The organism is Vagococcus fluvialis (assembly GCF_048815235.1).
Taxonomy (GTDB): domain Bacteria; phylum Bacillota; class Bacilli; order Lactobacillales; family Vagococcaceae; genus Vagococcus.
Window position 1 is genome coordinate 1 of sequence record NZ_JBMEAO010000015.1, and the last position, 55954, is coordinate 55954.

Genomic DNA, 55954 nt, shown 5'->3' on the forward strand with positions numbered 1-55954 from the left:
GCGAGGGTTCAAATCCCTCCTTCTCCATAGTAGTATTTTTCTAAAATCTGGCCCGTTGGTCAAGCGGTTAAGACACCGCCCTTTCACGGCGGTAACACGGGTTCGAGTCCCGTACGGGTCATTATATAAAAGCTTAGAATATAATATTCTAAGCTTTTATTTTACAAAAAAATAGATTGGAGCTGTTTGATGAATACAAAATTATTAAGAAAAGATCGTTTTTTTATTGGCTCATTAATTTTTGGCTTGTTTTTTGGAGCAGGTAATTTAATTTTTCCTATTCAAATGGGGCAAGAGGCAGGAGCCAATGTATTAAGTGCTAATTTAGGTTTTTTAATAACAGGAATAGGGTTACCTTTTTTAGGTTTACTATCTTTTGGTGTATCAAGGAGCCCTAATTTATTCTCTTTGGCAAGTAAGGTGGGAGAAGGGTATGCTAAGTATTTCACCTCAATTTTATACCTTATTATAGGTCCTATATTTGCTATGCCTCGTCTAGCTAGTACTTCATTTGAGATTGCTTTTTCTACATTTATTCCTAAAAATCTTCACACGATATCGTTATTGTTATTTAGTACTTTATTTTTTTGTACTGTATACTTTTTTTCAAGAAAACCAAGTCGAATATTGGATTATATTGGCAAGTTTTTAACGCCATTATTTTTAGTTCTATTATTTATGATATTGGGAATGGCTTTTATTAATCCACTAGGTTCTATTCAAGATGCAGCAGTACAAAGTGCTTACACAGAAGGAGCTTTTTTGAAAGGTTTTCAGGAGGGGTATAATACTTTAGATGCTTTAGCAGCTTTGGCTTTTGGCATGTTGATCATTGAGAATATTCAGAATTTTGGAATTACAGAACCGAAACATATAGCAAAAGAGACAATAAAATCGGGTGCCTTAGGAATAATTTTAATGGGTGTCATTTACACATTATTAGCATTGTTAGGAACTATGAGTTTAGGGACATTAAATCTGAATAAAAACGGTGGTATTACATTAGCTCAAGTAGGAGAACATTATTTTGGAGTAACTGGTAGTATTTTACTGGCTGCTATTGTTATTGTTGCATGTTTAAAAACAGCCATAGGTTTAGCAACTTCATTTGGTAGAACGTTCAGTGAATTATATCCTAGTAAATCCTACACATTTTTTACAGTTGGTTGTATCTTTCTATCAGCAGTAATTGCTAATGTTGGATTGAATCAAATTATTGCTATCTCTCTACCAGTGTTAATGTTTATCTATCCATTAGCTATGACATTAATTATATTAGGTATTTTGGATCCGTTTATTGGTGATAAGCAATGGATTTATAAAACAACGACTTACTTTACGATGTTTGCTAGTTTTTTTGATGCATTAAACTATTTACCTGGTAATTTAAAAGAGTTACCTGTGATTGAGAGCCTACTTAAAGTAGCTAATAGTTACCTCCCTTTCTTTGAAATGGGGATGTCATGGTTAGTTATTTCCTTTATTGGTTTTATTGTTGGTGTCTTAATATCATATATGGATAAAAAGAAAAGAAGCTAGAGTCAGTAGTTATACTGATTCTAGCTTCTTTTTATAGATAATATTTTCTATTAAAACTTAAATCATCATTTAATTCATAAACGAGTGGTTGTCCAGTAGGTATTTCAAGAGCCATAATATCTTCATCTGAAATAGATTCAATATGTTTTGCTAATGCTCTTAAGGAATTACCATGTGCTGCAACAAGAACTGTTTGATTATCTTTTAAAGATGGAGCAATCATGTCATTCCAAAAAGGTAATACTCTTTCTAGTGTTACTTTTAAGTTTTCACCGCCAGGAATAACACGTTTGTCTAGTTTCGCATATTTAGGGTTGTTCACGTCAGAATTAGGATCATCTGCTGCTACTAATGGAGGTAGCGTATCGTAAGAACGACGCCATAGTTGGACTTGATCAGCACCATATTTATCTGCCGTTTCTTGTTTGTTTAATCCTTGTAGAGCACCGTAATGACGCTCATTTAATCGCCATGATTTCACTTCAGGAATCCATAATTGGTCAGATTCTTCTAAAACAAAGTGACAGGTTTTAATAGCGCGTTTTAAATAAGATGTATAGGCAATGTCAAACTGGATATTAGCTTCTTTAATTTTTTGACCTGCTTCTTTTGCTTCAGCAACACCGGTATCACTTAAATCAACATCTTCCCAACCTGTGAACAAGTTAAGGGCATTCCATTCGCTTAGTCCGTGACGTACAAATACTAATTGTTTCATTCCTATCATCCTTTCTAAATTAACGAGTTACTTCTATAGTCTTAACTCCTTCAGGGGTTCCTATAATAACACGATTAGTAATATCTAAAAATAAACCATGCTCTACTACACCAACTTGTGTATCTAGCCAAGCAGCTAATTCTTTTGGCGCAGTAATTTTTTCAAGATGTAAATCTATAATATAGTTTTTACTATCTGTATACAGCTTACTACCATCCTCATTTAATCTAAATGTAGGATTATAGTTTTTGGCAGCCATTTTTTTGAAAATTTGCTCGCTCCCGTAAGGAATAACCTCAACTGGAAGTGGGAAAGCACCTAGGTAGTCAACCATTTTAGAGTCATCTACAATCCAAATGTTTTCTTTAGAATTGGTAGCTACGATTTTTTCAAATAAAAGTGCAGCACCGCCACCTTTAGTTCCTTGGAAATCATTTGAAATTTCGTCAGCACCATCAATTGTAATATCCACATAATCTACTTCATCAATACTTTTCAAAGGAATTCCTAAAGAAAGTGCTTGTTTTTCAGTGGCATGGGAAGTGGTCACTCCGATAATATTTAAGCCTTCTTCTTTCATACGACGACCAATTTCTTCAACCATGAAGTAAGCAGTAGAGCCAGTTCCAAGGCCTACAACCATTCCGTCTTTAACATATTTTGCAGATTCAATACCAACCATTTGTTTTAAGTTCATGTGTTTCCTCCAAAAATGTATTTGTTATATACAATAATTGTAAATCTAATAGTAAAAAAAAGATAGTGAGAAGATAAACTTTTTTTAATAAAAGGTATTGACTAAATTTGATTTCATATGCTATAGTTACAAAGGTGCTTCAGACGGGTCTTAATAGGTCGTGCTGGTAACAAAAGCACAGAAATAATGCAGTAAATTATTGCATTAATTTTTTTAACTTTTAAAAAGAACCACCTGGATGTGTGGGTCTATAGAAAGCATTAAGGAAGGAGGAACTATCATGCCTACAATTAATCAATTGGTACGTAAGTCTCGTAAATCAAAAATGACTAAATCTGGATCTCCAGCTTTAGGAAAAAGCTACAACAGCTTTAAAAAATCTCAAACAGATGTGAACTCTCCACAGAAACGTGGTGTTTGTACACGTGTTGGTACGATGACACCTAAAAAACCTAACTCGGCGTTACGTAAATATGCCCGTGTTCGCTTGTCAAACTTAATCGAAGTGACAGCTTACATTCCTGGTATTGGACATAACTTGCAAGAGCATAGTGTTGTATTAATCCGTGGTGGACGTGTGAAAGACTTACCTGGGGTACGTTACCACATCGTTCGTGGAGCTTTAGATACTGCTGGTGTTACAGACCGTAAACAAAGCCGTTCTAAATACGGAACTAAAAAACCTAAAAAATAAATTAATCTAAAAAATTAAAAATTCTTGGAAGGAGGAGTTACACATGCCTCGAAAAGGTCCTGTTACAAAACGTGAAGTTTTACCAGATCCAATTTACAATTCTAAATTAGTTACTCGTTTAATCAACCGCGTAATGATTGATGGTAAGCGTGGTGTTGCTTCAAGCATTATTTATGATGCATTCGATATTATTAAAGAATCTACAGGGAATGATCCATTAGAAGTTTTCGAACAAGCAATGGAAAACATTATGCCTGTTCTTGAAGTTAAAGCTCGCCGTGTTGGTGGTTCTAACTATCAAGTACCAGTTGAAGTACGCCCAGAGCGTCGTTCAACATTAGGATTACGTTGGTTAGTTAACTATTCACGTTTACGTGGAGAGCACACTATGGATCAACGTCTTGCTAAAGAAATCATGGATGCAGCTAACAATTCTGGCGCTTCTGTTAAAAAACGTGAAGACGTACATAAAATGGCTGAAGCCAACAGAGCATTCGCTCATTATCGTTGGTAAGATCCTCTTTGTAGTAATTAATCTAATTAATTACTACTTATGTTTATATACAGCGAATTACAATAAGAGAGGAGAATTTATTTAAGATGGCAAGAGAATTTTCATTAGAAAACACTCGTAATATCGGAATCATGGCCCACGTTGATGCAGGTAAAACTACAACAACAGAACGTATCTTGTATTACACTGGTAAAATCCATAAGCTTGGTGAAACTCACGAAGGAGCTTCACAAATGGACTGGATGGAACAAGAGCAAGAGCGTGGTATTACAATCACTTCTGCTGCGACAACTGCACAGTGGAAAGGTTACCGAGTAAACATCATCGATACTCCTGGACACGTGGACTTCACAATTGAAGTTCAACGTTCTCTACGTGTATTAGACGGTGCGGTAACTGTACTTGATTCACAATCAGGAGTTGAGCCTCAAACTGAAACAGTTTGGCGTCAAGCAACTGATTATAAAGTTCCTCGTGTTGTATTCTGTAACAAAATGGATAAAATTGGTGCTGACTTCTTATATTCAGTAAAAACATTGCATGATCGCTTACAAGCTAACGCTCATCCAATCCAATTACCAATCGGTTCAGAAGATAACTTCACAGGAATCATTGACTTAATTACAATGAAAGCTGAAATCTATACTAACGACTTAGGAACAGATATCCGTGAGGAAGAAATCCCTGAAGAGTATATGGAACAAGCTATTGAATGGCGTGAAAAATTAGTAGAGGCTGTTGCTGAAACTGATGAAGACTTAATGATGAAATACTTAGACGGAGAAGAAATCTCTATCGAAGAATTAAAAGCAGGTATTCGTCGCGCTACAATCAATGTTGAATTCTTCCCAGTAATGGCTGGTTCAGCATTTAAAAACAAAGGTGTTCAGTTAATGCTTGACGCTGTTTTAGATTACTTACCAGCTCCAACTGATGTTGAAGCTATCAAAGGTATTGATACTAAAACTGAAGAAGAAACAGTTCGTCCTTCAGACGATTCTGCACCATTCTCTTCATTAGCATTTAAAGTTATGACTGACCCATTCGTAGGTCGTTTAACATTCTTCCGTGTATACTCTGGTACTTTAGAAAGTGGTTCTTACGTATTGAACGCTTCTAAAGGTAAAAAAGAGCGTATCGGACGTATCTTACAAATGCATGCAAACAGCCGTGAAGAAATTACAACAGTTTATTCAGGTGATATTGCTGCTGCTGTAGGTCTTAAAGATACTACAACTGGAGATACTTTATGTTCTCTAGATGCACCAGTTATCTTAGAATCAATTGAGTTCCCAGAACCAGTTATTCAAGTAGCTGTTGAACCTAAATCTAAAGCTGACCAAGATAAAATGGGTGTTGCTTTACAAAAACTTGCTGAAGAAGATCCTTCATTCCGAGTTGAAACAAACGTTGAAACTGGAGAAACTGTTATCTCTGGTATGGGTGAGTTACACTTAGACGTTTTAGTAGACCGTATGAGACGTGAATTCAGAGTTGAAGCTAACGTTGGTGCTCCTCAAGTTTCTTACCGTGAAACATTTAGAGCTCCACTTACTCAAGCTGAAGGTAAGTTCGTACGTCAATCAGGTGGTAAAGGACAATACGGTCACGTATGGGTTGAATTTACTCCTAACGAAGAAGGAAAAGGCTTTGAATTCGAAAACGCAATCGTCGGTGGTGTGGTTCCTCGTGAATACATCCCTGCAGTTGAAAAAGGATTAGCAGACTCTATGAACAATGGTGTACTTGCTGGATATCCTTTAGTAGATATTAAAGCTAAACTTTATGATGGTTCATACCATGATGTTGACTCGAACGAGACAGCATTCCGTGTGGCAGCATCTATGGCATTACGTGCCGCAGCTAAGAAAGCACAACCTGCAATCTTAGAACCTATGATGAAAGTTACTGTAACAGTTCCTGAAGAATACTTAGGGGACATTATGGGACACGTAACAAGTCGTCGTGGACGCGTTGAAGGTATGGAAGCTCATGGTAACTCACAAATTGTTAACGCAATGGTTCCTTTAGCTGAAATGTTTGGATACGCAACAACTTTACGTTCTGCAACTCAAGGACGTGGTACATTCATGATGGTATTTGACCACTATGAAGACGTACCAAAATCTATTCAAGAAGAAATCATTAAGAAAAATGGTGGAAACGCTGAATAGAATTCACTAGGCATTTGCTTAGTTTTCATGTAAAATGAATAGTCGAAGGAATAAAAAATATTTTATTCCTTCTTCAATATATTATAAAAATAAAAAATTACTTTTATATTTTAGGAGGAATTATACAAAATGGCAAAAGAAAAATTTGACCGCTCGAAATCCCATGTAAACATCGGAACAATCGGACACGTTGACCACGGTAAAACTACTTTATCAGCAGCTATTGCAACTGTATTAGCTAAAAAATTAGGTGGAGAAGCTCGTAACTACGCTGAAATCGATAACGCTCCAGAAGAAAAAGAACGTGGAATCACAATCAACACTTCTCATATCGAATATGAAACTGAAACTCGTCACTACGCTCACGTTGACTGTCCAGGACATGCGGACTACGTTAAAAACATGATCACTGGTGCTGCTCAAATGGACGGCGCGATCTTAGTAGTATCTGCAGCTGACGGCCCAATGCCACAAACTCGCGAGCATATCTTATTATCTCGTAACGTTGGTGTACCATACATCGTTGTTTTCTTAAACAAAATGGATATGGTTGATGACGAAGAATTATTAGAATTAGTTGAAATGGAAGTTCGTGACTTATTATCTGAATACGATTTCCCTGGTGATGACACTCCTGTTGTTGCTGGATCAGCTTTAAAAGCTTTAGAAGGCGAAGAAATGTACGAAGAAAAAATCATGGAATTAATGGCTGAAGTTGATGCTTACATCCCAACTCCAGAACGTCAAACTGACAAACCATTCATGATGCCTGTAGAGGACGTATTCTCTATTACAGGACGTGGTACTGTAGCAACTGGTCGTGTTGAACGTGGACAAGTTCGCGTTGGTGACGAAGTTGAATTAGTAGGTATCGCTGAAGAAACTGCTAAAACTACTGTAACAGGTGTTGAAATGTTCCGTAAATTATTAGATTACGCTGAAGCTGGAGATAACATTGGTGCTTTATTACGTGGGGTAGCTCGTGAAGATATCCAACGTGGACAAGTATTAGCAGCTCCTGGAACAATCACTCCTCATACAAAATTTACAGCGGAAGTTTACGTTTTATCTAAAGAAGAAGGTGGACGTCATACTCCATTCTTCACTAACTACCGCCCACAATTCTATTTCCGTACAACTGACGTAACTGGTGTATGTCAATTACCAGAAGGTACTGAAATGGTAATGCCTGGTGATAACGTAGCTATGGAAGTAGACTTAATTCACCCAATCGCTATCGAAGAAGGAACTCGTTTCTCAATTCGTGAAGGTGGACGTACTGTTGGTTCAGGCGTTGTAACTTCAATCTTAGCTTAATTATAACAATTAAACTTAAATTTATATAAAAGCAACATGTGTCCGGACGTAAGGTTGAAAACGAAAGTTTTCAACCTTTTTTTGTTCTTAAAGTTGTTAATTGCGTTTTAATGAGTTAACATAAAAGAATAAAAAAACAATGGGGAGCAATATAAATGAATAAAAGTGGTCGAGTATTAGGGCTTATGGTTTCTGTTCTATTTGCAGTCAGTGCAGTTGTTATTGGGGCTCTGTATGATTCAAATCGCGCTAATCAGTTAGAGTTAACATCTAATAGTAGTGCGAAGAATGTGAAGGATAAAGATACAGGTAAAGATATTACTATAGATAGTAGTAGTAAAACGACTAAAACATCTGAGACAACAAAAGATTCTGTTGGAGGGAAGACGGCTGAAGAAAAAACGGCAGAAGAGTTAATTAGTCGTATATTAGTTCAAGGGCAAGTCCAATCGGATTTTACTTTAGATGATTATAAAGCAGCGAAAGAAGCAGTTACTAATCTACCATCAACACCAACAAAAACTGATTTGGAAGAACAAATCAGACAAATTGAAACAGCTTTAACCAATATGGGGATTGCCTATTAAAAAAAATAAAAAAAGTTAAGAAAAAAGCTTGTAATATAGCTTTTTTTTTAGTATACTCTTAAAAGTGCTGATAAAAAAGTATGATGGTATCTCAGAAAGATATACCGGGCTTTGAAACGAGAGGTTGCGACACGCCAGGGAGCTTTGCCATGGTGGTGTGTTGGAGATTTTCGTGGAGCTATGTCTACTAACAAAATAGGCGAAGGAGGGAACAAAATGGCAAAACAAAAAATTCGTATCAGATTAAAAGCGTATGAACACCGAGTATTAGATCAATCTGCAGAGAAAATTGTAGAAACAGCAAAAAGAACAGGTGCTGAAGTGTCGGGTCCAATCCCATTACCAACAGACCGTTCAGTTTATACAGTAATCCGCGCTACTCATAAATACAAAGATTCACGCGAACAATTCGAAATGCGTACTCACAAACGTCTTATCGACATCGTGAGCCCAACACCAAAAACAGTTGACGCTTTAATGAAGCTTGACTTACCAAGTGGTGTAAACATCGAAATCAAATTATAATAAAATCATGGAGGTGTACTCATGACTAAAGGAATCTTAGGAAAAAAAGTAGGTATGACACAAGTCTTTACTGAAAATGGTGAATTAGTACCAGTTACTGTTATCGAAGCAACGCCAAACGTTGTTTTACAAGTAAAAACAGTTGAAACTGATGGCTACGAAGCTGTTCAAGTTGGATTTGACGATAAACGTGAAGTTTTATCAAACAAACCTGCTAAAGGTCATGTTGCTAAAGCAAAAACTGCTCCTAAGCGCTTCATTAAAGAATTCAATAATGTAGAGCTTGGAGAATACGAAGTAGGTCAAGAAATCAAGGTTGATGTCTTCCAAGCAGGAGACGTTGTTGATGTTACAGGTACAACGAAAGGGAAAGGATTCCAAGGGGTTATTAAACGCCATGGTCAATCACGTGGTCCTATGACTCACGGTTCTCGTTTCCACCGTCGTCCTGGGTCAATGGGTGCTGCATCTTATCCAGCCCGAGTATTTAAAGGTAAAAAACTTGCAGGACGTATGGGTGGCGATCGTGTAACGATTCAAAACTTAGAAATCGTAAGAGTTGATGCAGATAAAAATGTTATTTTAGTAAAAGGTAATGTACCAGGAGCTAAAAAATCATTAATCGAAATTAAAACAGCAGTTAAAGCTGCTAAATAATTGTGGGAGAGGAGGAACTAAAGAATGACATCTGTAGCATTATTTAAACAAGATGGAACTCAAAATGGCGAAATTACTTTAAATGAAGCAATTTTTGGTATTGAGCCTAACGAAAATGTTGTCTACGATGCAATTATCATGCAACGTGCTTCATTAAGACAAGGAACACATGCTGTTAAAAATCGTAGTGCTGTTCGCGGTGGTGGACGTAAACCATGGCGTCAAAAAGGAACTGGTCGTGCACGTCAAGGATCAATCCGCTCACCACAATGGCGTGGAGGTGGAGTTGTATTTGGACCAACACCACGTTCATACAGCTACAAATTACCTAAAAAAGTTCGTCGCTTAGCAATTAAATCAGTATTATCTGAAAAAGTTGCTGAAAACAAACTTGTTGTTGTTGAAGGATTAGCTTTCGACGCACCAAAAACAAAAGAATTCAAACAAGTTTTAACTAACTTGAGTGTTGATACAAAAGTATTAGTTGTTTTAGAAAGTGGTAATGATTTTGCAGCTTTATCAGGACGTAACTTACCAAACGTTTCAATCGTTGAATCAAATAACGTAAGTGTTCTTGATGTAGTATCAGCTGACAAAATGTTAATTACTAAAGCAGCTCTGACTCACGTAGAGGAGGTACTTGCATAATGGAATTAATCGATGTAATCAAACGCCCAGTTATTACAGAAGCATCTGTAGCAGCAATGGACGAAAAAAAATACACGTTTGAAGTGGACACAAGAGCCAATAAAACATTAGTTAAGCAAGCTGTAGAATCAGTTTTCGGCGTTAAAGTTGAAAAAGTAAATATCATGAACGTAAAACCAAAATTCAAAAGAATGGGTAAATACGCTGGATATACTAAAAAACGTCGTAAAGCAATCGTGAAATTAACTAGCGATTCAAAAGAAATTCAAATTTTTGATGCTGAATAAATCAGACATCATTTAAAGTAGGAGGGAATCACGTGGCGATTAAAAAGTACAAACCTACCACAAATGGTCGTCGTAATATGACTGGTTCAGATTTTGCTGAAATCACAACATCTACTCCAGAAAAAACATTATTACAACCACTAAAGAAAAACGCTGGACGTAACAACCAAGGTAAAATTACTGTACGTCATCAAGCTGGTGGACACAAACGCCAATACCGTTTGATTGATTTCAAACGTAACAAAGACAATGTGGTCGGAACTGTTAAAACAGTTGAATATGATCCAAATAGATCTGCTAATATTGCATTGATTCATTATACAGATGGAGTGAAAGCTTACATCTTAGCACCAAAAGGACTTAAAGTTGGTGACCGTATTGAATCTGGTGAAAACGCAGATATCAAAATTGGTAATGCATTACCATTAAACAACATTCCTGTAGGTACTGTTGTTCATAACATCGAGTTAAAACCTGGAAAAGGTGGACAATTAATCCGTTCTGCTGGAACAAGTGCTCAAGTACTTGGTAACGAAGGTAAATATACATTAGTTCGTTTAAACTCTGGAGAAGTTCGTATGATTTTAGGAACTTGTCGTGCAACAGTTGGTACTGTTGGTAACGAGCAACACGAATTAATCAATATTGGTAAAGCCGGCCGTAGCCGTTGGATGGGTAAACGTCCAACAGTACGTGGTAGCGTAATGAACCCTAACGATCACCCACACGGTGGTGGTGAAGGTAAAGCTCCAATCGGACGTCCATCACCAATGTCTCCATGGGGTAAACCAACTCTTGGATACAAAACTCGTAGCAAAAAAGCTAAATCAGACAAACTTATCGTTCGTCGTCGTAAAAATAAATAATTTAAAACTCTTTTTTAAAGAGTTCCAAATCTTGAGAGGAGGCTCACCATGGGTCGAAGCTTAAAAAAAGGACCTTTTGTCGACGACCACTTAATGAAAAAAGTGGAAGCTCAAAAAGATCTACCAAAGAAAAAAGTGATCAAAACTTGGTCTAGACGCTCAACAATTTTCCCTAACTTTATCGGATACACTATCGCAGTGTATGACGGAAGAAAACATGTACCTGTTTACATCCAAGAGGATATGGTAGGACATAAATTAGGTGAATTTGCACCAACAAGAACTTATCGCGGACATGCAGCTGACGATAAGAAAACTAAACGCTAATTGAGGGAGGCATGAACATGTCAGAAAGAATTACTTCAGCTAAAGCAACTGCTAAAACAGTTCGCGTTTCACCTCGTAAATCAAGATTAGTGATTGACTTAATTAGAGGTAAGAGTGTTGGAGAAGCAATTTCAATCTTGAAATTCTCACCAAACAAAGCGGCAGGCATTATCGAAAAAGTATTAATGTCAGCAATTGCAAATGCAGAAAACAACTTTGACTTAGACGTTGAAGATTTAGTAGTATCAGAAGCTTTTATTAACGAAGGACCAACAATGAAACGTTTCCGTCCACGTGCGAAAGGTTCTGCATCACCAATCAACAAACGTACAAGTCATATTACAGTAGTAGTATCAGAAAGATAAGGAGGGACAACCAGTGGGTCAAAAAGTACATCCAATTGGAATGCGTGTCGGAGTTATTCGTGACTGGAACGCAAAATGGTATGCAGAAAAAGAGTATGCAGAATACCTACATGAAGATTTAAGAATTCGTAAGTACATTGCGACTAGATTGGCTGACGCTTCTGTATCTACAATTGATATCGAACGTGCGGCTAACCGCGTAAATGTTTCAATTCACACTGCTAAGCCAGGTATGGTTATTGGTAAAGGTGGATCTGAAGTTGAGGCTTTAAGAAAAGAATTAAACAAATTAACTGGTAAAAGAGTTCACATCAACATCGTTGAAATCAAAAAACCAGATTTAGATGCAAAATTAGTGGGTGAAGGAATTGCACGTCAGTTAGAAAACCGTGTTGCATTCCGTCGTGCACAAAAACAAGCTATCCAACGTACTATGAGAGCAGGAGCTCAAGGGATCAAAACTCAAGTTTCTGGTCGTTTAAATGGTGCAGATATGGCTCGTTCTGAAGGTTATTCTGAAGGAACTGTTCCTTTACATACTTTAAGAGCAGACATCGATTACGCTTGGGAAGAAGCAGACACAACATACGGAAAACTAGGAGTTAAAGTGTGGATTTGCCGTGGAGAAATTCTTCCAGAAAAGAAAAACACTGAGAAAGGAGGGAAATAATCATGTTAGTACCTAAACGTGTAAAATACCGTCGTGAATTTAGAGGTAAAATGCGTGGTGAAGCTAAAGGTGGTAAAGAAGTAGCATTTGGTGAGTACGGCTTACAAGCTGTTGAATCATCATGGATTACTAACCGCCAGATTGAAGCTTCTCGTATCGCAATGACTCGTTACATGAAACGTGGTGGGAAAGTATGGATTAAAATTTTCCCTCATAAATCATATACATCAAAAGCAATTGGTGTTCGTATGGGTAAAGGTAAAGGGGCTCCTGAAGGATGGGTTGCACCAGTTAAACGTGGAAAAATCATGTTTGAAGTTGCAGGCGTACCTGAAGATGTAGCACGTGAAGCTTTAAGACTTGCTTCTCACAAATTACCTGTAAAAACAAAAATTGTAAAACGTGAAGAAATGGGTGGTGAATCGAATGAAGGTTAAAGATATCAGAGAATTAACCACTACCGAAATGATCGCTAAAGAAAAAGAATTTAAAGAAGAATTATTCAACTTACGATTCCAATTAGCAACAGGTCAATTAGAAAATACAGCGCGAATTTCTGAAGTTCGTAAATCGATTGCACGCATTAAAACAGTTTTGCGTGAAGAAGCTGCTAAGTAATAGTGGAAGGAGGCCATTACTAGATGACTCAAGAAAGAAATGAACGTAAAGTTTATACTGGACGTGTGGTTTCAGACAAAATGGATAAAACTATCGTTGTTGTCGTAGAAACTAGAAAAACTCATAAAATTTATGGTAAACGTGTTAAATATTCTAAGAAATATTACGCACATGATGAAAACAACGTTGCAAAAATGGGAGACATCGTTAAAATTATGGAAACTCGTCCATTGTCTGCGAAAAAACGCTTCCGTTTAGTAGAAGTTGTTGAAGAAGCAGTAATTATTTAATTCGAATTTTCCTATAAGAAACTGAAAGTTTGAAAGGAGGATACACAAAGTGATCCAACAAGAAAGTCGTATGAAAGTTGCAGACAACTCAGGTGCTCGTGAAGTATTAACTATCAAAGTACTTGGTGGTTCTGGACGTAAAACAGCTAACATTGGTGATGTTGTGGTTTGTACTGTCAAACAAGCAACACCTGGTGGAGTTGTCAAAAAAGGCGAAGTGGTGAAAGCCGTTATCGTTCGTACAAAATCTGGAGCTCGTCGTTCAGACGGTTCATATATTAAATTTGATGAAAATGCATGTGTGATTATTCGTGATGATAAGAGCCCACGTGGAACTCGTATCTTTGGACCTGTTGCTCGTGAACTACGCGATAGCAACTTCATGAAGATTGTCTCACTAGCACCAGAAGTATTATAATATTACTCTATGTTTAAAGGAGGTGCGAAACAAGATGTTCGTTAAAAAAGGCGATAAAGTAAAAATTATCACAGGTAAAGATAAAAGCAAAGAGGGAATTGTACTCCAAGCGTTTCCTAAGAAAGATCGCGTCATCGTTGAAGGTGTTAACGTTATGAAAAAACACCAAAAACCTAGCGCGGCTGCTCCTCAAGGAGGAATTATCGAAATGGAAGCATCTATTCACGTTTCTAATGTAATGGTGATTGATCCGTCAAACGGTGAACCAACACGTGTAGGATATAAAGAGGTAGATGGTAAAAAAGTACGTATTTCTAAAAAAACTGGTGAAGTTTTAGATAAGTAATTATTGAGGAAGGAGGATACTCTGAATGAACCGCTTAAAAGCAAAATATGTTAGTGAAGTAACACCTTCATTAATGGAAAAATTTAACTATACTTCAGTAATGCAAACACCAAAAGTTGATAAAATCGTTATTAACATGGGTGTTGGTGATGCTGTTTCAAACACTAAAAACTTAGATAAAGCTGTTGAAGAACTAGCTTTAATCTCAGGACAAAAACCAATTATCACAAAAGCTAAGAAATCAATCGCTGGTTTCCGTTTACGTGAAGGTATGCCAATCGGTTGTAAAGTAACTTTACGTGGAGAAAGAATGTACGAATTTTTAGATAAATTAGTATCTGTCTCTTTACCTCGTGTACGTGACTTCCATGGTATCAGCAACAAATCATTTGACGGTCGTGGTAACTACACTTTAGGTGTTAAAGAACAATTAATCTTCCCTGAAGTTGACTACGATTTAGTAGATAAAGTTCGAGGAATGGACATTGTTATTGTTACAACTGCTAACACTGACGAAGAAGGTCGTGAGTTATTAACTCAACTTGGAATGCCATTCCAAAAATAATTTAAGGAGGCGAACTACTTGGCTAAAAAATCAATGATCGCTAAAAACAAGCGTCCAGCAAAATTTGCAGTACAAGAGTACACTCGTTGTGAACGTTGTGGACGTCCACATTCAGTATATCGTAAATTCAAACTTTGCCGTATTTGCTTCCGTGAACTTGCCTATAAAGGACAAATTCCCGGCGTGAAGAAAGCAAGCTGGTAAAATAGTAAACCGCTAAAGGAGGTAAATGAATCAATGGTGATGACAGATCCAATTGCAGATTTTCTAACTCGTATTCGTAATGCGAACATCGTAAGACACGAATCATTAGAAGTACCTGCTTCAACTATTAAATTAGAAGTCGCAAAAATCTTACAACGTGAAGGTTTTGTACGCGACGTAGAATTCATCGAAGATGACAAACAAGGCATCATCCGTGTTTTCTTAAAATATGGTAAAAACGACGAACGCGTTATTACTAACTTAAAACGTATCTCAAAACCAGGTTTACGTGCTTATGTAAAAGCTAACGAAGTACCTAAAGTATTAAACGGTTTAGGTATCGCTATTATCTCAACTTCAGAAGGTATCTTAACTGATAAAGAAGCTAGAGAACGTAATATCGGTGGAGAAGTATTAGCATACGTTTGGTAAAAAATATTTAAAAACAAGGAGGTGCCCTAGAATGAGTCGTATTGGAAATAAACCAGTCGTAATTCCTGCAGGTGTAACAATTACACAAAACGGAACTAGCGTAACTGTTAAAGGACCAAAAGGTGAATTAACTCGTGAGTTTTCACCAAACATTACTTTAAACATTGAAGAAGGCGTAGTTACTTTAACTCGTCCAGATGATAGTAAAGAAAACAAAACAATGCATGGTACTATGCGCGCTAACTTAAACAACATGGTTGTTGGTGTTAGTGAAGGCTTTGCTAAAGCATTAGAATTAATCGGGGTTGGATACCGTGCGCAATTACAAGGTAAAAAACTTGTATTAAACGTTGGGTATTCACATCCAGTAGAATTCGACGCGCCAGAAGGCATCGAAATCGAAGTTCCTTCAAACACATCTATTATTGTTAAAGGATCTAACAAAGAAGTTGTTGGAGAATTAGCAGCTAATATTCGTGGAACACGTCCACCTGAGCCTTATAAAGGTAAAGGAGTTCGCTATGTTGGTGAACACGTAAGACGTAAAGAAGGTAAAACAGGTAAATAATAAAAAATAACTCGAGGTGACAAGTGTGATTTCAAAACCAGATAAAAATAAAGTGCGCCAAAAGCGTCATGGTCGCGTACGTAGTAAAATCTCTGGTACTGCCGAGTGCCCACGCTTGAACGTATTCCGTTCTAACAAAAACATCTACGCTCAATTAATTGATGACGTAGCGGGTGTGACACTTACAAGTGCCTCTACTGTAGATAAAGATATTACAGCAGAAAACAAAACTGAAGCAGCTAAAGCTGTAGGTGCTTCAATTGCTAAAAAAGCAACAGAAAAAGGTATTAAAGAAGTAGTCTTTGACCGTGGTGGATACCTTTACCATGGCCGCGTAGCAGCTTTAGCTGAAGCAGCTCGTGAAAACGGACTAGAATTTTAGGAAAGGGAGGAAAACTATTCATGGCTAATATTGATCATAGACAATTTGATTTAGAAGACCGCGTTGTTGCGATTAACCGCGTTTCTAAAGTTGTTAAAGGTGGACGCCGTATGCGTTTCTCTGCTCTTGTAGTAGTGGGCGACAGAAACGGACATGTTGGATTTGGAACTGGTAAAGCGCAAGAAGTACCAGAAGCTATTCGTAAAGCTGTTGAAGATGCTAAAAAGAACTTAATTGAAGTTCCTATGGTAGGTTCAACAATTCCTCATGAAGTTATCGGATCTTTCTGTGGTGGACGTATCTTAATGAAACCTGCTTTAGCTGGTTCTGGAGTTGCCGCTGGTGGACCAGTTCGTGCCGTCCTTGAATTAGCTGGTATCTCAGATATCACATCTAAATCTTTAGGATCAAACACACCTGTAAACGTTGTTCGCGCAACTGTTGAAGGATTAAACAGATTAAAACGTGCAGAAGATGTTGCTGAATTACGTGGCATTTCTGTAGAAAAATTAATCGGATAGGAGGACTAAAAATGAGCGAATTAAAAATTACTTTAAAACGTAGTATCATCGGACGTCCTCAAAACCAAATTGATACAGTTAAAGCTTTAGGTCTAAGAAAAATCAACTCTACAGTTGTAAAACCTAATAACGTAGCTATCAAAGGTATGGTAAATACTATTTCACATTTAGTGGACGTAGAAGAAATATAAGAAGTATTCTTTAGAAACTAGTACAAGGAGGTGCCGAGCTAATGAAACTTCATGAATTACATCCGGCAGAAGGATCAAGACATGTACGCAATCGTGTAGGACGTGGATCATCATCAGGTAACGGTAAAACATCTGGTCGTGGACAAAAAGGTCAAAAATCACGTTCAGGTGGTGGAGTACGTTTAGGATTTGAAGGTGGACAAACTCCATTATTCATGCGTTTACCAAAACGTGGATTCACAAATATTAATCGTAAAGATTATGCAATCGTCAACTTAGACGTATTGAACCGATTTGAAGATGGTGCCGAAGTAACACCAACTACTTTAATTGAAGCAGGAATTGTGAAAGATGCTAAATCTGGAATTAAAATTTTAGGTAACGGTGAGTTAACTAAAAAATTATCAGTTAAAGCAGCTAAATTCTCTAAATCTGCACAAACTGCAATTGAAGCAGCTGGCGGATCAGTTGAGGTGATCTAATGTTTAAACTGTTGAAGGATTCGTTTAAGGTAAAAAACATCCGTAGTAAGATATTTTTTACGCTATTCATTCTCTTCGCGTTTAGAGTTGGTGCCCATATTACTGTTCCAGGTGTTAATGCTAAAGCGTTATTAGATCTTAATGACTTAGCATTAGTAGCAATGTTTAATCAGGTAAGTGGTAATGCTATGGAAAAATTCTCATTGTTTGCAATGGGAGTTTCCCCATATATCACTTCATCAATCATTATTCAATTACTCCAAATGGATATTGTTCCTAAATTTGTAGAGTGGTCAAAACAAGGAGAAGTTGGTCGACGTAAGTTGAATCAAGCGACTCGTTACTTAACATTAGTGTTAGGTTTTGTTCAATCGATTGCGATTACAGCAGGTTTTAACTATTATACAAACGCAGGACTTGTTAATTCTCCAGGTGTCTACACGTACTTCACGATAGGATTAATCCTAACAGCGGGTACAATGTTAGTAACTTGGATGGGTGAGCAAATTTCCGAAAAGGGAATTGGTAATGGTGTTTCAATGATTATCTTTGCAGGTATCATTGCGAAACTTCCTGGAAGCATCAAAGAAATTTACCAAGCTTACTTTGTAAATATTGATAAAGGCGATTTGACTAAATCATTCATCTTTATTGCAATCCTGATTGTCGCTGTTTTACTTGTCGTTACTATGGTAACGTACGTGCAACAAGCGGAAAGAAAGATTCCAATTCAATATACAAAACGTGTAGCTGGAGCTCCTCAAAGTAGTTATTTACCATTAAAAGTAAATGCGGCTGGTGTTATTCCAGTTATTTTTGCGAGTTCATTTATTGCTACACCACAAGCTTTTCTAAGTGCCTTTCAAGTGTCTCAAGGTAGTAAACCTTGGTTCCAGTTCTTAGAACAAATCTTTAACTATTCAACTATTCCTGGCGGGATAGTATATACAACCCTGATTATTGCTTTTACATTCTTCTATGCCTTTGTTCAGGTTAATCCTGAGAAAGTAGCTGAGAACTTGCAAAAGCAAGGAAGCTATATTCCAAGTGTACGTCCTGGGAAAGAAACAGAACAATTTATATCTAGTCTTTTAATGAAGCTAAGTACAGTTGGATCTGTGTTCTTAGGGTTAGTGGCAATCTTACCAATCATTGCTCAAAATGTTTGGGACCTACCACAATCTATTGGTTTAGGTGGGACAAGTTTACTGATTGTCATTAGTGTGGCTCTTGAAACGAATAAACAGCTTGAAGGGTTACTACTGAAACGTCAGTATACTGGTTTTATCAGAGAGTAAGAGTAGTGTGTTGGGGGTTAAACCTCAGCACTTTTCTCGAACTTAAGGAGGAAAACAAATGAATCTCATCCTAATGGGATTGCCAGGAGCTGGTAAGGGTACTCAAGCAGAGAAAATTATCGATGCTTACAGTATTCCTCATATTTCCACAGGAGATATGTTCCGTGATGCAATGAAGAATGAAACTGAATTAGGTCTACTTGCTAAATCATTTATTGATAAAGGTGAATTAGTACCTGACGAAGTAACAAACGGTATTGTTAAGGATCGTTTATCTCAAAACGATACAGAAAAAGGATTCCTGTTAGACGGTTTCCCACGGACACTTGCTCAAGCAGAAGAATTAGATAAAATTTTAGAGGAATTAGGTAAAAAAGTAGACAATGTCTTAAACATTCATGTCGCTTCAGAAGTTTTAGTTGACCGCTTAGCGGGTCGCTTCATTTGTAAAGATTGTGGTGCTACATATCATAAATTATTCAACGCTCCAAAAGTTGAAGGAACTTGTGATCGTTGTGGTGGACATAACTTCTATCAAAGAGAAGATGACAAACCTGAAACGGTTAAAAATCGTTTAGAAGTTAACATTAAAAACTCTGAACCTATTTTAGCTTATTACGAAAATCAACAAGTACTAAGTACAATTGATGGTGATCGTGATATTCAAGAAGTATTTGTTGATATCGAAAAGATTATCACAAGTAACAACTAGTCATTTATCTAGCTATCTATTATTCTATGAGAATCAAGCCTTTTTTTGAAAACAGAAGTTGATGACAGGAATTTTTCCTATCAACTTTATTTTGTGTTGTACTTATGATATAATACAAAAGTTGGAAAGAAATAGGCTAAAAGCTCTATTTTTTGTCAATTTGTCGCATATGTCAGATGCAAACAATGTATAAGGAGGTACTAGTTGTGGCGAAAGAAGATATGATTGAAATTGAAGGTACAGTCGTCGAAACTTTGCCGAATGCAATGTTTAAAGTTGAATTAGAAAATGGCCATGTTATTTTAGCACACGTTTCTGGAAAAATTAGAATGCATTATATTCGTATTCTACCAGGAGATAAAGTAACAGTTGAATTATCTCCGTATGATTTAACACGTGGTCGTATTACTTATCGCTTTAAATAGTTGTACTCCGTAAAATTCAAGGAGGTATAATCATGAAAGTAAGACCATCAGTAAAACCCATTTGTGAAAAATGTAAAATAATTCGCCGTAAAGGTCGAGTTATGGTTATCTGTGAAAACCCAAAACATAAACAACGTCAAGGATAAAAGGAGGTTAACGAATAATGGCTCGTATTGCAGGTGTAGATATTCCCCGTAATAAACGTGTAGTTATTTCGCTTACTTACATTTATGGAATCGGAAAGAAAACTTCTCAAGATATCTTGAAAGAAGCTGGAGTTTCTGAGGAAATCCGTGTTAGCGACTTAACTAACGAACAAACAGATTCAATTCGTGCAGCAATTGATAAATTAAAAGTCGAAGGTGACTTACGTCGTGAAGTGAACTTAAACATCAAACGTTTGATGGAAATCGGTTCATACAGAGGTATCCGTCATCGTCGTGGTTTACCAACTCGTGGACAAAACACGAAAAATAATGCACGTACAAGAAAAGGTCCAGCTCGTTCTATCGCTGGTAAGAAAAAATAAGAATTTTTAGTGAAGGAGGTATAAAGCTTCATGGTAGCAAAAAAAGTATCTAGAAAACGTCGTGTGAAAAAGAATATCGAAGCTGGTATTGCACACATTCATTCTACTTTCAACAACACAATCGTAATGTTGACAGATGTTCATGGTAATGCAATCGCATGGTCATCAGCTGGATCATTAGGATTTAAAGGAAGTAAAAAAGCAACACCATTCGCAGCTCAAATGGCAGCAGAAGTTGCAGCTAAAGCAGCAATGGAACATGGTTTAAAAACTGTTGACGTAACTGTAAAAGGACCAGGTTCTGGTCGTGAAGCAGCTATTCGTTCATTACAAGCAACAGGATTAGAAGTGACAGCGATTCGTGACGTTACTCCAGTTCCTCATAATGGATGTCGCCCTCCAAAACGCCGTCGTGTGTAGTGAGTGAGTTCATTTTTGATGATTGGAACTTATAGCGACATTGAGCAGGACACTTTTCGTTTTGAAAGGGGTATAGAGAAGAATGATTGAATTTGAGAAACCAAGAATCACAAAGATTGATGAAGATAGAGATTATGGCAAGTTCGTCATCGAGCCACTTGAAAGAGGCTATGGAACTACGTTAGGTAACTCATTACGCCGTATTTTATTGTCATCTCTTCCAGGTGCTGCAATCACTAATCTTCAAATTGATGGTGTATTACATGAGTTCTCCACTATCAAGGGAGTTCGTGAAGATGTCACTCAAATAATTTTAAATATCAAAGGCTTAGCCCTTAAGTTATATGCTGAAGGAGAAAAAACTTTAGAGATCGATATTACTGGTCCAGCTAATGTTACCGCAGGTGACATTATTACTGATAGTGATGTTGAAATCATGAACAAAGATTTATTCATCTGTAGCGTATCTGAAGGTGCGACTTTCCGCGCTAGTTTAACTGTTAAACCAGGCCGTGGTTATTCAAAAGCTGATGAAAATAAAAGTGAAGATATGCCAATTGGTGTTTTACCAGTGGATTCTATCTACACACCGATTAAACGTGTTAACTACCAAGTAGAAAATACACGTGTTGGTCGTCGTGACGATTTTGACAAATTAACTTTAGATGTGTGGACAGACGGTTCTATCGCACCTCAAGAGGCTATCAGTTTATCTGCTAAAATCTTGACTGAGCATTTAGACATCTTTGTTAACTTAACAGATGAAGCTAAAAATGCTGAAATCATGATCGAAAAAGAAGAAACACAAAAAGAAAAAATGTTGGAAACAACAATCGAAGAATTAGACTTATCTGTTCGTTCTTATAACTGTCTGAAACGCGCTGGCATTAATACATTACAAGAATTAACAAATAAATCTGAAGCAGAAATGATTAAAGTTCGTAACTTAGGTCGTAAATCACTTGAAGAAGTAAAAGCTAAATTAGCTGATTTAGAATTAGGTTTACGTCAAGAAGATTAATCATTAATTGATATAAGGAGGAATACGACGTGAGTTATCGTAAATTAGGTCGCACAAGCAGCCAAAGAAAAGCAATGTTACGTGATTTAACAACTGATTTAATTATCAACGAACGCATTGAAACAACTGAAGCTCGTGCTAAAGAAATCCGTTCAACTACTGAAAAAATGATTACTTTAGGTAAACGTGGAGATCTTCACGCTCGTCGTCAAGCTGCAGCTTTTGTTCGTAACGAATTATTAGAAGCACGTTTAGGCGAAGATGGTGAAACAATCATCCAAGAAACAGCTTTACAAAAATTATTCAATGACTTGGGACCTCGTTACCAAGATCGCCAAGGTGGTTACACACGTATCCTTAAAAAAGGACAACGTCGCGGAGACGCTGCACCAATGGTAATTATTGAATTAGTTTAATAATTAAATTAAGTTTTGATCACTTTATAGATGATTCTTTTAGAGTGTTATGATGTTGGAAAATTAATTTTTTCCGAGTCTAGCTCGGTGCTATTCCTCTGACTTTTGTCAGAGGATGCGCGCTCATCATATAAAGTGCTTTTTTTATACATTCGTATTAATGCGCTTTAATTGTCTTTTAATTGAATAAAGATTAAGATAAATAGGTATTTATCGAATCTGAAAATGTTTCCTTGTATTTTTAATTAACATTAAGAATAGAATGAAACATTTTTTTAAAATAACCATAAAAAGGATAAGGAAGAGGCTTGAATGGAGACTCCTTTAATTGAACTTAAAAATATAACATTTAAATATCAAAGCGAAGACACTAAAAATGCATTAAACGATGTGTCACTTAACATATATCCAGGCGAATGGGTGGCTTTAATTGGTCACAATGGTTCTGGAAAATCAACTTTAGCTAAAACAATTAATGGTTTAATTACACCTACTTCAGGAGAAATTGTTGTTAAAGGTGAAACTGTTTCTGAGGATAACTTATGGGATGTACGCCGTTTAATCGGTATGGTGTTCCAAAATCCTGATAATCAGTTTGTTGGTTCAACAGTAGAAGATGATGTGGCTTTTGGATTAGAGAATCAAGGTGTACCTAGAGACGAAATGGTTGTCCGTGTGAAAGACGCACTTGAAAAAGTACGTATGAGTGATTTTGCTATTAAAGAACCTGCTCGACTTTCTGGTGGACAAAAGCAACGTGTGGCGATTGCTGGTGTCATAGCTTTAAGACCAGACGTAATTATCTTAGATGAAGCAACGTCTATGTTAGACCCACAAGGACGTCAAGAAGTGATTGAAACGATTCGTAAAATCAAAGACGATTCAAACTTAACTGTTATTTCGATTACACATGATATTGATGAGGCAGCTCATGCTAATCGTGTGTTAGTGATGCGTCAAGGTGAAATCATTCAAGAGGGAACTCCTGGTGAGATTTTTTCTCGTGGAGAAGAGTTAATTGAATTAGGTCTTGATGTGCCATTCCCAGAAAAATTAAAAGCAGCTTTAGCTGAACGTGGTATGGAAGTACCTGCAACTTATTTAACAGAGGAAGGAATGGTGGACTTTCTATGGAAATCCGGTTTGAACAAGTAGATTTTACCTACCAACCTAATAGCCCGTTTGAACAACGTGTGCTTTTTGATATTAACTTAGAAATTCCTTCTAATAGTTATACAGCTATTGTTGGACATACTGGAAGTGGTAAATCCACGTTACTTCAACATTTAAATGCTTTACTAAAGCCAACAGCTGGTAAAGTGACTCTTGGAGATCGTGTGATTACTCCTGAAACAGATAATAAAAATTTAAAACCAATTCGTAAAAAAGTTGGAATTGTGTTCCAATTTCCTGAATCACAGTTATTTGATGAAACAGTTGGACAAGATATTGCTTTTGGACCTAAGAACTTTGGTGTCTCTGATGAAGAGGCAACTAAGTTAGCTAAGGAAATGCTTGATTTAGTTGGATTAGACGAGTCTTACATGGACCGCTCACCATTTGACCTATCAGGTGGACAAATGCGTCGTGTGGCGATTGCTGGGGTATTAGCAATGGAGCCTAAAGTGGTTATCTTAGATGAACCAACAGCAGGACTTGATCCTCGTGGCCGTAAAGACATTATGGAAATGTTTTACCGTCTGCATAAGGAAAAAGGAATTAATATTATTTTAGTAACCCATTTAATGGATGATGTAGCGGAGTATGCTGATTATATGGTAGTTCTTGAAAAAGGAAAAATCCATAAACAAGGTGATCCTCGTGAAATCTTTAAAGACGTTGAATGGTTAAAAGAAAAACAATTAGGTGTGCCAACAGCCACTGATTTTGCTTTTGAGTTAATGGAAAAAGGTTATGAATTTTCTCAACTACCATTAACGGCTGACGAACTAGCTGATGAATTAGTTGGTTCTTTGAAAGTAGGTGGCCAAGATGATGAATAAACTGATTTTAGGACGCTATATTCCTGGTGATTCAGTGGTTCATAACTTAGACCCACGTGCTAAATTAGTAGCCAGCTTTTATTTTATTGGGATTATCTTCCTATGTAATAATTTTATTAGTTTTGGTGCTATGTTTTTATTTACTATTTTTGCGATTTTAATGTCTAAAATAAGTATTCGTTTCTTTATTAATGGGGTTAAACCTTTAATTTGGTTAATTCTGTTTACCGTGTTACTCCAGGTACTGTTCTCTCAAGGGGGAGAAGTTTACTTTAAGTGGTGGATTTTTAGTATTAGTGAGTTTGGTCTAAAAAACGGTGCCTTTATCTTTATTCGTTTTGTCTTGATCATATTCATGTCGACGTTGTTAACTTTAACAACACCGCCATTATCTTTGTCTGATGCTATTGAATATTTACTACGACCATTAAAAGTAGTGAAGTTCCCAGCACACGAGATTTCTTTAATGCTTTCAATTGCTTTGCGTTTTGTTCCAACTTTAATGGATGAAACGGAAAAGATTATGAATGCGCAACGTGCTCGTGGAGTCGACTTTGGTGAAGGTAACTTAATGCAGAAAATGAAAGCTATTGTGCCATTATTAATTCCATTATTTGTCAGCAGTTTTAATCGTGCTGAAGATTTAGCGATTGCTATGGAAGCAAGAGGTTATCAAGGAGGAGACGGACGAACTAAGTACCGTGTTCTCCATTGGGAATTTGCTGATACAGTAGTAATTATTGTATTTGCTTTATTAACAGGCCTTTTAGTCTTTTTAAGAAGTTAGAAGTGAATGGGGCTGTGACGTAAATATGTCACAGCTCCTTTTTTACAAACTAAACGGTGTCTCAGGAGTAGCTTCTTCGGAAATAAGCTGAATACTTCTGTCACAACCTCAATTTTAGTTAGAGGAGGAAATGTTATGCCACGTTACAAAGCCGTGATTGCGTATGACGGAACGAATTATGCAGGATTTCAAGTACAGCAAAACGCTCATACCGTCCAAGCAGAAATTGAAAATACCTTAAAGCGATTTAATAAAGGAAAAACAATTACGATTCACCCATCTGGAAGAACAGATTCAGGAGTCCACGCTAAGGGACAAGTGATTCATTTTGATTATCCTTATGAACGAGAAAATGAAAAATTCCGCTTTGCGTTAGATACGCAAACACCAGATGATATTAGTTTTATCTCAGTGGAGCAAGTTGATGAAGAATTTCATGCTCGTTACTTAGCTAAAGAAAAGACGTATCATTATTATGTGGACTTAGGTCAAACAAGAGACCCATTTAAGCGTCTATATTCAGCTCATTACCGTTATGAATTAGATTTAGATAGAATTAGGCAAGCAGCCAAAGATATTGAAGGAGAGCATGATTTTAGCGTTTTTTGCGCTACTGGTAGTGCCGTTGAAGATAAAACCCGTCATGTCTATGAAGTAAATGTTATTGAAGTAAGTGAAACTGAGCTTCGTTTTGAGTTTCGCGGTAACGGTTTTTTATATAAAATGGTTCGTATGTTAGTTGGGACTCTTTTAAAAATCGGTAATGGACAATTACCAGTGGATGCGATAAAAATAGCTTTAGAACAACAAGATAAGCAGATGACTGGTCCAACTGCCCATCCTGAAGGCCTTTTCTTAATGAAAGTTGACTATGAAAAATAAAAAAAATATTGAAAATACCGTCAAAATTTATTGACATATCAAGGGATTCACGATAATATGTTAGATGGTATTGTTTGACCACAACATGGTGAGCCCCGGAAACTTATTATGTAATGCCAAACATCAAGAACATAAATTGGAGGAAAAAAACCATGCGTACAACATATATGGCTAAAGCTGGCCAAATCGATCGTAAATGGTATGTAGTAGATGCGACAGATATTCCTTTAGGTCGTTTATCTACTGTAGTAGCATCAATTTTACGTGGAAAAAATAAACCAACATTCACACCACATGTGGATACTGGTGATTACGTAATCGTAATTAATGCAGACAAAGTTAAATTAACAGGAAACAAAGAAAGTGACAAAGTATACTACCGTCACAGCCAACACCCAGGTGGAATTAAATCTATCACTGCTGGTGAATTACGTGATAAAAACTCACGTCGTTTAGTTGAGAACTCAATTAAAGGTATGTTACCAAAAAATAGTTTAGGACGCACTACTGCTAAAAAACTATTTGTATACGGTGAAGCTGAACACAAACATGCAGCACAACAACCAGAAGTATTAGATATCACTAACTTAATTTAAGGAGGGAATTTCATTGGCTAAAGTACAATATTTAGGCACAGGCCGTCGTAAAAAATCTGTAGCTCGCGTACGCTTAGTACCAGGTACAGGAAAAATCGTTATGAACAACAAAGACATTGAAGAATATATTCCACATGCTGATTTACGTGAAGTAATCATGCAACCACTAGTATTAACAGAAACTAAAGGCGCATATGACGTATTAGTTAACGTTAACGGTGGAGGATACGCAGGACAAGCTGGGGCAACTCGCCACGGTATTTCTCGCGCTCTTTTACAAGTAGATCCAGATTTCCGTCCAGCTCTTAAACGTGCAGGATTGTTAACTCGTGACGCTCGTATGGTTGAACGTAAAAAACCAGGTCTTAAAAAAGCTCGTAAAGCATCACAATTCTCAAAACGTTAATTACGATTATCGTTCGAGTTTACGAGTTACGAGAATCGTACTGGGCGAAGCCTTGCTGAGCGCAGTTACCTTAATCATAACTTACAAAGGTATCTTCCAATTGGAAGATGCCTTTTTTTGTATTAGGCGTGATAAAAAGACATTCTTATTGGCAAAATTAAGTCAACTTAACTTTATTAATAAGAATGCCTCTATGAATAATAATATAACTTAGTAATGGGATAAGTATAAAATAACAAGAATTTATGTATATGAAACTTCTAAGTCTTCCTTTTCAATTGTTACTAAGCTCTCATTATCAATTGTCTCAAGACATGAAATACGATTTGCTTGGTTAACTAGTGAATGTTCAAAAAAGTTTCTAACCTCTCTACCATTAGAAAAATTATCACTTTTATTCAAAACAACATTTTTAAAATAAATTTGTAGAGTATTATTAGCTTCTGAAGTCAATTTTAAATTATTTTCTTCAACTAATTTAAGAAATATATTGCTCAATTCTTCTGAAGTATAATCTGAGAATTCAATAAATTTATTGAATCTAGATTTAAGACCAGGATTCGATTCTAAAAAATTAGCCATTTTATCTGGATAACCAGCAACAATAACAATCAAATCATTTCTATTGTCTTCCATAACTTTTAATAAAGTATCTATAGCTTCTTGTCCGAAATCTTGCTCTCCTTTATCTGATAAAGTATATGCTTCATCAATAAATAAGATACCTCCAGTTGCCTCATCCAGTAAGTCTTTGACTTTAAGAGCTGTCTGACCAACGTATCCACCAACTAAACCAGACCGATCAGTTTCAATTAGGTGACCACGTGAGATTACGCCAAGATGTTTATAAATATTGGCTAACAATCTAGCAACAGTTGTTTTACCTGTCCCAGGATTTCCTGAAAAAACGAGATGTAGTGAGATTGGGGGTTGTTTTAGACCTTGATTCTCTCTTAGTTGTCTAACTTTTAGAAAGTTGATTAGGGAGTTAACTTCATGTTTTACAGCATCTAGACCTATTAAATTATTGAGTTCTTCTAGGGAGCTTTCTAAAGTGGATTCCTCATTATTGGCTAGTATGGGTGACTCATCAATAGCATCAACAAATAGAATATCTTTGTTTTCTTTTATATATTCTCTATTGGTTATTTCGAAATTTCTTATGAATGCAATGCCCTCTTCGTTATATGGATCATCTGACATTAATGCAGCATTAAGCAACTCAACTAACCAATCAATAAATTCTTCTGAACAGTTTTGAGTAGAGTCTAATATATTATTATTATCAAGATAAATAAAGAAAATTAAAATAGCGAGAACTTCATATTGTAACTCATAAAGATCATCTTCATCCATCATTTCAATACAATCGTCCTTAGATATTGACTCTTCACTATTTAAGAAACTTTTATAGCAATTTAAAACTCCTAAATCCAACTCAGTAAGTGACTCTTTAGCCAAACACAATGTGGAATATGCTTTAAAGATATTAAATGTGTAAAGGTCCATTGTTTTTGAACCGTCTAAATTAGCAATATTATTTATAGTATGTCCTTTTTCAAGACTTTCGAAAAGGTATTTAGAAAAGCGATTATTTCCATCTTCGATTAGATCTAATACATTCATGTATAGGTCTCCCTGTAAATTTTATTTTAATAACAAGTGATATTATATCAAATTTTAATAATTCATACTATAAAAATAGGCAAAATGACTTTTATTATACTTATGTAATAAAGATAGTAACTATTGAAAAAAACTCAATCATAACTTACAAGGTATCTTCCAATTGGAGAGTGTCTTTTTTATTTGAAACAAATTTCCATAAATGTGAAATTTTACACGAAATCATTTTCTATACTATCTCCTATGCTATAATTATCCCTATACAAATTGTTAGGAGGAAATCATATGGTTAAATTTGATGAATTAGGTATGGAACAATTTTTAAGAACATTTAGTATAGAGGATTTTATTGTTAGTCCTGATGAGAAACAAATTGTCTTTAGTACGAATTTAAGTGGCAAATTTAATTTATGGGGAATGGATTTACCAAGCCAATTTCCTAAGCAATTAACCTTCAAAGATCAAAGTTGTAATGGACTCGTTTATGATAAAAAGGGTCAATTTATCATTGCTGGGTTTGATAAGGATGGAGATGAGAACACGCAATTCTACGCTCTACCTCCTAAAGGTGGTCAGTTGAAAGAAGTTATTTTTAATGAAGGTACGAGAAATACGATGCCAATGTTATCAAAGGATGGGGATGTTTTATACTACACGTCATCTAAAGATAATCCAACCTTTTTAAATGCTTATGCCCACCATTTAGAAACGGGTCATGAAGAAACCGTTATTGAGGGAGATGATGGGATTCACTATCTATTCTCACTAAGTCCGAATGAAGAAAGTTTCCTGTATTTGAAAATGTTTGCGAATACGTATAGCTTAATGTACGTGAAGCATAAAGGAAAAGATATTCTCTTAACGCCGGAGACAGAGGAACAATACACGGTTAGTGGTGGTTGTTTTGTTTCTGATAATATTATTTATTTTCTAACAAATCACGGAGAAGAATTTTCTTATCTTGCTTCGTTTGATTTAGAGACAGAGGCATTTCGTAAGGTCGCTTCGGTTACACAAGAAGAGTTTAAAGATATCTCTTTTGATAAAGCAGGTAATCAGTTGTATTTAGCAGCTGAAAAAGGCGTAGAAGATAGACTTTATACATTCGACCTAGAAACTAATGAGTTGAAAGAACTATCTATTCCATATAGTGTGGTAGATAAACTGGTAGTCTTAGAATCAGGTTCTGTTTATACGTTGGGAAGAAGTGCAACGAGTCCATCTAATATTTATCGATTAGTGCAAGATGGATGGGAGAAAGTCACAGATAATGTGGTTCCTGGGATTGAAGAAGACGAGATGATTGAGCCAGAAGTTATTACCTATAAGTCATTTGATGGTTTAGAAATTGAATCTCTATTTTTTAAAGCAAATCCTGAAAAATCGAATGGTGAAATCATATTTTGGCCACATGGAGGGCCGCAAGCTTCTGAGCGAAAAACATTTAGAGCGTCATTCCAATTCTTTTTAAATCAAGGATTTAGTCTTTTTGCACCTAATTTTCGTGGTTCAACAGGTTACGGTCTCGAGTTTGCTAAGATGGTAGAGGGTGACTGGGGCAACGGGCCAAGACTGGATAATGTTGCTGCACTAGATTGGTTGATTGAAAATGGCCACACAACAACAGGTAATATTCTATTAATGGGTGGTAGCTATGGTGGCTATATGGCCTTGTTATTACATGGCCGTCATGCTGATTACTTTAAAGCTGTTGTTGATATTTTTGGTCCATCTGATTTATTTTCATTTATTGATTCTGTGCCTGAGGATTGGAAACCAGTCATGGATCAATGGGTAGGAAATCCAGAAAAAGATCGCGAGAAATTAATTGAGTATTCACCTATTACTTATGTGGATGGAATGACCAGACCCATGCTAATTATTCAAGGGGCAAATGATCCACGTGTGGTAAAAGCTGAATCAGACAAGATATATGAGGCATTGAAAAATAAAGGAACTGATGTTGAATATATGCTTCTTGAGGATGAAGGACACGGCTTCTCGAAAAAGACTAATGAAATTGCTGTATATCAAAGAATATTAGATTTCTTTATGGAGCAGCTATCTTAATAGAGAATGAATTAATCATTTAGTGACCTACATAAATCTATTAGCTAGAAGTTGAAATAAATAATATTTAGAAACACTTTCTATTTAGAAGGTGTTTTTTATTATAATCAAGAATAAGAAATGTATTCAGTGCATTTCAAAGAGTTGTCCACTTATATGGACATTTTAATAAAGTAAACGTTATCATTTTGATGGTATTGTTTTATTAAGGAGTTGAGTGTTATGAAGTTAAGCAAAAAAGAATCAGATTTACTTGAACTTTTTGTCTTAAAAGATACTAAACTTACTGCGAAAGAAATAGCCGATTCATTAAGTATATCTTCCAAAACAGTTTATAGGCTAGTTCATAAAATCAATGAAGCCAGTGAATTTGGTATTTTAATTGAAACATTTATTGGTAAGGGAATGAAATTAAATTATCGTAATTATTTGAAATATCGTTCCATTTTTAAGCAAAGTGATTCAGAAACTGAAGAGCGAGTTATCTCAGTATTGATGAATTTACTAAGCTGCTCCCCTATATTTATCTCAATAGAAAGCTTATTTCAAACCTATTTTATTTCTTCAGAAACTCAGTATAAAGATCTTGAAAAAATAAAAAAGAGACTTAAATCATTTGATTTAAACCTAGAAAGAAAAGGAAAGAAAATTAGAATTATTGGCAATGAGCAAAATATTAGAAAAGCAATCTATCACATGTTACTCAGAACAGCCATTACAGATCAAGATTTTTACGTGATTGATAATACAAATATTAGTCAATACGATATTGATTTTTTAACCTCTCAATTAGAAATAATAGAGAAGAAAGTCAAAGGAAATATTCCGTATCCCTATAATATTAATATCTTTTCACACTTGTACATTTTAGTTATGAGGATAAGAAATGGATTCATTCCTAAAGATAGAGAGTATAAAGAGTTAGATGCGTATGAAGTAACTTTAAAAGAATCGAACCAAGAAATATATGGGATTTCTCGAAAAATTGTTAGAAATTTGAGTCATTATTTATCAGAACCAATTGATGAAATTGAAGAGTTTTATTTGTTTCAATACATTATATCTTCAGGAATAGAAGAGCAATCATTTGAATTGTATTCGGATGGACAATTAAGAATAATTTTTGAAGATGCTATTGATTTTGTGAGTAGAGATATGAATATTGATTTCTCCAATTTAAAAGAAGATAAAAGTTTTTTCAATCATTTTAGAGTGATGTTATACCGAAATAAAAATAAGATAGTCATTGTTAATAATTTATTAGGAGAGATAAAAAAAGAATATCCTGAGTTATTTGAATCAGTTAAACAAATGAGTAGCTATTTATCATTTGAATACTCATTAAATACAATATCAGAGGATGAAACAGGATTTAATATGTTATATTTCGCCAAAGATTTTGAAAAATTAAAAACCAAAAAAAGAGTCATTATTATGTGTAGTAGTGGAGTTGGGACAAGTGAACTATTAAGAGTTAAAGTTCAGAGAAATTTTCCCAATTTAGAAATAATGGATATCGTCTCAGTGAATCAGTTTAAAAATAAATACACTGAAGGGAAGTTGAAAGTTGATTTTATTATTTCAACAATAAACATTAATTTGTATAACTTAGTTTTAGATGTCCCAGTAGCTTTAGTTAGCGCGATGTTCACAGGAAAAGATCAAGAAACTATTAGAACTATGATGGAGGGGAAATAAATGGAATCGATTGATATTAAAGAGGTTATTAGTCAAGACTTGATACTTGAAGATTTAAATGTAGAAACAAAAGGAGAGGCACTGGAAGCACTTGTTAAATTACTAGATACTCAAGGCTATTTAAATGATCCAGAAGAATTTCTAGCAGATGTATTACTAAGAGAAGAGGAAGGAGTGACAGGGTTAGGAGATGGAATCGCTATTCCGCATGGAAAATCCGATGGAGTGAAAAAAACGGTGATAGCTATTGGAAAAAATAAAAAGGGGCTTGATTGGGGTTCGTTAGATGATGAAGTCGTTGAAGTTATTATTTTATTTGCTGTGAAAAAGACAGATGAAACGACGTTACACATTAAAATGCTTCAAAAAGTGGCGATTTTATTGGCGGATGAAGAGTTACTACACAAATTGAGAAATGCTACAACAAATCTAGAAATCTATGAATTATTAACAAAATAAAATAGGAGGTTTTGACATGAAACTAGTAGCAGTCGTTGCTTGTACATCAGGCATAGCACATACCTATATTGCAAAGGAAAAATTAATAGGAGCATCAGAAAAAAGGGGGCATACAATTAAAGTAGAGACGCAAGGCACGATTGGAATTGAAAATGAGTTGACTAGTGACGACATAAAAAATGCAGATGTTGTTATCATGGCGACGGATATTCAAACAACTGGTAATGAACGTTTTAACGGTAAAAAAACGATAAAAGTTCCAACGAATGTTGCTGTTAAAGCAGCAGGACAGCTTATTGAAAAGATTGAGAATGAATTTAATAAGGAGGATTAACTATGAAAAAGGTGTTAAATGAATTAAAGAGACATGCACTGACGGCCATTAGCTACATGTTGCCATTAGTTGTAGCTTCTGGTTTGTTAATCGCGATTGGTAACTTGATGGGAGGTCAAGTTATTGAGAATTATACTGAAAGTTTTACAGTTGCTAGTGCTCTAACTAGTTTAGGTGTAATGGGTATGGGGCTTTTAGCGCCATTTATTGCAGGGTATATTTCATATTCTATTGCTGAAAGGCCAGGGATTGCTCCAGGGTTCTTAATGGGGATGATAGCTAACGCATTAGGAGCTGGATTTTTAGGTGGAATGATAGGTGGTTATTTAGTTGGTTACTTTATTTTATGGATGAAGAAAACATGGAAAGTACCAAAATGGGCAGATGGATTAATGCCAATGATGATTATACCTACAGTATCTTCAATCGTAATCGGACTTGTTATGTTCTTTGTTATTGGAGGACCTATTGCTTGGATGACCGAATTACTTGTTGCTTTCTTAAATAACTTAGATGAGTCATCAAGGGTTGTTTATGGTTTCATTTTTGGTGTACTAGGAGCTTTTGACTTTGGAGGTCCGATTAGTAAAGTACCTAATTTAATGGCAGATGGTTTATTGATGGAGGGAATTCTTGAACCAGAGGCTATTAAAGTAATTGGGGCAATGGTACCACCAATTGGAGTTACACTAGCTTGGGTATTCTCTAAATTTAGTAAAAAGAGAGTATTTACTAAAGTAGAAGAAGATGCTATTAAAGTTGCTTTTCCAATGGGATTAACCATGATAACAGAAGGCGTTATTCCTATTGCAATGAATGATTTATTACGTACAGTTTTTGCCTGTAGTATGGGGACAGGAGTTGCTGGTGCTATTAATTTCTATTTCCAAAATGGATCACCAGTCCCATCAGGAGGAGTATTTGTTATTCCTGTTATGACAAAACCTTTAGTTGGTTTGTTAGCTCTAGTAGTTGGTTCAATTGTTACTGGAGTTATCTTATTGTTGATTAAGAAAAATATCAGTGACGAAGAATATGATTCAACTCAATTAGAAGAAGAACAAGAAATGGATTTATCTGGATTTAGTTTAAATGGTTAAAAAATAATAAAAAAATAAAGGTGGAAAAAACATGTTAATTTCAATGAAAAAAATGTTAGAAGTAGCGAAAGAAAATAAATTTGCTGTAGGTGCTTATAATATTTCAGATGCTAATATTTTTAAAGCTGTTGTAGAAAAAGCAGAAGAATTAAATGCACCAACTATTATTGCGATTCATCCAGATGAATTAAGTTTTGTAACAGGTGAATTTATTGCTTATGTTAGAGAGAGATTATGTAATAGTCCAGTTCCATTTGTTCTTCATTTAGATCATGGTGGCTCTGTTAAAGATGTTATGACTGCTATAAATCATGGATTTACTTCTGTTATGATTGATGCATCATTATTACCTTTTGAAGAAAATATAGCTATAACTAAAAAAGTAGTAGAAATAGCTCATACAGTGGGAGTATCTGTCGAAGGTGAGTTAGGAACAATTGGTGATACAGGAACATCTATTGAAGGTGGCGTGACAGAAATTACTTATACAAAACCTGAAGAAGCTAAAGAATTTGTTGAACGCACAGGAGTTGATACCCTTGCTATTGCTATTGGAACAGCTCATGGTATTTATCCAGAAGGTTTTGTCCCGAAATTAAAACTAGACTTATTAAGTGAAATTGCGGCAGAAGTTGATATCCCATTAGTCTTACATGGTGGATCTTCAAACTCAGATGATGAGCTAAGAATTGCTGTTGAGAAAGGTATTCAAAAAATTAACATTTCAAGTGATATTAAAAAACCTTATTTCGTTAAATTACAAGAAGTATTGAATGATAACTTCTTCTGGGAGCCAAATACTGTATTCCCTCCATGTATTCTTGAATCTAAAGCTGTGGTAGAAAATAAAATGAATTTATTTAGTTCGGTTGATAAAGTAAAATATTTTAACTAATATGAGCTAATTGTGGTGGAATATAAAAAATAAACCTATCAAACAAATGTTTCTTTTGCATTTGTTTGATAGGTTTTTATGTGACATAGAGAGATGTGTTTACTAGAAAAATTTGTAACAAACTCCATTTTTATTAATCTACTGAACGTGTTACTTCCATCATGAAGTTACCTGTATCAGTTTTATCTTTAATAAAATTTGATGGAACATAGGCTCTTTGCTGATTAGCTCTTATTCTATAATTTACATGATAAGAGTGTTGATTGCCTACAGATTGATAATGATCAAATAAATAGGTAATAGCATAATCTAAGTCATTTATATCATTAGTTCTATAATATTTATCAAAATATTCTTTAGATAGTGTTAAAAAACGATATTGAGGTGAGTTATTGACATAATCATCTCCATAAATAGTCTTCATGAAATCTTGGACTTCAAAGTAATCTGGAATCATATCATAAAAATAATAAGAGCGCTGTTTTATATCGTTAAATGTATCAATAGTATCAACATTAAAGTCATTAGGTTGTCTTACTTCATATGAATTTAATTCTTTTGTTTCTGAATGAGCTGAAGCTAATGTTGTTCCTGCAAAAGTAATTGTAGAAATTGTAAATAAAATCATTAACATTTTTCTTTTCATTTAATCTCGCCTTTCTTAAAACGTATATTTTTTAAATTGCTATAATAAAAAAATATCATACTTTAAATTAAATGGAAAATCATAACTTTAGTTATAATTTTTTTATTATTTATTGAAAATAGAATAAAAAATAAGTATTATCAGCTAAGAGAGAGGTTTAACTATTCCAAAATGGAATAACAAAATTTCAAAAGTGTTGATTTACTTTCACTAAAGAATTTCCTCAATTCCCCATCTATGTTAAAGACCTTCTTTCAATAAAAATGAAAAGCTAGCATATTTAAATTTTTTTAATGTCTTGCTAGATGTTTTTTTATTCAAAATACAATTTTCAAAAGAGACGATTTCGTCATTTGATTTAACGAATATTTATCATAGAAAATGCAGCGTATTCGACATGTTAAACGTTATATATTATACATTTAAATCTATAATTACAGTGCAATTAAAATAGGATAACAAATCTAAGATACATTGTGAAAAGATGATTAAACTGATAAACAATAGATTGTAAGCGTTATCTCACGGTGCTAGCATAAGGTCAATCGAAAGGAGATTGAACAATTATGAAAAAGGCAGCAGGAGTTATCAGTTTAATAGCATTAGCTTTAAGTATACCAACCTCTGTTCAAGCGTGTACTACAGTATTAGTTGGTAAAGAGGCATCCGTTGATGGTTCAACGATGATTGCAAGAAACGAAGACATGGGTACAGCGTGGGCCAAGCACTTTTATGTTCGTCCTGAAAATTCGAATGATAGAAATTATGTATCAAAAGGAAATGGCTTTAAAATGACTCTTCCAAAAGAGCAAATGAAATATACAGCAACACCAGAGTGGGATGATTCTGAAGGTTTATACGAATCAGCTGGTATCAATAGTAAAAACATAACAATGAGTGCAACAGAATCAGCAACCACCAAAGAAGAAGTATTAAAACTTGATCCTCATGTAGAAAATGGAATTGCAGAAGATTCTTTAGTGACTGTTGTGTTGCCGTACATTACTTCTGCTAAGAATGGTGTAGAGTATTTAGGTAAATTGATTGATGAAAATGGTTCTGCAGAAACGAATGGTATTATTTTTTCAGATAAAAATGATATTTGGTATATGGAATTACTAACAGGTCATGAGTGGGTAGCGGTGCGTATTCCAGACGATCAATATGCAGTGATTTCCAATACACTAGTCATCCAAAAGATTGATTGGAATGATAAAGAAAATGTGATGTATTCTAAAGGACTTAAAGACTTTATTAAAGATAATAAATTGGCAGATAAGGTAGAAGAAGCGTCGATTCGTGAAGTATTTGCAGATACTGAATCAGATGCAGAATACAATTTACCACGTATCATGATGGGCCAACAAATTCTAACACCTTCTGAAGCGGATAAATTAAAATTAACAAATGATAGCTTTGATTTATTCAAAAAAGCAGATGAAAAAGTGACATTAGCTAGAGTTGGTTTTGTTTTACGAAATCATTTTAATGGAACGGAGTATGATACTTATACTGGTGACAAACCAGAACAATTCCGTCCAATTAATGTACCAAGAACCATGGAATCTCATATTTTACAAGTAAGAAATAATGTACCAGAAGAAATCAGTGGTATCCACTGGCTTGCAATGGGTGTTCCAGAAACAAGTTCGTATGTTCCTTTCTATTCAGGTATCACAGAAACTCCTAAAGAGTACCAAATGGGTACAGATAAACCAGATACCGAGTCAGCTTACTGGAATTACCGTATGACAAATGTTTTAACGATACCTTACTATGAAGAATTTAAGAAAGATAATATTTTACCAGTTAGAAAAGAAGTCAGAAAACATTTAACAGAAGAAGTTGAAAAAACAGATAAAGAAGCAGAAAAAATCATCAAAGATAACCCAGATAAATTACCTGAGTATTTAAATAAACAAACAAAAGCTTTTTCTGATTACACTTTAAACAAATACAAAGAATTAAATAATGAATTAATTATTAAGAGTACAGAAAAAACAAAAGTTGAGCATAAAAAAGAATTGTAATAACTATATAAACCAAGTAAGAGACTAACTTTTGAGGTTAGTCTCTTATTTGTTATCGATACATGATTCTTAATCCCTCATCCACTTGAAATCCATTCTTTAAATAAAAATCATAAGCCGGTACATTTTTACTAGTGTTTAAAATAATCGCGTTTAATCCTTTTTTCTTAATATCAGCATCAACTAAATCTAAAAATTGGGAGCCGTAGCCTTTACCTTGGCTGGCATATGAGACACAAAATTCATCTATATAATATTCGAGTCCTTCAATCCATGGTTTAATCATGCCAATACTCATAACTTCTATTTTTTCATCAACTATTCCCACATAACCAATACATTGGTTACTAGCTAAAAAATGATGATAATAAGCTCTGACTTTATCAGATGATTCAAAGACGTCATTCCAAGGTTCTTTTGAAAAAGTATCCATGTATAAGGTAATACATTCTTCCACATTTTCTAGGGTGATTTTTTCTAAATACATATAAACAACCTCCTTTATTTATAGTATCTAATATATTTATAACTGTCTATAAAAAGGACTAATTATTAAAAATAGGTTTTTTTGTATTAGACTGATGAGGAAATTAGTAATAAGATAGATACAGAGTAAAAAAAGTAAAAGGGGTTGTTGATGTGAACAAAGGAAAGATATTGTTAGTTTTTGGTTGTTTACTAGGTAGTATAGGTTTATTTGTTGGGTGTACTGATAAAAAAGAAACAGTAGAAAGTGAAGAAATAATTAGTTCTTCAAGTACAATAGAAAGTACAACACAAAAAACTGAGGAAACCTCTCAATCTACAGAGGTTGAGGAAGAAATACAAATGGATTTCACTCAAATAAAAAAAGGCGATTATGGTAGCCTATTAGGAGAATGGGTAGAGATAGCAGTTTCAGGAAATAATCATGATGCGATGGGAAGTCAGTGGAAAGAGCCACAAGGAGGAACATTAACGGTTTCTCAAAATGAAATAACTAATGGTTTTATTACTTTAGTAGGTGATATTTTAAAGGAATCTGAAGATCAACCAGTTACCTTTCAAGAAAAGGAATACTTAACAGCTAATAGTAGCGGCGGTGCTGTTATTTACAGTGTTTTCTTTTATCCTAAAGGAGTTGAATTAAGTGATTTCGGCGAAGATGTACCAGAAACGATAAAAACTGATACGGATCGAATTATTATTAGAAGTAGCAGTAGTAGTTATGTTCAAGTTTTTGAAAGAAGGACAGTAGTTAAACCAAGTGAAAAGTCAGATGAAAAAAGTAAAAGTAGTATAGCTAAAGCTTCCCTTGAAATGGATATAAAACAAATTGAAAAAGGTGATTTTTCAAGTGTTAGTGGTGTTTGGAAAAATGGTCGTGGTGCCCAAATTGTTGTAAACAATGACGTGGTTGAGTTTTCCGATGTTATCGGTATGGGTGAACCTGAACCTGCGATTATGACTAATTTATTTTTAAATCTGATTAACTCAAATGCACCAGATGGAAGTCCTGCGCTACAAAAAGGTTGGGGTGATACTGAAGTCCCTAAATATACACAAGATTTGCGAACTCAAATGATGGATGGGTATGTTTCTTTAGCTAGTACTTTACCTGGAGCTATTCTTTATATTTCTTTTTTACCAGAAGGAGTTGCTGGTGATATTCAAGATGGTGATGCAAGTCGAGAGAAAATAGTTGCAATAGGAACTCAAAATAATCCAACAATGGTAATGAATGAACATGTTTATTATCGTGTTGATTAATAGCAGATTATTCGGATTACATGATTTATTTTAAAGGGAAAGAGACTAATCTAATGAGATTGGTCTCTTTCTTTATATTTTAATGGTATTTCAATCTATTTTGTTTGTCTTTTTAAGTAAAATTGATTATTCTTATCGGGGAAATCTAAATAGGAAAGAAGGAATTGATGAATTGAAAAGGTTAGCGGTTTTTTTGGGAGGTATTATTTTAATATTAAGTGTGTTGTTTGGCACAAAACTAGTATTAAATGCCCAATCGGAGAATAAAGATACAACGGGAAGTAATACTCTAGTCATTTTTAACTGGGGAGAATATATCGACCCTGAGTTGATGAAGGCTTTTGAGAAAGAAACAGGTTACCATATTATTTATAGTACTTTTGATTCTAATGAAGCAATGCAGTCGAAAATTAAACAAGGTGGCACGCGTTACGATTTAGTGTTTCCTAGTGAGAGTGCGGTTCCTAAAATGTTAGAAGAAAAGTTATTATTGCCAATCGATCATAGTCAGATTAAAGGATTAGAGAATATTTCTCCTTATTTACTCGATAATAAATTTGATCCTAAGAATCAATATACGATTCCTTATTTTTGGGGAACGATAGGTATTATGGTGAATCAGAAAAACTCAGAAGCAAATAAGATTACTAAATGGGCCGATTTGTGGAATCCAGCATTTGAAAATGACATTTTAATGGTAGATGGGGCAAGAGAGAGTATTGGTTTTGCATTGCAATCGACGAATCAATCATTAAATGAAAAAAATGCTGATACTGTGGCTCAAAGTGTCAAACAGATGGAGACATTACAACCAAATGTAAAAGCCGTTTTGACTGATGAAATCAAGACCTTAATGATAAATAATGACGCGCCAATTGGCATTGGCTATTCAGGTGACGCAGCTTTTGTGATGTCAGAAAATCCTGATGTGCGTTATGTAGTACCAGAAGATGGTAGTGCTATTTGGACGGATAATTTTGCGATACCAAAAACAGCGCAGAATTTTGAAGGAGCCTATGCTTTTATTAACTTTATGTTGCGTCCAGAAAATGCTAAGCAAAACGCTGAGTATGTGGGATACGCAACGCCTAATGAAAAGGCAAAAGCTATGTTACCAGAAGAATTAACAGCGGATGAATCGTTTTATCCAAGTATTGAAACGATTGAAAAAATGGAGCATTACGAATACCTAGGAAAAGAAACTGTAGAGATGTACAATGACCTTTTCTTAGCATGGAAGATGGGGTTATAATGACAGTTATTTTGCGTTCTAATCATATATTTGATACAAACACTAAGACAACATTTCCAGGATTTATTCAGGTTAAAGATGGCATGATTGAAAAAGTTGGAGACCTTTCAGATTTGCCAACTACAGGAGAAATACTTGATTACAGTGAAGAAATGATTATTCCAGGATTTATTGATGCTCATGTGCATTTTTATTTATCGGCCCTCATTCATAGTGGGTGCTTAACTCATATGACAGGTACAACAGAGATGGCGTTTGTTGAAGGGCTTAAATATGTTCCTGTCACTAAGGGCTGGAAACTAGGTATTGGCTGGTTTAGTAGTGATTTTGGTCAGAATGTTTATCCGACTAAGGAATCTATTGACGAGCTATATCCAGAAACACCAGTATTATTAATTTCAGGAGATGCTCATAGTATTTGGCTAAATTCTAAAGGCTTAGAGGTCATGAATATTATAGCTAATACGGTGCCTACTGATTTAAGTGGAGAAGCGATGGTAGATGAGTCAGGCGAATTAACGGGTTGCTTTTTAGAAGCGATTGCGATTAATTATTTATCGCAAATTTTAGAAGTGTTTAAAAAAGAAAGCCCTGAGTACTTCTTAGCTTACATGAAACACTTAAATCAGATGGGTGTTACTAGTGTGGGAGATGTGGCTTTAACGGGTGAATGCGAGGATGATTTGGTTTATCCAAGTCTTTACCAACAAGTCGAAGAAGTAGCTACCATTCGAACTAGTTTTTATCCTGCCATGCGGGACAAGTTAGAGCCATTACAAGCTACTTATAAGAAGTATCAATCACCAAAACTTCAAATGGGTGGTGTAAAACAATTTTTCGACGGGGTAACAAGTATTCATACGGCCTATTTAAAAGAAGAATACGAAACGCCTTATTTTGAAGGTGATGTGGGAAGTCCATTAATTCCTGTCGAAAAAATGAAATCATTTATTTTTAAAGCAAACGAACAAGGTTGGCCGATTCGGATTCATACAATTGGGGATCAAGCTATTCATAAAGCACTGACTTTTTATCAAGAAAGTCTCGCTAAATTTTCTTTAGAGCAAGGGAAATACAATACTTTGGAGCATTTGGAAGTGATGGATAGTGTGGATTTACCGTTAGTCAATCAAGAGCAGTTAGTGATATCAGTTCAACCAAGTCATTTATTGGTGGGATATGACACCTTAGACGAAGAAGTTGGAGAGTCACGTGCAGCAGAGATGTTTCCTTTTAAATCATTTTTAGAGATGAAGGGAACGCTAGCTTTTGGAACAGATACACCAGTTGTAGTGAATGTCACACCTTTAGAGTCATTGTATTATGCAGTAGCTCGTCGCGAAAAATCAGGTGTACCAACAGAAAGACTAATGCCAACAGAAGTGATAAACATTGGTGAAGCCTTGTACGCTCATACTAAGGGAGCCGCAAAAGCTTTAAGTCGAGAGGATATTGGTTCGATTGAAGTAGGAAAACGAGCTGATTTTTGTATTCTTTCTCAAAATATTATGGAAATAGATGAAATGGCATTACTGAAAACAGAAGTTGTTGGGACTATGTTTGATGGGGAAATGATTTAAAGAGTTTATATCTATTTCTTAAATCTATATTTATCTCACCAAAAATAATGTATAATAAACTCTCAGAAAAGGGTGGTAATTATGGACAATAAAGCAAAAATGATGGAAATTATTAAAAATAAACAATCTGGTGGTAAATCATCTAAGAAGATGGCTGAACCTAAAAACGATCGTAAAAATATGCGTAAAGGGCCTAAAATTTTTAATTAAATCTAATATGAAGACACTTTTCAGACAGGGAAGTGTCTTTTTGTTTTCATTTTGACTGTTTATGAAAATCTAGCTGTAGTACAATAGGATAGAATGAAAGTTAGATGAGGAGTTGTATTAATGAAGAAGAAATCAATGGTTGTTTTGTTAAGTAGTTTGGTGCTTGGTATGGGAGTGCTGAGTGCTTGTTCAACAGACAAAAAAGAAGAGGTAAGTGAAACGAAAGTAAGTAGTACAACAACTGATGTGAAAAAAGAATCTAGTTCTTCTGAGAGCCAGACAAGTGAATCAACTACAGAGGAAGTAGAAGTTTTAGAGATGGATATAGCTGAAATTCAACAAGGAAATTATGCTAGTGTGAATGGTACATGGCAAAATGATGTTGGCCAAAGTATTGAAATCAAAGACAATACGTTAGTCTTTACCGATATTACGAATCAAAAACAACCAGGTGAAATCAATGGTCTAAAGATTAATGTACCAAGTATGAATGACGAAAGTGGACAACCTGAAATTAGAGATGTGTATAATGAAAAAAGGCCAGCTTATTCAGTCCAATTAGAGCCAATCGAAACAGATGGTTTATTATCTTTAAAAAGCGAAATGCCAGGAGCTGTGATTTACGTTTCTTTTTTACCTAAAGGAACAATGGGTGGCTTATTAGATGGAGATATTGATCAAGATAAAATCCTTTCAATCGGAACTCAGAATAATCCAACGGCTGCTTTTGGTGAGTTAGTGTATTATAAAGTAGAAAAATAATTTCTTATAAAAATAAAGTTTTAACTCCTAATGACATCTATTACGATAGATTGAATCATTAGGAGTTTTTGATTATATGAGCAAATTACTTTCTAAAAATAAGTCTATGTTTTATAATTGACCGGTCAACAGTTGATTAATCAATCGAGAAAGGAAAGAGACATGAATTTAAGAGAAACAAGTAAATTACTTTATCAATTAAAGTTAGCTAATCAAGAAATGACTACTAAATTTGAAGCTAAAACAGGATTTAGTATTACTCGTTATGAGTTAATGCTAGTTTTAATGGAAAATGCTCCTTGTTCTCAGTCGCTGATTCAAAACGAATTAAAAATAGATAGCGCAGCTGTTACAAGACACTTAAAAATTCTTGAAGAAAAGGGCTACGTTATACGAGAAAGAAATCAAGCTAATAACCGTGAAATATCGGTTAAAATAACAGAACAAGCAATAAAAGATTTAAAATCGTGTGAGACACAACATCAGCAACATAAAAAATTAGATCTTTCTTTAACGGAAGATGAAGAAAAAATGTTACTACAATTATTAAATAAAATTGTTCAATGAAAGAGGAATAGACATGTCAAAAAAACTACAAAATAATGATTTTTCAGATATCGCTTTTGGAAGAAAATCAGTTCGTGTATACGATGAAACTTTTAAAATTTCACATGAAGAAATGCTGGAAATGATACAAGAAGCAACAACAGCTCCGTCATCAGTAAATATGCAGCCATGGCGTTTTGTTGTGGTTGAAAGTGAAGCAGAAAAAGAAAAGTTAAAACCATTAATTCGCTTTAATACGCGTCAAAATGACACATCATCAGCCATGGTTTTATTTTTTGGCGATATGAAATGCCAAGAATTAGGAGAAGAAATCTACGATCAAGCAGTAGCAGCAGGTAAAATGCCTAAAGAAGTTAGAGATGAGCAGTTAGCGGCGATTATTCCTCATTACAATAGTTTTTCACCAGCCAAAATGAATGATGTTGTAAAAATTGATACTAGTTTAGCAGCAATGCAGTTTATGTTAGTGGCTCGTGCTCATGGGTATGAAACAAACCCAATTGGTGGTTTTGAAGAAGATCAAATAGCTGAAGCCTTTGGATTAGATAAAGATCGCTACGTACCAGTTATGATTGTTTCAATCGGAAAAGCTGTTGAAGAAGGGTACGAATCACTTCGACTACCAGCAAGTAAAATCACTGAATTCAAGTAATAAATTGGAGGAGATGACATGGCAATTTTCTTTTATGGCTGTATGACCTTAGATGGTTATCTAGCAGATAAAAATCATGAAATTAATTGGTTACATGAAATTGGTTCTGTTGAAGAAACTAGTTATGATGCTTTTTATAAAGAGATGGATATCTTAATTATGGGGCGAAAAAACTATGATGAAATCAAAGAAATGGCTGATTTAGAAACCTTTTATGGAGCGACTAAAAATTATGTGTTAACCCATCAAAAGATAGAAAATACGAATCTATTTGAATTTGTTTCAAAAGATATTGTCGAGTTTGTTTCAACTTTACCTGCAGATAAAAATGTATGGATAGTTGGTGGAAATTCATTAATAGCTCCTCTTTTAGATAATCAATTAATTGATAAAATGTATCTTCAATTAGCGCCAGTACTACTAGGTGATGGTATTCCGTTATTTACTCAAAAAGAAGGCAAACAATTATTTGATTTAAAAGAAGTGAAACAATATGGTCAATTTGCTGAGTTAGTATTAGTAAAGAAATAAGAAATATCTTAACAATCAAAAAAGACTGAGACATCTAGTTCTCAGTCTTTTTTTGTTAAATCATCTCCATGATTTTTTCTTTAAATAGTTTTCCGTCAATCGATTTAACAACTGTCGCATTGTCTTTTGGATAATTATGAATAACCGCTAAAGCATCCGTTCTGTCATGCATCATGACTAGTCCATACGTTTCAGATTCTTTATAAGCAACAGAAGCATAGACACTTTTTGATTCAGTCACTATTTCTTCAGGCCAAAGAGCAACGGCAAGTGCTACCGCATCAGGTAAGTCGATAATTGCTTCACCAGTACGCGTTATATTGTAGTTAAGCAGTGTTTCGTTGGCGTCCATTAAGAATTTACCAAGTTCACTTTGTTGACGGAGTGTTTCAATTTCTTTTTTGACAAAAGCATTGGCAATACACACATCAAACCCAATGATTGTTTTAGGCACGTCACTTCTTAAAAGTGGTACATAACTTTCAGCATCAGCGTAAACATTAAATTCGGCTATTGTTGATGCATTTCCTAATCCAAATCCACCAGTTCCCATAATGTAATAGTGTTTTACTTGTTGCATAATAGTTGGCTCTTTCATAATAGCTAAAGCGATGTTGGTTGCAGGACCGATAATGGCAATTTCTACTTCCCCAGGGTATTTTTTAACCATATCGATAATGAAATCAACACCGTGTCCGTTTTGTGCAGTTGTTGTTGGATGAATCAAGTCTAAATCCCCCATGCCATCATCCCCATGAACTGAAACGGCATCCACCTTTTTTTCACGTAATAAAGGTAAAGCACATCCTTTATAAACGGGTACATCCACCTGACACTTTTCAAGAGTCATTAAAGCATTTAAAGTTGCTTGCTCCATATCACAGTTACCAGAAACCGTCGTAATCCCCAAAATTTCGACCTGTTCTGCTAAAACACCCATTGCTAAAGCTACTGCATCATCGCTACCAGTATCTGTATCAATAATCATTTTTCTCATGTTTTCCTATCCCCTTTGTGTTGATAACTCTATTATGGTGGATGAACGTCTGACTATCTAGGACACGTGTCCTAAATTAAGTTATACTGAATATAAAAGGAGTGTTTGTCAGATGAATCATGTCATAATAAAAAATATCCCCAAAGAATTTCAAAAATACATTCAAATGCTAAACCTTTCAAAAGAACAGTTAATAATTGAATCAGATGGCAATAACAAAGGCGTTTACTTCATAGATTCAGGGAAAGTTGCGGTAAAAAAATTTTTATTAAATGGTGAACATATCTTTTTGAAAGAACTCCAAGAAGGAAACTGTTTTGGTGAGATGGAATTGTTTTCTGACCGCGATGGCACGTATGAAATTACAACCTTAACAGAAGTCAGTCTGTCTTATTTACCCAGAGAGATAGTTCAAAAATGGATGCAGAAAGATTTTCAAGTAACTGAATATTTATTTGAAGAACTCAATGATAAATTACAATACAGTTCAAATTATATTGTGGAGCAAAAACAAGGAACAACTTATGAGCATCTACTAAATTATTTAGAACAGTTACCTAAAAATGAATGGCTCAACATCAATAAATCAGAACTTGCTGTAACCTTAAATACTAGTCTAAGAAACTTAAATCGAGCTATTTTAAAAGGTAGAGAAGAAGGAATTATTGAATGGAAAAAAGGGAGAATTAAAAGAATAGTAACTAAGAGCGTGTGATGTGTTAAAATGTAATAAAATTAGCAGTGGTGACAAGTAAGGGGAGGTTTTATCATGGGATTATTTAGTCATCTTCAGGCAAATCAAAATTTATTAAATGAACAAGAATTAACACTCTTAAATTACATGATGGATAAAGAAAATTATCATTTTTTAAAAAGCAGTACGTTAAAAGAATTAGCTGATAGTTTGTATGTTTCTTCGAATACGATTGTTAGAATGGCTAAAAAACTAGAGTATCGTGGTTATACGGAACTAAAACTAGCCATTGAAACAGAACACAATAAGAGCCATGCACTAAAGAAAGAAAACCGACTAAAGTTAATTGACCAAATTAATCGAACAGAGGAGTTATTAAGTTCAGAAACAGTAAAAGAAGTATTAAATTTAATTTTAGCTTCTAACCATATTTACTTTTTTAGTTGTGGTCCGTCCAAATTTCCTTGCGAAGAAATGAAAGAGAAACTAAGAATATTAGGTTTTGAATCATCTCTTTATTTTGAGCCGCATGTAATGAGTCAACGAGCAAAAAAATTGAAGGAAAATGATTTAGTCTTCGTAGTAAGTTTAAGTGGAGAAACTAAAACGCCATTGGACGCAGCTCGCTTAGTTAAATTAACAAAAGCTAAAATGATTTCCATTACAGGTTTTTCTCAAAATTCAATTTCTCAGATGGCAGATGTTGCAATGTATACTTTCTATGACCGATTAACATATGCTGATATGGATGTTTCTTCTAGACTAGGTATTCATTACGTCTTAAACTACATATTTGAAGAGCTAGCACCGTTGTGTTGAGGAACACATCGGTGTGTTTTTTTTTGAAATGTGTGTTGCTCGTATAGAGTCATTAAAAAAGCGTTTTTTTGATAAAAAATCATATAGACTAGGTTTATCAAATGAAACGGAGTGGTTAGAATGAGAAAAAAGAATAATATTGTTATTGTTGGAGGAGGATCTACTTGGTCTCCAGGAATTTTAAAAGCATTGACAAAACATCAAGATATCTTTCCTTTTGATAAAATAACTTTGTATGATATTGATGAAAAAAGACAAGAAGTCATCGGAAAATTTGGCGAAATTTTATTCAGAGAAGAAACACCTGATATTGAGTTTAGCTACACAACAGATAAAGAAGAAGCTTTTAAAGATGTGGATTTTGTTTTCTGTCAAATGCGTACAGGTGGCTATCCAATGCGTGAAAAAGATGAGAAAATTCCATTATCAATGGATCTTATCGGGCAAGAAACATGTGGACCTGGTGGATTTGCTTACGGAATGAGATCAATTAGAGATATGATAGAATTAGTTGAAGATGTTCGTAAATTAAGTCCAGAAGCTTGGATTTTAAATTATACGAATCCAGCGGCGATTGTTGCACATGCATTAAATATGGTATTTCCAGATGACAAACGTATCTTAAATATTTGTGATCAACCAGTTAACCTATTACGTTCATTTGGACGTTTAATTAATCGAGATTTCAATGAATTTGAACCAACTTATTTTGGACTAAATCACTTTGGTTGGTTTACACACGTGTATGATAAAGAAGGAAATGATTTATTACCTGAAATCAAAGATTACACGATTAAGAATGGTTTTTTACCAGTTGATGCAGAGCAACGTGATCAATCATGGTTAGATACTTATGCAATGGTGGAAGACATGATTAATGATTTTCCAGACTATCTGCCAAACACTTACTTACAATATTATTTATATCCTGAATACAAATTATCTAAATTAGATCCTAATTATACAAGAGCTAATGAGGTAATGGATGGACGTGAAAAACGTGTGTTTGAAGAGTGTGAAAGAATAGCTCAAGCTGGAACAGCCAAAGACTCTCATATTGTTCATAACGATGCTCATGGGGATATGATTGTTGAAGTGGCAGCTTCTATTTATGGTAACTTAAGAAGAACCTTTATTGTGATTGTTCCAAATAATGGAATTGTCTCTAATTTACCAAATGATTTAATGATTGAAGTAGCCGCATCATTAGGTGTTAATGGACCACAACCTTACGCAGTAGGTGAAATTGGTACCTTCTATAAAGGGTTAATTGAAGGCCAATATGCTTATGAAAAATTAACTTGTGAAGCTTATTTAGAAAAATCATATACAAAAGCACTACAAGCTTTAACTTTAAATAGAACTATTGGGGACGCTAAAAAAGCTAGAAAAATCTTAGATGCTTTAATTGAAGCAAATGTAGATTACTGGCCAGAATTAAAATAATAAGAAGGAGCTAAAAGCTCCTTCTGTTATTTAATACAAATAAATGAAATCGTTTTTTTGGAGGGAAACAATGAAAAAAGAGAAGATTTTAGAATCATTTCAGAAATTAGGAAAAGTTTTAATGGCTCCTGTTTTAATTTTACCGATATCAGGTATTTTAGTTGGTGTAGGAAGTGCCTTTTCCAATCCCAACTTAATCAAATCAGTTCCATTTTTAGGAAGTACTTTTTTTGTTTATCTGTTTAGCTTGATGAAGGACGCTGGAAATGTAGTTAATAATAATATTCCGGTCATCTTTGCTATTTCAATTGCTTATGGATTTGCTAAATCTGAAAAAGGAACCGCTGCTTTAGCTAGTTTTTTAGGTTACATGACACTTAATACTGTAATGGGTTCTTTTTTAGTTTTAAAAGGGACCATTGATCCAGAAAATTTATTAACGGGTCAACGTAGTATTTTAGGGGTTTTAACTTTAGATACAGGTGTTTTTGGTGGTATTATCATTGGACTTTTAGTCAGTTACTTACATAATAAATATTATAAAATTGAATTGCCATCTGTTATCTCTTTATTCAATGGGACACGATTTATACCAGCCATTACCATTATTGCATCTTCTTTTGTTGGATTAGTGATGGCATTTGTTTTTCCACCGATTCAAAATGGTTTGGGGGCTATGTCTGAATTCATCGTTTCGACTGGGGCTTTAGGTTCTTTTGTGTACGGAACGTCAGAGCGTTTATTACTACCATTTGGTTTACATCATTTTATTTACTTACCATTCTTCTTTACTAGCTTGGGGGGCGTAGAGGAGATTGGTGGTCAAGTAGTTGAGGGAGCCGTTAATATTTATAACGCTATTTTAAATACACCAGGTGCGAACTTTGATATCAGTGTCAGTCGCTTCTTGATGAACGGTAAAGTAATCTTTGCGATGTTTGGTTTACCGGGAGCTGCGTTAGCTATGTATAAAACAGCTCTACCAGCCAATAAGAAAAAAGTTGCTTCATTAATGATTGCTGCAGTTATTCCTTGTGCTCTAATGGGAATAAGTGAACCATTAGAGTATAGTTTCTTATTTGTAGCGCCAGTATTATTTGGTATTCATGCAGTTTTATCAGGAGTTGCATACCTATTAACTTATATAGTATCATTTAACGTAGTTGGTTCTGCTTCATTTGGTGGCCCATTTATGTCACTTATTTTCAACGGAATTATGGGAGCTGATAAAGGTTCTAACTGGTTATGGGTGATACCTTTAGGTGCTTTATATTTCTGTTTATATTATTTCATTTTTAAATTTGCTATTATTAAATGGAATTTAAAAACACCCGGTAGAGAAGTAGAAGAGGTTGTTGCTATAGATACTGTTGAAAATACAACAGATTCTAAAGAGTTTTTAGAAGCAATCGTTGCTGCTGTCGGTGGTAAAGATAATATTGAAAAAGTAGACGCTTGTTTTACTCGTTTGAGAATAACTTTAAATGAGCCAAGTAAAGTTGAATCAAGTACTTATTTTACAGAGAAACTGGGGGCAAACGGTGTTGTTAATGTCCCATCTGGTATTCAAATTATTTATGGAAACAAAGCAGCAGTTTACAAAACAGAAATGAGGGAATTACTAGATCTGGAGTAATTGTCTCTTTGAAGGGAAGGATAATTATGAATTTATTTAAAAAATTAAAAAAGAAACCGAATGAATTAAACTTACATAGCGTGAGTAATGGACTATTTGTTCCAATTTCAGAAGTGAAAGATGATGTGTTTTCTCAAAAGATGTTAGGAGACGGCTTTGCTATTAGGCCTAATACAAAAGAGGTGTACTCACCAATTAGTGGTGTGGTAACATCTGTGTTTCCAACAAAACACGCCATTGGTTTAAAATCAGAAACTGGCGTTGAAGTATTAGTTCATATGGGAATTGATACGGTGGAATTACAAGGAAAACCTTTTGAAGTCTTTGTTAAAGAAGGGGACACAATTACACCATCAACGAAAATAGCTGATATGGATTTAGCTATGCTAGTAGAAAGCAATAAACAAAGTGATATCTTAGTCATTGCCACAAGTGGTGAAGCTATTGATTTCCAAATGACAAGCAGTGTAGAAGTATCTGCTAACGATGTAGTGGGAAATATCATTTTTAATTAATAATAAACATAAAAGCCAAGTGTGAGTTTCAGCACTTGGTTTTTTGTTAGTAAATTGTTTTAGCTTAAGATTCTCTTAACTTTTTCTTCACAAAAAAGGAACAGTTGGTTGTTTTTTTCTTCGTATTTGGAAGCTATTATATATGTATACCAACAAAACAACCCTAACAAACTTTTTCATTTTATTTACTCCTCCAAAGTAGATAAAACAACTCCTTTTTAAGCCACTAGCTAAGAGCTAGTGGCTTTTTTTGCTTTTTATGTGCAAATAGAAAAGAAGAGATTGTCCTAAAATGCCAGCTTCAATTTTTAGAAATCTAGAAATAAAAGTTCTGTTTTTTGTAATTTGAGGATGTGAACATATTTAGATAATGGCATATAATCATTATCTAATAGCTATTAATCGAAGAGATTTTTTAGAAGTTGTATAAAATAATGTTGTTTTAAAAATTAAATTGAAAGCGCTTGACAAAAATTAAGTTTAACGCTAAACTTAAAAAGGAGAGAGTCAGATGAAAAAAAGTTTTTTGAAGGTACTAGGTTTAAGTTTTTTAGTATTAACTTTAGGGGCATGTGGTTCGAGTAGTAAATCTAATGAGGGTGTTGAAGACAAGAAGGCGGATAAAGGATTAGAAGTTTTAGGAGATAAAGTATCTTTTGATCCTAACAAACTAATTAATGACGGGAAACCTATTGATTTAGAGTATTGGACTTGGGGCGATAATGATCCAGTGATTTCCATGGCGAAAGAATACGAAAAAATTTATCCAAATGTCACAATTAAGACAGTTGTTCAACCGTGGGATGATATGTGGAAAAAAATTCCTTTATCATTAAAAGGAAAAGATGGCCCATCGGTATTCAATATTCATAATTCGCAACATTCAATCTTATTTCCTTACATGGCACCTTATGATATAGCCACAGAGGATCTACAAGCTGATTTTACTAATGTGGATTCTCATATAATTGACGGTAAAGTTTATTATATTGATACAGCAGTTAACACTGGAAATATTTACTATAATAAAGCGTTATGGAAAGAAGCTGGATTAACTGAAAATGATATTCCCAAAACATGGAATGATTTCAGAGAAGTAGCTAAAAAACTGACAAAAACCGAAAATGATAAAATTGTACAAGCTGGTTTTAACTATAATGGAGCAGGCGGATACAATGCAATGATACTAGGGTTAAATTATCAAAAAGGAGAATTATTATTTAAGGATGATAAAACAACTGTTAATTTTGATAATGAGGCAACAAGAGAAAATACAAAATTTTTAATTGACTTATACGAAAAAGATAAAGTAGGATCTAAAGATTTTGGTGATGATGCTACGATGAGTTTTGGTAATGGACAAAGTGCGATGGTGTACAGATGGGGATGGATGGCTGGTGAACTAGATAATAAATATCCTGATATTGACTACGGCATTTTCCCTACACCAACTCCAAGTGAAGAAACGCCATTTGCCTATGATAGATATAATGGTGAAAGTTCTCCAGGTGTGAACAAAAACCAAACACCTGAAAGACAAGCTGTAGCACAAGATTTTATTAGATATGTATTAGCTAATGACGAATATTCTAAAAAAATGGCTGTAACAAATGCTTCATTCCCAACTAAGAAGTCATTAGCTACTGATGAAGATATCTTATCTCACCCTGTGTTAAAAGAGATTGGTCCTAGAATGGATAGATTAATTTGGCCTGGGGCCTTCCCATCAACAATTGAAACGACCGGTGAACAGGTTATCCAAAATATTATTTTCAATGATCAAGATCTGAATAAAGCTATTACTGATGGTCAAACAGGTATGGAAAAAGATATGAAGGGATCAGACTTTGTTTCTTTAGAGGACACATATCAATTTTTTAAAGAAGTGAAGTAATTTTGGAAAAAGAGTAGAAATTCATATGCGGATTTCTACTCTTTTTCATAAAACTTCATAGGAAAGGAAAATAGAGATGAAGAAATCAGCAAAGGATATTATTAGTTTTAAAACAGGTGTGTTATTATTTATTGTTATTTATTTTTCGATTTTTATGATTTATCCGATATTCAAAGCTTTTGCAGGAAGTTTTCACGATTGGAATCCATTGATTGATGAATATAATTATGTTGGATTTAATAACTATAAAGAAATATTAGGAGATTCTGTTTTCTGGGAATCAATATCGAATACATTATTTTTCTCTTTCTTTTCGGTGTTATTCAGAATAGTATTTGGCCTAGGATTAGCATTATTATTACACTCGAAACTAATAAAGGGGAAATCATTTTTTAGAGGACTATTCTATATGCCTACTATTACCCCATTAGTAGCAATTTCTTTTGTATGGATGTGGTTATATAATCCACAGTTTGGATTAATTAACAAAATATTTTCACTTGATATTAATTGGTTAAATGACTCTAGGTATGCTTTGCCAGCTATTATTGCAATGACAGTTTGGAAAGACTTTGGTTATGCAACAGTTATATTTTTAAGTGGTTTGATGGGATTACCAGAGGATGTTTTTGAAGCAGCTAATATTGATGGTGTAAATGGTTGGCAAAAATTTCGTTACGTCACGTTACCTTTGTTAAAACCAACAACTATTTTTATAGTTATAACTTCTTTAATTAGTTATTTACAAACGTATATTCAAATATTAATTATGACTAAAGGTGGTCCAGGAACTGCAACTAACGTAATTTCTTATTTGATTTTTGATGAAGCTTTTGTTAAATATCGTTTTGGAACAGCATCTGCTATGTCAATTATATTATTTATAATTATAGGGATTTTAACAGCGATGATGTTCAAACTGACAGCAGAAAGGAAAGTTAGAGGATGAAATCAATAAAAACTATTATGCTAAACCTTATTTTATTAATTATGGCACTTATTACCATTATTCCTTTTCTGTGGATGTTAGTGTCGTCATTTGCGCCTAATAGCGAGATAGTTAAAATAGGTGGGAGTTTATTACCTAGTACGTTTACATTAAGCAACTATGTTACCATTCAAGAGAAATTTAATTTTATGGGAATGTTTTTGAATAGTTTATTTATTGCAGTAACAGTAACTGTCATTGTTATTTACACAAGCGCATTAATTGGATACTTGTTTGCTAAATTTGAATTTAAAGGAAAAAAAATATTATTTGGTGTCATTTTATCAACAATGATGCTTCCATGGGCGGTAACAATTATCCCTAAATACGATATGATGGTACAATTTAACTGGTTAGACAGTTATAAATCATTAATTATTCCATCAATGATTAGCGCTTTTGGTGTTTTTATGTTCAGACAATCTATTTCACAAATTTCTGATGAAATGATAGAGGCAGCTAAAGTTGATGGTGCAAAAGATTTATATATATTTCATCGTATAATATTACCTATGTCACGCAATACAATTTCAAGTTTGGCTATCTTCCAGTTTCTTTGGACATGGGAAGACTTTTTATGGCCGTTTTTAATGATTAGTGATGAGAAGAAACAACTTTTACCAGTGGGGTTAAAATTATTTAATGGTCAATATGGTACTGATTATGGTGGTCTTTTTGCAGCTACGACGATTTCGATAATTCCAGTAGTAATAATTTATTTGATTTTTCAAAAACAATTTATTTCAGGCATCCAAAGTGGGGTTGGGAAATAGAAAAAAATAAGGAGTGGGACTTAGTGAGTGTAACAACTAAACAAATAGCTGAAGAGGCTGGAGTAAGTATGACAACAGTTACGAATGTACTGAATAATAGAACTCAAAGAGTATCAAAAAAAACACAAGAAAAGGTTCAAGCTGTTATTGATAAATACCAATATATTCCAAATATGAATGCTCGATCTCTTGCAAGTTCCAAATCTGGTTTAATAGGCTTACTATATTTTTCTGAAAATGAACACATTGATTTTTCAGACCCATTTGTTGCTGAAATATTACAAGGAATTGAAAACATAACAAGGAAAAATGATTATTTTGTTTTAGTTCATAATATATTAGATGTTACAGAAATTAAACGAATCCAAAAATATTGGAAATTTGAAGGTTTTTTAATAGTAGGAGCAAGTTCAAAAAGCGTGATAGGTATAAGTGAAGTCGTTAATAAAAAAACGCCAATAGTTTTTATTGATAGTCATTTTACTTCAAACGAAGAAGTTAATGCTGAAAATAATAGGTATTTTGTTGCAACAGATGATTTTGCTGCTGGACAAATAGCAACCAAGTATTTAATAGAACAAGGGCATAGGCAAATAGCTTTTGTTAGTTATCCGTATTCAGAAGAGTATCCGAATGTTATATATTATCGGAAAAAAGGTTTTGACAAAGTTCTTAAGGACGAAGGTATTATTAATGAGAATTCCAATAGCTTTGTTTCAACTAATATAGAAGAATTAATTAAAAAGCTGTCGCACTATACAGCAGTCGTAGCTTCATCAGATTTATTGGCGATGGAGTTAATTCAACAATTCAAAGAAAATAGATTAATAGAGACTAGGAAGATATCAATAGTAGGGTTTGACGATTTGAAATATTCAAAATATATCGAACCCGCATTAACAACAATCGCAATCCAAAATATCAATAAAGGGGA

General features: G+C 34.5%; 71 protein-coding genes and 1 tRNA gene (1 of these 72 cut by a window edge). 66 read left to right on the top strand and 6 right to left on the bottom strand.

Features of this window, described 5'->3' with window-relative positions:
* Window positions 1–49: 49 nt before the first annotated feature.
* Window positions 50–121: transfer RNA gene (locus ACODH8_RS10400), tRNA-Glu, on the top strand.
* 68 nt (window positions 122–189) lie between these two features.
* The gene (brnQ, locus tag ACODH8_RS10405; protein ID WP_332526043.1) at window positions 190–1539 is read left to right on the top strand and encodes a branched-chain amino acid transport system II carrier protein; all 1350 of its coding nucleotides are present in this window, start codon (window positions 190–192) and stop codon (window positions 1537–1539) included.
* A gap of 31 nt (window positions 1540–1570) precedes the next feature.
* On the opposite strand, the gene gpmA is transcribed toward brnQ, so the two are convergent.
* A complete protein-coding gene (gpmA, locus tag ACODH8_RS10410) occupies window positions 1571–2257 on the bottom strand; it encodes a 2,3-diphosphoglycerate-dependent phosphoglycerate mutase (RefSeq protein WP_332526044.1) in 687 nt (228 codons plus the stop codon).
* 19 nt (window positions 2258–2276) lie between these two features.
* A complete protein-coding gene (gene rpiA / locus ACODH8_RS10415) occupies window positions 2277–2954 on the bottom strand; it encodes a ribose-5-phosphate isomerase RpiA (protein WP_332526045.1) in 678 nt (225 codons plus the stop codon).
* 280 nt (window positions 2955–3234) lie between these two features.
* Here rpiA and rpsL point away from each other — a divergent pair, with 280 nt between their 5' ends.
* The 40 genes from rpsL (at window position 3235) to rpsI (ending at window position 27097) form a co-directional block, all read left to right on the top strand.
* Window positions 3235–3648, top strand: coding sequence for a 30S ribosomal protein S12 (rpsL, locus tag ACODH8_RS10420; protein WP_086340778.1), 414 nt, complete (start codon window positions 3235–3237; stop codon window positions 3646–3648).
* A gap of 43 nt (window positions 3649–3691) precedes the next feature.
* Window positions 3692–4162, top strand: coding sequence for a 30S ribosomal protein S7 (rpsG, locus tag ACODH8_RS10425; RefSeq protein ID WP_206967013.1), 471 nt, complete (start codon window positions 3692–3694; stop codon window positions 4160–4162).
* 86 nt (window positions 4163–4248) lie between these two features.
* Window positions 4249–6336 carry an elongation factor G gene (gene fusA, locus ACODH8_RS10430; RefSeq protein WP_332525846.1) on the top strand — a complete coding sequence of 696 codons (2088 nt, stop codon included), beginning with the start codon at window positions 4249–4251 and terminating at the stop codon, window positions 6334–6336.
* 129 nt (window positions 6337–6465) lie between these two features.
* Complete coding sequence (tuf, locus tag ACODH8_RS10435) at window positions 6466–7653, top strand: elongation factor Tu (RefSeq protein WP_332525845.1); 1188 nt, start codon at window positions 6466–6468, stop codon at window positions 7651–7653.
* Window positions 7654–7808: 155 nt separating this feature from the next.
* On the top strand, window positions 7809–8240 hold the full coding sequence (locus tag ACODH8_RS10440; RefSeq protein WP_332525844.1) for a hypothetical protein: 432 nt from the start codon (window positions 7809–7811) through the stop codon (window positions 8238–8240).
* 216 nt (window positions 8241–8456) lie between these two features.
* Window positions 8457–8765, top strand: coding sequence for a 30S ribosomal protein S10 (gene rpsJ / locus ACODH8_RS10445; RefSeq protein ID WP_071457767.1), 309 nt, complete (start codon window positions 8457–8459; stop codon window positions 8763–8765).
* Between the two features lie 21 nt (window positions 8766–8786).
* On the top strand, window positions 8787–9422 hold the full coding sequence (gene rplC, locus ACODH8_RS10450) for a 50S ribosomal protein L3 (RefSeq protein WP_332525843.1): 636 nt from the start codon (window positions 8787–8789) through the stop codon (window positions 9420–9422).
* Between the two features lie 24 nt (window positions 9423–9446).
* Window positions 9447–10070: a 50S ribosomal protein L4 gene (gene rplD / locus ACODH8_RS10455; RefSeq protein WP_332525842.1), complete on the top strand. Its 624-nt coding sequence runs from the start codon at window positions 9447–9449 to the stop codon at window positions 10068–10070.
* Entirely contained in the window at window positions 10070–10357 is a 288-nt protein-coding gene (rplW, locus tag ACODH8_RS10460) for a 50S ribosomal protein L23 (protein WP_332525841.1), read from the top strand. The genes rplD and rplW overlap by 1 nt, the downstream gene beginning before the upstream one ends.
* Before the next feature lie 32 nt (window positions 10358–10389).
* On the top strand, window positions 10390–11223 hold the full coding sequence (gene rplB, locus ACODH8_RS10465; RefSeq protein ID WP_332525840.1) for a 50S ribosomal protein L2: 834 nt from the start codon (window positions 10390–10392) through the stop codon (window positions 11221–11223).
* Between the two features lie 48 nt (window positions 11224–11271).
* A complete protein-coding gene (gene rpsS, locus ACODH8_RS10470; protein ID WP_086340788.1) occupies window positions 11272–11550 on the top strand; it encodes a 30S ribosomal protein S19 in 279 nt (92 codons plus the stop codon).
* Window positions 11551–11567: 17 nt separating this feature from the next.
* Window positions 11568–11915 carry a 50S ribosomal protein L22 gene (gene rplV, locus ACODH8_RS10475; RefSeq protein ID WP_332525839.1) on the top strand — a complete coding sequence of 116 codons (348 nt, stop codon included), beginning with the start codon at window positions 11568–11570 and terminating at the stop codon, window positions 11913–11915.
* A 13-nt stretch (window positions 11916–11928) separates the two neighbouring features.
* The gene (gene rpsC, locus ACODH8_RS10480) at window positions 11929–12585 is read left to right on the top strand and encodes a 30S ribosomal protein S3 (RefSeq protein WP_332525838.1); all 657 of its coding nucleotides are present in this window, start codon (window positions 11929–11931) and stop codon (window positions 12583–12585) included.
* 2 nt (window positions 12586–12587) lie between these two features.
* Entirely contained in the window at window positions 12588–13022 is a 435-nt protein-coding gene (gene rplP / locus ACODH8_RS10485) for a 50S ribosomal protein L16 (protein WP_086340791.1), read from the top strand.
* Window positions 13012–13203: a 50S ribosomal protein L29 gene (gene rpmC / locus ACODH8_RS10490; RefSeq protein WP_086340792.1), complete on the top strand. Its 192-nt coding sequence runs from the start codon at window positions 13012–13014 to the stop codon at window positions 13201–13203. The genes rplP and rpmC overlap by 11 nt, the downstream gene beginning before the upstream one ends.
* A gap of 23 nt (window positions 13204–13226) precedes the next feature.
* The gene (gene rpsQ, locus ACODH8_RS10495; RefSeq protein ID WP_086340793.1) at window positions 13227–13493 is read left to right on the top strand and encodes a 30S ribosomal protein S17; all 267 of its coding nucleotides are present in this window, start codon (window positions 13227–13229) and stop codon (window positions 13491–13493) included.
* 49 nt (window positions 13494–13542) lie between these two features.
* On the top strand, window positions 13543–13911 hold the full coding sequence (gene rplN / locus ACODH8_RS10500) for a 50S ribosomal protein L14 (RefSeq protein ID WP_332525837.1): 369 nt from the start codon (window positions 13543–13545) through the stop codon (window positions 13909–13911).
* A gap of 34 nt (window positions 13912–13945) precedes the next feature.
* Window positions 13946–14257: a 50S ribosomal protein L24 gene (rplX, locus tag ACODH8_RS10505; protein ID WP_332525836.1), complete on the top strand. Its 312-nt coding sequence runs from the start codon at window positions 13946–13948 to the stop codon at window positions 14255–14257.
* Between the two features lie 25 nt (window positions 14258–14282).
* Window positions 14283–14822 carry a 50S ribosomal protein L5 gene (rplE, locus tag ACODH8_RS10510; protein ID WP_332525835.1) on the top strand — a complete coding sequence of 180 codons (540 nt, stop codon included), beginning with the start codon at window positions 14283–14285 and terminating at the stop codon, window positions 14820–14822.
* 18 nt (window positions 14823–14840) lie between these two features.
* Window positions 14841–15026: a type Z 30S ribosomal protein S14 gene (locus ACODH8_RS10515; protein ID WP_077275924.1), complete on the top strand. Its 186-nt coding sequence runs from the start codon at window positions 14841–14843 to the stop codon at window positions 15024–15026.
* Window positions 15027–15059: 33 nt separating this feature from the next.
* Window positions 15060–15458, top strand: coding sequence for a 30S ribosomal protein S8 (gene rpsH / locus ACODH8_RS10520; RefSeq protein WP_332525834.1), 399 nt, complete (start codon window positions 15060–15062; stop codon window positions 15456–15458).
* A 31-nt stretch (window positions 15459–15489) separates the two neighbouring features.
* Window positions 15490–16026: a 50S ribosomal protein L6 gene (gene rplF / locus ACODH8_RS10525; RefSeq protein ID WP_332525833.1), complete on the top strand. Its 537-nt coding sequence runs from the start codon at window positions 15490–15492 to the stop codon at window positions 16024–16026.
* A 25-nt stretch (window positions 16027–16051) separates the two neighbouring features.
* Window positions 16052–16408 carry a 50S ribosomal protein L18 gene (gene rplR / locus ACODH8_RS10530; RefSeq protein WP_332525832.1) on the top strand — a complete coding sequence of 119 codons (357 nt, stop codon included), beginning with the start codon at window positions 16052–16054 and terminating at the stop codon, window positions 16406–16408.
* A gap of 20 nt (window positions 16409–16428) precedes the next feature.
* Complete coding sequence (gene rpsE / locus ACODH8_RS10535; protein WP_332525831.1) at window positions 16429–16929, top strand: 30S ribosomal protein S5; 501 nt, start codon at window positions 16429–16431, stop codon at window positions 16927–16929.
* An 11-nt stretch (window positions 16930–16940) separates the two neighbouring features.
* On the top strand, window positions 16941–17120 hold the full coding sequence (gene rpmD / locus ACODH8_RS10540; RefSeq protein WP_332525830.1) for a 50S ribosomal protein L30: 180 nt from the start codon (window positions 16941–16943) through the stop codon (window positions 17118–17120).
* Window positions 17121–17161: 41 nt separating this feature from the next.
* Window positions 17162–17602 (top strand): 50S ribosomal protein L15, encoded by a 441-nt coding sequence (gene rplO, locus ACODH8_RS10545; protein WP_332525829.1) that lies wholly within the window; start codon window positions 17162–17164, stop codon window positions 17600–17602.
* Window positions 17602–18900, top strand: coding sequence for a preprotein translocase subunit SecY (gene secY / locus ACODH8_RS10550; protein ID WP_332525828.1), 1299 nt, complete (start codon window positions 17602–17604; stop codon window positions 18898–18900). Before rplO ends, secY begins: the two co-directional genes overlap by 1 nt.
* Before the next feature lie 58 nt (window positions 18901–18958).
* Window positions 18959–19612, top strand: coding sequence for an adenylate kinase (locus ACODH8_RS10555; protein ID WP_332525827.1), 654 nt, complete (start codon window positions 18959–18961; stop codon window positions 19610–19612).
* Between the two features lie 206 nt (window positions 19613–19818).
* On the top strand, window positions 19819–20037 hold the full coding sequence (gene infA, locus ACODH8_RS10560) for a translation initiation factor IF-1 (protein WP_071457745.1): 219 nt from the start codon (window positions 19819–19821) through the stop codon (window positions 20035–20037).
* A 32-nt stretch (window positions 20038–20069) separates the two neighbouring features.
* Window positions 20070–20183 (top strand): 50S ribosomal protein L36, encoded by a 114-nt coding sequence (gene rpmJ / locus ACODH8_RS10565; RefSeq protein WP_071457744.1) that lies wholly within the window; start codon window positions 20070–20072, stop codon window positions 20181–20183.
* 17 nt (window positions 20184–20200) lie between these two features.
* Window positions 20201–20566, top strand: a complete 366-nt coding sequence (rpsM, locus tag ACODH8_RS10570) for a 30S ribosomal protein S13 (RefSeq protein WP_332525826.1) — start codon at window positions 20201–20203, stop codon at window positions 20564–20566.
* A gap of 30 nt (window positions 20567–20596) precedes the next feature.
* Window positions 20597–20986, top strand: a complete 390-nt coding sequence (rpsK, locus tag ACODH8_RS10575; RefSeq protein WP_086340806.1) for a 30S ribosomal protein S11 — start codon at window positions 20597–20599, stop codon at window positions 20984–20986.
* A gap of 82 nt (window positions 20987–21068) precedes the next feature.
* A complete protein-coding gene (locus ACODH8_RS10580) occupies window positions 21069–22007 on the top strand; it encodes a DNA-directed RNA polymerase subunit alpha (RefSeq protein ID WP_332525825.1) in 939 nt (312 codons plus the stop codon).
* Window positions 22008–22036: 29 nt separating this feature from the next.
* Window positions 22037–22423, top strand: coding sequence for a 50S ribosomal protein L17 (gene rplQ, locus ACODH8_RS10585; RefSeq protein WP_332466725.1), 387 nt, complete (start codon window positions 22037–22039; stop codon window positions 22421–22423).
* A gap of 312 nt (window positions 22424–22735) precedes the next feature.
* Window positions 22736–23578, top strand: a complete 843-nt coding sequence (locus tag ACODH8_RS10590; RefSeq protein ID WP_332466726.1) for an energy-coupling factor ABC transporter ATP-binding protein — start codon at window positions 22736–22738, stop codon at window positions 23576–23578.
* Window positions 23554–24426, top strand: coding sequence for an energy-coupling factor ABC transporter ATP-binding protein (locus ACODH8_RS10595; protein ID WP_332466727.1), 873 nt, complete (start codon window positions 23554–23556; stop codon window positions 24424–24426). Before ACODH8_RS10590 ends, ACODH8_RS10595 begins: the two co-directional genes overlap by 25 nt.
* The gene (locus ACODH8_RS10600) at window positions 24416–25213 is read left to right on the top strand and encodes an energy-coupling factor transporter transmembrane protein EcfT (protein WP_332466728.1); all 798 of its coding nucleotides are present in this window, start codon (window positions 24416–24418) and stop codon (window positions 25211–25213) included. Before ACODH8_RS10595 ends, ACODH8_RS10600 begins: the two co-directional genes overlap by 11 nt.
* Before the next feature lie 135 nt (window positions 25214–25348).
* A complete protein-coding gene (truA, locus tag ACODH8_RS10605; protein ID WP_332466729.1) occupies window positions 25349–26095 on the top strand; it encodes a tRNA pseudouridine(38-40) synthase TruA in 747 nt (248 codons plus the stop codon).
* Window positions 26096–26247: 152 nt separating this feature from the next.
* Entirely contained in the window at window positions 26248–26691 is a 444-nt protein-coding gene (gene rplM, locus ACODH8_RS10610; protein WP_332466730.1) for a 50S ribosomal protein L13, read from the top strand.
* Between the two features lie 13 nt (window positions 26692–26704).
* Window positions 26705–27097 (top strand): 30S ribosomal protein S9, encoded by a 393-nt coding sequence (gene rpsI / locus ACODH8_RS10615; protein WP_086340814.1) that lies wholly within the window; start codon window positions 26705–26707, stop codon window positions 27095–27097.
* A 243-nt stretch (window positions 27098–27340) separates the two neighbouring features.
* On the opposite strand, the gene ACODH8_RS10620 is transcribed toward rpsI, so the two are convergent.
* On the bottom strand, window positions 27341–28723 hold the full coding sequence (locus ACODH8_RS10620; protein WP_332466731.1) for an AAA family ATPase: 1383 nt from the start codon (window positions 28721–28723) through the stop codon (window positions 27341–27343).
* Window positions 28724–29008: 285 nt separating this feature from the next.
* On the opposite strand from ACODH8_RS10620, the gene ACODH8_RS10625 reads away from it, so the two are divergent.
* From ACODH8_RS10625 to ACODH8_RS10650, 6 genes are all read left to right on the top strand, one after another.
* Window positions 29009–30793 carry a S9 family peptidase gene (locus tag ACODH8_RS10625; RefSeq protein WP_332466732.1) on the top strand — a complete coding sequence of 595 codons (1785 nt, stop codon included), beginning with the start codon at window positions 29009–29011 and terminating at the stop codon, window positions 30791–30793.
* Between the two features lie 222 nt (window positions 30794–31015).
* Entirely contained in the window at window positions 31016–32491 is a 1476-nt protein-coding gene (locus ACODH8_RS10630; protein WP_332466733.1) for a BglG family transcription antiterminator, read from the top strand.
* On the top strand, window positions 32492–32950 hold the full coding sequence (locus ACODH8_RS10635; protein WP_332466734.1) for a fructose PTS transporter subunit IIA: 459 nt from the start codon (window positions 32492–32494) through the stop codon (window positions 32948–32950).
* 16 nt (window positions 32951–32966) lie between these two features.
* A complete protein-coding gene (locus tag ACODH8_RS10640) occupies window positions 32967–33284 on the top strand; it encodes a PTS fructose transporter subunit IIB (protein WP_332466735.1) in 318 nt (105 codons plus the stop codon).
* Window positions 33285–33286: 2 nt separating this feature from the next.
* Window positions 33287–34384 carry a PTS fructose transporter subunit IIC gene (locus ACODH8_RS10645; RefSeq protein WP_332466736.1) on the top strand — a complete coding sequence of 366 codons (1098 nt, stop codon included), beginning with the start codon at window positions 33287–33289 and terminating at the stop codon, window positions 34382–34384.
* A 31-nt stretch (window positions 34385–34415) separates the two neighbouring features.
* Entirely contained in the window at window positions 34416–35279 is an 864-nt protein-coding gene (locus ACODH8_RS10650; RefSeq protein WP_332466737.1) for a ketose-bisphosphate aldolase, read from the top strand.
* A 133-nt stretch (window positions 35280–35412) separates the two neighbouring features.
* Here the strand turns inward: ACODH8_RS10650 and ACODH8_RS10655 are convergent, their stop codons facing one another.
* A complete protein-coding gene (locus tag ACODH8_RS10655) occupies window positions 35413–35925 on the bottom strand; it encodes a hypothetical protein (RefSeq protein ID WP_332466738.1) in 513 nt (170 codons plus the stop codon).
* A gap of 566 nt (window positions 35926–36491) precedes the next feature.
* Between ACODH8_RS10655 and ACODH8_RS10660 the strand changes: the two genes are divergently transcribed.
* Window positions 36492–37955 (top strand): C69 family dipeptidase, encoded by a 1464-nt coding sequence (locus ACODH8_RS10660; RefSeq protein WP_332466739.1) that lies wholly within the window; start codon window positions 36492–36494, stop codon window positions 37953–37955.
* A gap of 52 nt (window positions 37956–38007) precedes the next feature.
* On the opposite strand, the gene ACODH8_RS10665 is transcribed toward ACODH8_RS10660, so the two are convergent.
* A complete protein-coding gene (locus ACODH8_RS10665; protein ID WP_332466740.1) occupies window positions 38008–38442 on the bottom strand; it encodes a GNAT family N-acetyltransferase in 435 nt (144 codons plus the stop codon).
* A gap of 152 nt (window positions 38443–38594) precedes the next feature.
* Between ACODH8_RS10665 and ACODH8_RS10670 the strand changes: the two genes are divergently transcribed.
* The 8 genes from ACODH8_RS10670 (at window position 38595) to ACODH8_RS10705 (ending at window position 45258) form a co-directional block, all read left to right on the top strand.
* The gene (locus tag ACODH8_RS10670) at window positions 38595–39704 is read left to right on the top strand and encodes a DUF6287 domain-containing protein (protein ID WP_332466741.1); all 1110 of its coding nucleotides are present in this window, start codon (window positions 38595–38597) and stop codon (window positions 39702–39704) included.
* A 172-nt stretch (window positions 39705–39876) separates the two neighbouring features.
* Window positions 39877–40956 carry an ABC transporter substrate-binding protein gene (locus ACODH8_RS10675; protein WP_332466742.1) on the top strand — a complete coding sequence of 360 codons (1080 nt, stop codon included), beginning with the start codon at window positions 39877–39879 and terminating at the stop codon, window positions 40954–40956.
* Complete coding sequence (locus tag ACODH8_RS10680; protein WP_332466743.1) at window positions 40956–42536, top strand: amidohydrolase; 1581 nt, start codon at window positions 40956–40958, stop codon at window positions 42534–42536. The genes ACODH8_RS10675 and ACODH8_RS10680 overlap by 1 nt, the downstream gene beginning before the upstream one ends.
* Before the next feature lie 81 nt (window positions 42537–42617).
* The gene (locus ACODH8_RS10685; RefSeq protein ID WP_332466744.1) at window positions 42618–42746 is read left to right on the top strand and encodes a hypothetical protein; all 129 of its coding nucleotides are present in this window, start codon (window positions 42618–42620) and stop codon (window positions 42744–42746) included.
* 120 nt (window positions 42747–42866) lie between these two features.
* On the top strand, window positions 42867–43508 hold the full coding sequence (locus ACODH8_RS10690) for a DUF6287 domain-containing protein (RefSeq protein ID WP_332466745.1): 642 nt from the start codon (window positions 42867–42869) through the stop codon (window positions 43506–43508).
* 162 nt (window positions 43509–43670) lie between these two features.
* Window positions 43671–44075: a MarR family winged helix-turn-helix transcriptional regulator gene (locus ACODH8_RS10695; RefSeq protein WP_332466746.1), complete on the top strand. Its 405-nt coding sequence runs from the start codon at window positions 43671–43673 to the stop codon at window positions 44073–44075.
* A 13-nt stretch (window positions 44076–44088) separates the two neighbouring features.
* Window positions 44089–44727, top strand: coding sequence for a nitroreductase family protein (locus ACODH8_RS10700; RefSeq protein WP_332466747.1), 639 nt, complete (start codon window positions 44089–44091; stop codon window positions 44725–44727).
* Window positions 44728–44745: 18 nt separating this feature from the next.
* Window positions 44746–45258 (top strand): dihydrofolate reductase family protein, encoded by a 513-nt coding sequence (locus ACODH8_RS10705; RefSeq protein WP_332466748.1) that lies wholly within the window; start codon window positions 44746–44748, stop codon window positions 45256–45258.
* Window positions 45259–45313: 55 nt separating this feature from the next.
* On the opposite strand, the gene ACODH8_RS10710 is transcribed toward ACODH8_RS10705, so the two are convergent.
* On the bottom strand, window positions 45314–46255 hold the full coding sequence (locus tag ACODH8_RS10710) for a nucleoside hydrolase (RefSeq protein WP_332466749.1): 942 nt from the start codon (window positions 46253–46255) through the stop codon (window positions 45314–45316).
* A 112-nt stretch (window positions 46256–46367) separates the two neighbouring features.
* On the opposite strand from ACODH8_RS10710, the gene ACODH8_RS10715 reads away from it, so the two are divergent.
* The 9 genes from ACODH8_RS10715 to ACODH8_RS10755 all read left to right on the top strand — a co-directional run.
* Entirely contained in the window at window positions 46368–46970 is a 603-nt protein-coding gene (locus ACODH8_RS10715) for a Crp/Fnr family transcriptional regulator (RefSeq protein ID WP_332466750.1), read from the top strand.
* A 54-nt stretch (window positions 46971–47024) separates the two neighbouring features.
* Window positions 47025–47768 carry a MurR/RpiR family transcriptional regulator gene (locus ACODH8_RS10720; protein WP_332466751.1) on the top strand — a complete coding sequence of 248 codons (744 nt, stop codon included), beginning with the start codon at window positions 47025–47027 and terminating at the stop codon, window positions 47766–47768.
* Window positions 47769–47888: 120 nt separating this feature from the next.
* Complete coding sequence (locus ACODH8_RS10725; protein WP_332466752.1) at window positions 47889–49214, top strand: 6-phospho-alpha-glucosidase; 1326 nt, start codon at window positions 47889–47891, stop codon at window positions 49212–49214.
* A 70-nt stretch (window positions 49215–49284) separates the two neighbouring features.
* On the top strand, window positions 49285–50850 hold the full coding sequence (locus tag ACODH8_RS10730; RefSeq protein WP_332466753.1) for a PTS transporter subunit EIIC: 1566 nt from the start codon (window positions 49285–49287) through the stop codon (window positions 50848–50850).
* Window positions 50851–50876: 26 nt separating this feature from the next.
* On the top strand, window positions 50877–51365 hold the full coding sequence (locus ACODH8_RS10735) for a PTS glucose transporter subunit IIA (protein WP_332466754.1): 489 nt from the start codon (window positions 50877–50879) through the stop codon (window positions 51363–51365).
* Window positions 51366–51876: 511 nt separating this feature from the next.
* A complete protein-coding gene (locus tag ACODH8_RS10740; protein WP_332466755.1) occupies window positions 51877–53259 on the top strand; it encodes an extracellular solute-binding protein in 1383 nt (460 codons plus the stop codon).
* A gap of 76 nt (window positions 53260–53335) precedes the next feature.
* Window positions 53336–54208: a sugar ABC transporter permease gene (locus ACODH8_RS10745; RefSeq protein ID WP_332466756.1), complete on the top strand. Its 873-nt coding sequence runs from the start codon at window positions 53336–53338 to the stop codon at window positions 54206–54208.
* Complete coding sequence (locus ACODH8_RS10750) at window positions 54205–55020, top strand: carbohydrate ABC transporter permease (protein WP_332466757.1); 816 nt, start codon at window positions 54205–54207, stop codon at window positions 55018–55020. The genes ACODH8_RS10745 and ACODH8_RS10750 overlap by 4 nt, the downstream gene beginning before the upstream one ends.
* 23 nt (window positions 55021–55043) lie before the next feature.
* On the top strand, window positions 55044–55954 hold the 5' portion of the coding sequence (locus tag ACODH8_RS10755; protein ID WP_332466758.1) for a LacI family DNA-binding transcriptional regulator. Its footprint extends 109 nt past the window's final position; only the first 911 of its 1020 coding nucleotides appear in the window; it begins with the start codon at window positions 55044–55046; its stop codon lies off the right edge, out of view.

What these genes read in the sequence shown, in the direction of transcription:
- brnQ (WP_332526043.1), top strand. Translation starts at nt 190, where the DNA reads ATGAATACAAAATTATTAAGAAAAGATCGTTTTTTTATTGGCTCATTA.
- gpmA (WP_332526044.1), bottom strand. Translation starts at nt 2,257, where the DNA reads ATGAAACAATTAGTATTTGTACGTCACGGACTAAGCGAATGGAATGCC.
- rpiA (WP_332526045.1), bottom strand. Translation starts at nt 2,954, where the DNA reads ATGAACTTAAAACAAATGGTTGGTATTGAATCTGCAAAATATGTTAAA.
- rpsL (WP_086340778.1), top strand. Translation starts at nt 3,235, where the DNA reads ATGCCTACAATTAATCAATTGGTACGTAAGTCTCGTAAATCAAAAATG.
- rpsG (WP_206967013.1), top strand. Translation starts at nt 3,692, where the DNA reads ATGCCTCGAAAAGGTCCTGTTACAAAACGTGAAGTTTTACCAGATCCA.
- fusA (WP_332525846.1), top strand. Translation starts at nt 4,249, where the DNA reads ATGGCAAGAGAATTTTCATTAGAAAACACTCGTAATATCGGAATCATG.
- tuf (WP_332525845.1), top strand. Translation starts at nt 6,466, where the DNA reads ATGGCAAAAGAAAAATTTGACCGCTCGAAATCCCATGTAAACATCGGA.
- ACODH8_RS10440 (WP_332525844.1), top strand. Translation starts at nt 7,809, where the DNA reads ATGAATAAAAGTGGTCGAGTATTAGGGCTTATGGTTTCTGTTCTATTT.
- rpsJ (WP_071457767.1), top strand. Translation starts at nt 8,457, where the DNA reads ATGGCAAAACAAAAAATTCGTATCAGATTAAAAGCGTATGAACACCGA.
- rplC (WP_332525843.1), top strand. Translation starts at nt 8,787, where the DNA reads ATGACTAAAGGAATCTTAGGAAAAAAAGTAGGTATGACACAAGTCTTT.
- rplD (WP_332525842.1), top strand. Translation starts at nt 9,447, where the DNA reads ATGACATCTGTAGCATTATTTAAACAAGATGGAACTCAAAATGGCGAA.
- rplW (WP_332525841.1), top strand. Translation starts at nt 10,070, where the DNA reads ATGGAATTAATCGATGTAATCAAACGCCCAGTTATTACAGAAGCATCT.
- rpsS (WP_086340788.1), top strand. Translation starts at nt 11,272, where the DNA reads ATGGGTCGAAGCTTAAAAAAAGGACCTTTTGTCGACGACCACTTAATG.
- rplV (WP_332525839.1), top strand. Translation starts at nt 11,568, where the DNA reads ATGTCAGAAAGAATTACTTCAGCTAAAGCAACTGCTAAAACAGTTCGC.
- rplP (WP_086340791.1), top strand. Translation starts at nt 12,588, where the DNA reads ATGTTAGTACCTAAACGTGTAAAATACCGTCGTGAATTTAGAGGTAAA.
- rpmC (WP_086340792.1), top strand. Translation starts at nt 13,012, where the DNA reads ATGAAGGTTAAAGATATCAGAGAATTAACCACTACCGAAATGATCGCT.
- rpsQ (WP_086340793.1), top strand. Translation starts at nt 13,227, where the DNA reads ATGACTCAAGAAAGAAATGAACGTAAAGTTTATACTGGACGTGTGGTT.
- rplX (WP_332525836.1), top strand. Translation starts at nt 13,946, where the DNA reads ATGTTCGTTAAAAAAGGCGATAAAGTAAAAATTATCACAGGTAAAGAT.
- rplE (WP_332525835.1), top strand. Translation starts at nt 14,283, where the DNA reads ATGAACCGCTTAAAAGCAAAATATGTTAGTGAAGTAACACCTTCATTA.
- rpsH (WP_332525834.1), top strand. Translation starts at nt 15,060, where the DNA reads ATGGTGATGACAGATCCAATTGCAGATTTTCTAACTCGTATTCGTAAT.
- rplF (WP_332525833.1), top strand. Translation starts at nt 15,490, where the DNA reads ATGAGTCGTATTGGAAATAAACCAGTCGTAATTCCTGCAGGTGTAACA.
- rpsE (WP_332525831.1), top strand. Translation starts at nt 16,429, where the DNA reads ATGGCTAATATTGATCATAGACAATTTGATTTAGAAGACCGCGTTGTT.
- rpmD (WP_332525830.1), top strand. Translation starts at nt 16,941, where the DNA reads ATGAGCGAATTAAAAATTACTTTAAAACGTAGTATCATCGGACGTCCT.
- rplO (WP_332525829.1), top strand. Translation starts at nt 17,162, where the DNA reads ATGAAACTTCATGAATTACATCCGGCAGAAGGATCAAGACATGTACGC.
- secY (WP_332525828.1), top strand. Translation starts at nt 17,602, where the DNA reads ATGTTTAAACTGTTGAAGGATTCGTTTAAGGTAAAAAACATCCGTAGT.
- ACODH8_RS10555 (WP_332525827.1), top strand. Translation starts at nt 18,959, where the DNA reads ATGAATCTCATCCTAATGGGATTGCCAGGAGCTGGTAAGGGTACTCAA.
- rpmJ (WP_071457744.1), top strand. Translation starts at nt 20,070, where the DNA reads ATGAAAGTAAGACCATCAGTAAAACCCATTTGTGAAAAATGTAAAATA.
- rpsM (WP_332525826.1), top strand. Translation starts at nt 20,201, where the DNA reads ATGGCTCGTATTGCAGGTGTAGATATTCCCCGTAATAAACGTGTAGTT.
- rpsK (WP_086340806.1), top strand. Translation starts at nt 20,597, where the DNA reads ATGGTAGCAAAAAAAGTATCTAGAAAACGTCGTGTGAAAAAGAATATC.
- ACODH8_RS10580 (WP_332525825.1), top strand. Translation starts at nt 21,069, where the DNA reads ATGATTGAATTTGAGAAACCAAGAATCACAAAGATTGATGAAGATAGA.
- ACODH8_RS10590 (WP_332466726.1), top strand. Translation starts at nt 22,736, where the DNA reads ATGGAGACTCCTTTAATTGAACTTAAAAATATAACATTTAAATATCAA.
- ACODH8_RS10595 (WP_332466727.1), top strand. Translation starts at nt 23,554, where the DNA reads ATGGAAATCCGGTTTGAACAAGTAGATTTTACCTACCAACCTAATAGC.
- ACODH8_RS10600 (WP_332466728.1), top strand. Translation starts at nt 24,416, where the DNA reads ATGATGAATAAACTGATTTTAGGACGCTATATTCCTGGTGATTCAGTG.
- truA (WP_332466729.1), top strand. Translation starts at nt 25,349, where the DNA reads ATGCCACGTTACAAAGCCGTGATTGCGTATGACGGAACGAATTATGCA.
- rplM (WP_332466730.1), top strand. Translation starts at nt 26,248, where the DNA reads ATGCGTACAACATATATGGCTAAAGCTGGCCAAATCGATCGTAAATGG.
- ACODH8_RS10620 (WP_332466731.1), bottom strand. Translation starts at nt 28,723, where the DNA reads ATGAATGTATTAGATCTAATCGAAGATGGAAATAATCGCTTTTCTAAA.
- ACODH8_RS10625 (WP_332466732.1), top strand. Translation starts at nt 29,009, where the DNA reads ATGGTTAAATTTGATGAATTAGGTATGGAACAATTTTTAAGAACATTT.
- ACODH8_RS10630 (WP_332466733.1), top strand. Translation starts at nt 31,016, where the DNA reads ATGAAGTTAAGCAAAAAAGAATCAGATTTACTTGAACTTTTTGTCTTA.
- ACODH8_RS10635 (WP_332466734.1), top strand. Translation starts at nt 32,492, where the DNA reads ATGGAATCGATTGATATTAAAGAGGTTATTAGTCAAGACTTGATACTT.
- ACODH8_RS10640 (WP_332466735.1), top strand. Translation starts at nt 32,967, where the DNA reads ATGAAACTAGTAGCAGTCGTTGCTTGTACATCAGGCATAGCACATACC.
- ACODH8_RS10645 (WP_332466736.1), top strand. Translation starts at nt 33,287, where the DNA reads ATGAAAAAGGTGTTAAATGAATTAAAGAGACATGCACTGACGGCCATT.
- ACODH8_RS10650 (WP_332466737.1), top strand. Translation starts at nt 34,416, where the DNA reads ATGTTAATTTCAATGAAAAAAATGTTAGAAGTAGCGAAAGAAAATAAA.
- ACODH8_RS10655 (WP_332466738.1), bottom strand. Translation starts at nt 35,925, where the DNA reads ATGAAAAGAAAAATGTTAATGATTTTATTTACAATTTCTACAATTACT.
- ACODH8_RS10660 (WP_332466739.1), top strand. Translation starts at nt 36,492, where the DNA reads ATGAAAAAGGCAGCAGGAGTTATCAGTTTAATAGCATTAGCTTTAAGT.
- ACODH8_RS10665 (WP_332466740.1), bottom strand. Translation starts at nt 38,442, where the DNA reads ATGTATTTAGAAAAAATCACCCTAGAAAATGTGGAAGAATGTATTACC.
- ACODH8_RS10680 (WP_332466743.1), top strand. Translation starts at nt 40,956, where the DNA reads ATGACAGTTATTTTGCGTTCTAATCATATATTTGATACAAACACTAAG.
- ACODH8_RS10685 (WP_332466744.1), top strand. Translation starts at nt 42,618, where the DNA reads ATGGACAATAAAGCAAAAATGATGGAAATTATTAAAAATAAACAATCT.
- ACODH8_RS10690 (WP_332466745.1), top strand. Translation starts at nt 42,867, where the DNA reads ATGAAGAAGAAATCAATGGTTGTTTTGTTAAGTAGTTTGGTGCTTGGT.
- ACODH8_RS10695 (WP_332466746.1), top strand. Translation starts at nt 43,671, where the DNA reads ATGAATTTAAGAGAAACAAGTAAATTACTTTATCAATTAAAGTTAGCT.
- ACODH8_RS10700 (WP_332466747.1), top strand. Translation starts at nt 44,089, where the DNA reads ATGTCAAAAAAACTACAAAATAATGATTTTTCAGATATCGCTTTTGGA.
- ACODH8_RS10705 (WP_332466748.1), top strand. Translation starts at nt 44,746, where the DNA reads ATGGCAATTTTCTTTTATGGCTGTATGACCTTAGATGGTTATCTAGCA.
- ACODH8_RS10710 (WP_332466749.1), bottom strand. Translation starts at nt 46,255, where the DNA reads ATGAGAAAAATGATTATTGATACAGATACTGGTAGCGATGATGCAGTA.
- ACODH8_RS10715 (WP_332466750.1), top strand. Translation starts at nt 46,368, where the DNA reads ATGAATCATGTCATAATAAAAAATATCCCCAAAGAATTTCAAAAATAC.
- ACODH8_RS10720 (WP_332466751.1), top strand. Translation starts at nt 47,025, where the DNA reads ATGGGATTATTTAGTCATCTTCAGGCAAATCAAAATTTATTAAATGAA.
- ACODH8_RS10725 (WP_332466752.1), top strand. Translation starts at nt 47,889, where the DNA reads ATGAGAAAAAAGAATAATATTGTTATTGTTGGAGGAGGATCTACTTGG.
- ACODH8_RS10730 (WP_332466753.1), top strand. Translation starts at nt 49,285, where the DNA reads ATGAAAAAAGAGAAGATTTTAGAATCATTTCAGAAATTAGGAAAAGTT.
- ACODH8_RS10735 (WP_332466754.1), top strand. Translation starts at nt 50,877, where the DNA reads ATGAATTTATTTAAAAAATTAAAAAAGAAACCGAATGAATTAAACTTA.
- ACODH8_RS10740 (WP_332466755.1), top strand. Translation starts at nt 51,877, where the DNA reads ATGAAAAAAAGTTTTTTGAAGGTACTAGGTTTAAGTTTTTTAGTATTA.
- ACODH8_RS10745 (WP_332466756.1), top strand. Translation starts at nt 53,336, where the DNA reads ATGAAGAAATCAGCAAAGGATATTATTAGTTTTAAAACAGGTGTGTTA.
- ACODH8_RS10750 (WP_332466757.1), top strand. Translation starts at nt 54,205, where the DNA reads ATGAAATCAATAAAAACTATTATGCTAAACCTTATTTTATTAATTATG.